This window comes from Oscillibacter valericigenes, from assembly GCF_021531435.1.
In the GTDB taxonomy this organism is placed as follows: Bacteria; Bacillota; Clostridia; order Oscillospirales; family Oscillospiraceae; genus Oscillibacter; species Oscillibacter valericigenes_B.
This window is the reverse complement of record NZ_JAFBIS010000010.1, coordinates 57,672-108,932: the sequence shown is the minus strand read 5'-3', so window position 1 is coordinate 108,932 and position 51,261 is coordinate 57,672. Positions and strand designations below refer to the sequence as shown.

Annotated in this window: 47 protein-coding genes, 1 tRNA gene and 1 riboswitch (1 of these 49 cut by a window edge); of the genes, 36 read left to right on the top strand and 12 right to left on the bottom strand. The window is 61.6% G+C overall.

Annotation, left to right across the window (positions count from 1 at the left end; translation table 11 throughout):
* Positions 1-165: 165 nt before the first annotated feature.
* The 4 genes from mfd to JQM68_RS07535 all read right to left on the bottom strand — a co-directional run bounded on the left by mfd (position 166) and on the right by JQM68_RS07535 (position 5,961).
* Positions 166-3,669, bottom strand: a complete 3,504-nt coding sequence (gene mfd / locus JQM68_RS07550; protein ID WP_235222393.1) for a transcription-repair coupling factor — start codon at positions 3,667-3,669, stop codon at positions 166-168.
* A gap of 108 nt (positions 3,670-3,777) precedes the next feature.
* The gene (pth, locus tag JQM68_RS07545; RefSeq protein WP_235222392.1) at positions 3,778-4,365 is read right to left on the bottom strand and encodes an aminoacyl-tRNA hydrolase; all 588 of its coding nucleotides are present in this window, start codon (positions 4,363-4,365) and stop codon (positions 3,778-3,780) included.
* Positions 4,366-4,461: 96 nt separating this feature from the next.
* Positions 4,462-5,421, bottom strand: a complete 960-nt coding sequence (locus JQM68_RS07540; RefSeq protein ID WP_235222391.1) for a ribose-phosphate pyrophosphokinase — start codon at positions 5,419-5,421, stop codon at positions 4,462-4,464.
* Positions 5,422-5,463: 42 nt separating this feature from the next.
* Positions 5,464-5,961 carry a hypothetical protein gene (locus tag JQM68_RS07535; protein WP_235222390.1) on the bottom strand — a complete coding sequence of 166 codons (498 nt, stop codon included), beginning with the start codon at positions 5,959-5,961 and terminating at the stop codon, positions 5,464-5,466.
* Between the two features lie 321 nt (positions 5,962-6,282).
* On the opposite strand from JQM68_RS07535, the gene JQM68_RS07530 reads away from it, so the two are divergent.
* The 9 genes from JQM68_RS07530 (at position 6,283) to JQM68_RS07490 (ending at position 16,255) form a co-directional block, all read left to right on the top strand.
* Positions 6,283-6,774 (top strand): tRNA (cytidine(34)-2'-O)-methyltransferase, encoded by a 492-nt coding sequence (locus JQM68_RS07530; RefSeq protein WP_235222389.1) that lies wholly within the window; start codon positions 6,283-6,285, stop codon positions 6,772-6,774.
* Between the two features lie 66 nt (positions 6,775-6,840).
* Positions 6,841-8,112 carry a phosphoglycerate kinase gene (locus tag JQM68_RS07525; protein ID WP_235222388.1) on the top strand — a complete coding sequence of 424 codons (1,272 nt, stop codon included), beginning with the start codon at positions 6,841-6,843 and terminating at the stop codon, positions 8,110-8,112.
* Positions 8,113-8,269: 157 nt separating this feature from the next.
* Complete coding sequence (gene tpiA, locus JQM68_RS07520; protein WP_235222387.1) at positions 8,270-9,043, top strand: triose-phosphate isomerase; 774 nt, start codon at positions 8,270-8,272, stop codon at positions 9,041-9,043.
* 236 nt (positions 9,044-9,279) lie between these two features.
* Positions 9,280-10,800 carry a 2,3-bisphosphoglycerate-independent phosphoglycerate mutase gene (gene gpmI, locus JQM68_RS07515; protein ID WP_235222386.1) on the top strand — a complete coding sequence of 507 codons (1,521 nt, stop codon included), beginning with the start codon at positions 9,280-9,282 and terminating at the stop codon, positions 10,798-10,800.
* Between the two features lie 102 nt (positions 10,801-10,902).
* Positions 10,903-11,601, top strand: a complete 699-nt coding sequence (locus tag JQM68_RS13750) for a peptidoglycan DD-metalloendopeptidase family protein (protein WP_268821439.1) — start codon at positions 10,903-10,905, stop codon at positions 11,599-11,601.
* 196 nt (positions 11,602-11,797) lie between these two features.
* A complete protein-coding gene (locus JQM68_RS07505; protein WP_235222385.1) occupies positions 11,798-13,252 on the top strand; it encodes a sodium:solute symporter family protein in 1,455 nt (484 codons plus the stop codon).
* A gap of 120 nt (positions 13,253-13,372) precedes the next feature.
* Positions 13,373-13,446, top strand: a tRNA-Gly gene (locus JQM68_RS07500).
* A 288-nt stretch (positions 13,447-13,734) separates the two neighbouring features.
* Positions 13,735-14,730, top strand: coding sequence for a peptidylprolyl isomerase (locus tag JQM68_RS07495; RefSeq protein ID WP_235222384.1), 996 nt, complete (start codon positions 13,735-13,737; stop codon positions 14,728-14,730).
* 268 nt (positions 14,731-14,998) lie between these two features.
* Positions 14,999-16,255 carry an acetyl-CoA C-acetyltransferase gene (locus tag JQM68_RS07490; protein WP_235222383.1) on the top strand — a complete coding sequence of 419 codons (1,257 nt, stop codon included), beginning with the start codon at positions 14,999-15,001 and terminating at the stop codon, positions 16,253-16,255.
* 258 nt (positions 16,256-16,513) lie between these two features.
* Here the strand turns inward: JQM68_RS07490 and JQM68_RS07485 are convergent, their stop codons facing one another.
* Complete coding sequence (locus tag JQM68_RS07485; RefSeq protein ID WP_235222382.1) at positions 16,514-16,699, bottom strand: ferredoxin; 186 nt, start codon at positions 16,697-16,699, stop codon at positions 16,514-16,516.
* A 234-nt stretch (positions 16,700-16,933) separates the two neighbouring features.
* On the opposite strand from JQM68_RS07485, the gene JQM68_RS07480 reads away from it, so the two are divergent.
* Positions 16,934-19,969, top strand: a complete 3,036-nt coding sequence (locus JQM68_RS07480) for an S-layer homology domain-containing protein (protein ID WP_235222381.1) — start codon at positions 16,934-16,936, stop codon at positions 19,967-19,969.
* Positions 19,970-20,023: 54 nt separating this feature from the next.
* Here JQM68_RS07480 and recR read toward each other — a convergent pair whose 3' ends face one another.
* The 3 genes from recR to rpe all read right to left on the bottom strand — a co-directional run bounded on the left by recR (position 20,024) and on the right by rpe (position 22,411).
* Positions 20,024-20,623, bottom strand: coding sequence for a recombination mediator RecR (gene recR, locus JQM68_RS07475; protein ID WP_235222380.1), 600 nt, complete (start codon positions 20,621-20,623; stop codon positions 20,024-20,026).
* A 174-nt stretch (positions 20,624-20,797) separates the two neighbouring features.
* A complete protein-coding gene (locus tag JQM68_RS07470; protein WP_235222379.1) occupies positions 20,798-21,763 on the bottom strand; it encodes a 1-aminocyclopropane-1-carboxylate deaminase/D-cysteine desulfhydrase in 966 nt (321 codons plus the stop codon).
* 3 nt (positions 21,764-21,766) lie between these two features.
* Positions 21,767-22,411 carry a ribulose-phosphate 3-epimerase gene (rpe, locus tag JQM68_RS07465; protein ID WP_235222378.1) on the bottom strand — a complete coding sequence of 215 codons (645 nt, stop codon included), beginning with the start codon at positions 22,409-22,411 and terminating at the stop codon, positions 21,767-21,769.
* Between the two features lie 353 nt (positions 22,412-22,764).
* Here rpe and JQM68_RS07460 point away from each other — a divergent pair, with 353 nt between their 5' ends.
* From JQM68_RS07460 to JQM68_RS07445, 4 genes are all read left to right on the top strand, one after another.
* Positions 22,765-23,586 carry an NAD(P)/FAD-dependent oxidoreductase gene (locus JQM68_RS07460; protein ID WP_235222377.1) on the top strand — a complete coding sequence of 274 codons (822 nt, stop codon included), beginning with the start codon at positions 22,765-22,767 and terminating at the stop codon, positions 23,584-23,586.
* 34 nt (positions 23,587-23,620) lie between these two features.
* On the top strand, positions 23,621-23,938 hold the full coding sequence (gene trxA, locus JQM68_RS07455) for a thioredoxin (RefSeq protein WP_235222376.1): 318 nt from the start codon (positions 23,621-23,623) through the stop codon (positions 23,936-23,938).
* Between the two features lie 89 nt (positions 23,939-24,027).
* A complete protein-coding gene (locus tag JQM68_RS07450) occupies positions 24,028-24,216 on the top strand; it encodes a hypothetical protein (protein WP_235222375.1) in 189 nt (62 codons plus the stop codon).
* A gap of 25 nt (positions 24,217-24,241) precedes the next feature.
* Positions 24,242-25,696, top strand: coding sequence for an NCS2 family permease (locus tag JQM68_RS07445; RefSeq protein WP_235222374.1), 1,455 nt, complete (start codon positions 24,242-24,244; stop codon positions 25,694-25,696).
* A gap of 52 nt (positions 25,697-25,748) precedes the next feature.
* Here the strand turns inward: JQM68_RS07445 and pdxR are convergent, their stop codons facing one another.
* Positions 25,749-27,131 carry a MocR-like pyridoxine biosynthesis transcription factor PdxR gene (gene pdxR / locus JQM68_RS07440; RefSeq protein ID WP_235222373.1) on the bottom strand — a complete coding sequence of 461 codons (1,383 nt, stop codon included), beginning with the start codon at positions 27,129-27,131 and terminating at the stop codon, positions 25,749-25,751.
* A 110-nt stretch (positions 27,132-27,241) separates the two neighbouring features.
* Here pdxR and JQM68_RS07435 point away from each other — a divergent pair, with 110 nt between their 5' ends.
* Complete coding sequence (locus JQM68_RS07435; protein WP_235222372.1) at positions 27,242-27,769, top strand: ECF transporter S component; 528 nt, start codon at positions 27,242-27,244, stop codon at positions 27,767-27,769.
* Positions 27,770-27,835: 66 nt separating this feature from the next.
* On the opposite strand, the gene JQM68_RS07430 is transcribed toward JQM68_RS07435, so the two are convergent.
* Entirely contained in the window at positions 27,836-28,678 is an 843-nt protein-coding gene (locus tag JQM68_RS07430) for a DUF975 family protein (protein WP_235222371.1), read from the bottom strand.
* Positions 28,679-29,018: 340 nt separating this feature from the next.
* On the opposite strand from JQM68_RS07430, the gene rsxC reads away from it, so the two are divergent.
* The 20 genes from rsxC to JQM68_RS07330 all read left to right on the top strand — a co-directional run bounded on the left by rsxC (position 29,019) and on the right by JQM68_RS07330 (position 49,095).
* Positions 29,019-30,392: an electron transport complex subunit RsxC gene (gene rsxC / locus JQM68_RS07425; protein WP_235222370.1), complete on the top strand. Its 1,374-nt coding sequence runs from the start codon at positions 29,019-29,021 to the stop codon at positions 30,390-30,392.
* Entirely contained in the window at positions 30,389-31,411 is a 1,023-nt protein-coding gene (locus JQM68_RS07420) for an RnfABCDGE type electron transport complex subunit D (RefSeq protein ID WP_235222369.1), read from the top strand. The genes rsxC and JQM68_RS07420 overlap by 4 nt, the downstream gene beginning before the upstream one ends.
* Entirely contained in the window at positions 31,408-32,040 is a 633-nt protein-coding gene (locus JQM68_RS07415) for an RnfABCDGE type electron transport complex subunit G (RefSeq protein WP_235222368.1), read from the top strand. Before JQM68_RS07420 ends, JQM68_RS07415 begins: the two co-directional genes overlap by 4 nt.
* Positions 32,041-32,059: 19 nt before the next feature.
* The gene (gene rsxE, locus JQM68_RS07410) at positions 32,060-32,671 is read left to right on the top strand and encodes an electron transport complex subunit RsxE (RefSeq protein ID WP_235222367.1); all 612 of its coding nucleotides are present in this window, start codon (positions 32,060-32,062) and stop codon (positions 32,669-32,671) included.
* Positions 32,671-33,261: an electron transport complex subunit RsxA gene (rsxA, locus tag JQM68_RS07405; RefSeq protein WP_235222366.1), complete on the top strand. Its 591-nt coding sequence runs from the start codon at positions 32,671-32,673 to the stop codon at positions 33,259-33,261. Before rsxE ends, rsxA begins: the two co-directional genes overlap by 1 nt.
* 15 nt (positions 33,262-33,276) lie before the next feature.
* Positions 33,277-34,173, top strand: a complete 897-nt coding sequence (locus JQM68_RS07400) for an RnfABCDGE type electron transport complex subunit B (RefSeq protein ID WP_235222365.1) — start codon at positions 33,277-33,279, stop codon at positions 34,171-34,173.
* Between the two features lie 93 nt (positions 34,174-34,266).
* Positions 34,267-34,371: riboswitch (THF riboswitch) on the top strand.
* Positions 34,372-34,450: 79 nt separating this feature from the next.
* Positions 34,451-35,044: a folate family ECF transporter S component gene (locus JQM68_RS07395; protein ID WP_235222364.1), complete on the top strand. Its 594-nt coding sequence runs from the start codon at positions 34,451-34,453 to the stop codon at positions 35,042-35,044.
* A 197-nt stretch (positions 35,045-35,241) separates the two neighbouring features.
* Positions 35,242-36,288, top strand: coding sequence for a heat-inducible transcriptional repressor HrcA (gene hrcA / locus JQM68_RS07390; RefSeq protein WP_235222363.1), 1,047 nt, complete (start codon positions 35,242-35,244; stop codon positions 36,286-36,288).
* Positions 36,285-36,893 carry a nucleotide exchange factor GrpE gene (gene grpE / locus JQM68_RS07385; protein WP_235222362.1) on the top strand — a complete coding sequence of 203 codons (609 nt, stop codon included), beginning with the start codon at positions 36,285-36,287 and terminating at the stop codon, positions 36,891-36,893. The genes hrcA and grpE overlap by 4 nt, the downstream gene beginning before the upstream one ends.
* A gap of 48 nt (positions 36,894-36,941) precedes the next feature.
* On the top strand, positions 36,942-38,792 hold the full coding sequence (gene dnaK / locus JQM68_RS07380) for a molecular chaperone DnaK (protein ID WP_235222361.1): 1,851 nt from the start codon (positions 36,942-36,944) through the stop codon (positions 38,790-38,792).
* A gap of 85 nt (positions 38,793-38,877) precedes the next feature.
* Entirely contained in the window at positions 38,878-40,011 is a 1,134-nt protein-coding gene (gene dnaJ, locus JQM68_RS07375) for a molecular chaperone DnaJ (RefSeq protein ID WP_235222360.1), read from the top strand.
* A 9-nt stretch (positions 40,012-40,020) separates the two neighbouring features.
* The gene (locus tag JQM68_RS07370; RefSeq protein ID WP_235222359.1) at positions 40,021-40,833 is read left to right on the top strand and encodes a histidinol-phosphatase HisJ family protein; all 813 of its coding nucleotides are present in this window, start codon (positions 40,021-40,023) and stop codon (positions 40,831-40,833) included.
* A 66-nt stretch (positions 40,834-40,899) separates the two neighbouring features.
* On the top strand, positions 40,900-41,337 hold the full coding sequence (gene rpiB / locus JQM68_RS07365) for a ribose 5-phosphate isomerase B (protein ID WP_235222358.1): 438 nt from the start codon (positions 40,900-40,902) through the stop codon (positions 41,335-41,337).
* Between the two features lie 34 nt (positions 41,338-41,371).
* Entirely contained in the window at positions 41,372-42,424 is a 1,053-nt protein-coding gene (locus JQM68_RS07360; protein WP_235222357.1) for a putative glycoside hydrolase, read from the top strand.
* 323 nt (positions 42,425-42,747) lie between these two features.
* Positions 42,748-43,617, top strand: a complete 870-nt coding sequence (locus JQM68_RS07355; protein ID WP_235222356.1) for a transporter substrate-binding domain-containing protein — start codon at positions 42,748-42,750, stop codon at positions 43,615-43,617.
* Positions 43,618-43,711: 94 nt separating this feature from the next.
* Entirely contained in the window at positions 43,712-44,497 is a 786-nt protein-coding gene (locus JQM68_RS07350) for an amino acid ABC transporter permease (protein WP_235222355.1), read from the top strand.
* 1 nt (position 44,498) lies between these two features.
* Positions 44,499-45,257, top strand: coding sequence for an amino acid ABC transporter ATP-binding protein (locus JQM68_RS07345; RefSeq protein WP_235222394.1), 759 nt, complete (start codon positions 44,499-44,501; stop codon positions 45,255-45,257).
* A 56-nt stretch (positions 45,258-45,313) separates the two neighbouring features.
* Positions 45,314-46,756, top strand: a complete 1,443-nt coding sequence (locus JQM68_RS07340) for an amidohydrolase (RefSeq protein WP_235222354.1) — start codon at positions 45,314-45,316, stop codon at positions 46,754-46,756.
* A 20-nt stretch (positions 46,757-46,776) separates the two neighbouring features.
* The gene (locus JQM68_RS07335; protein ID WP_235222353.1) at positions 46,777-47,574 is read left to right on the top strand and encodes a TIM barrel protein; all 798 of its coding nucleotides are present in this window, start codon (positions 46,777-46,779) and stop codon (positions 47,572-47,574) included.
* 168 nt (positions 47,575-47,742) lie between these two features.
* Entirely contained in the window at positions 47,743-49,095 is a 1,353-nt protein-coding gene (locus JQM68_RS07330; RefSeq protein ID WP_235222352.1) for a uracil-xanthine permease family protein, read from the top strand.
* 31 nt (positions 49,096-49,126) lie between these two features.
* Here the strand turns inward: JQM68_RS07330 and JQM68_RS07325 are convergent, their stop codons facing one another.
* Both JQM68_RS07325 and JQM68_RS07320 read right to left on the bottom strand, forming a co-directional pair.
* A complete protein-coding gene (locus JQM68_RS07325) occupies positions 49,127-50,503 on the bottom strand; it encodes an MATE family efflux transporter (RefSeq protein ID WP_235222351.1) in 1,377 nt (458 codons plus the stop codon).
* A complete protein-coding gene (locus tag JQM68_RS07320) occupies positions 50,500-50,943 on the bottom strand; it encodes a MarR family winged helix-turn-helix transcriptional regulator (RefSeq protein WP_235222350.1) in 444 nt (147 codons plus the stop codon). Before JQM68_RS07320 ends, JQM68_RS07325 begins: the two co-directional genes overlap by 4 nt.
* Positions 50,944-51,106: 163 nt before the next feature.
* On the opposite strand from JQM68_RS07320, the gene JQM68_RS07315 reads away from it, so the two are divergent.
* On the top strand, positions 51,107-51,261 hold the beginning of the coding sequence (locus JQM68_RS07315; RefSeq protein ID WP_235222349.1) for a DegV family protein. Its footprint extends 691 nt past the window's final position; 155 of the gene's 846 nt are visible here — the first part of the coding sequence; the start codon lies at positions 51,107-51,109; the stop codon falls past the right edge of the window.

The window sequence follows — 51,261 nt, the reverse complement described above, 5'->3', positions numbered from 1 at the left end:
CTCAATAATGATTGATCTCCACCTCAGCGCATTCGCGCCAAGGTGGAGATTTTTATACGCTGTTAGAATTGACGCTTACAAATCCCCGGAGTTTGCTCCGGGGATTTTCTTGATATAAACGGGGCGCCGGATATCCGGCGCCCTGTGGCGTTATTTGGATAGATTTCAGCCTTGGGAGGCCAGCTTCAGATCCTCTACCAGCTCTGTGGCCGTTTCCAGCACGTTGGCGCCGGGCTTCAGCTTCAGCGACAGGGCCGGGGTCTCGCCTGCCGCAAGGGTCAGGCGGTACTTGTACTTCGCCAGGTTGCAGACGGACACCAGCGCCTCCGGGCGGAAGATGCCCAGGGTGAATTTCAGCACGTCCTTTTTCTGGGAGATGTCGGAAATACCGGCCTTGGCTGCGGCGGCGCGCAGCAGCGCCACGTCCAGCAGGGCCAGGACGGACTTGGGCGCCTCGCCGTAGCGGTCCAGCATCTCGTCCAGCAGGTCGGAGGCGTCGTCGTCCGTGCGGATGGCGGCGATACGGCGGTACAGGTCCATCCGCTGCTCGGCAGAGGGGACATACCGCTCCGGGATATTAGCATTGACGGTCAGGTCGGCGGAGCACTCTGTCTCGATCTGCTTTTCCTCGCCCCGCTCCTCCAAAACTGCTTCCTCCAGCAGCTTTAAATAGAGGTCGTAGCCCACGCTCATCAGATACCCGGACTGCTCCGGGCCCAGCAGGTTGCCCGCGCCCCGAATTTCCAGGTCCCGCATGGCGATCTTGAAGCCGGAGCCGAACTCTACATACTCCCGGATAGCGGAGAGCCGCTTGGCGGCGGTCTCCTGCAAAATTTTGCCCCGGCGGTAGGTGAGGTAGGCGTAGGCCCGGCGGGCGCTGCGGCCGATGCGCCCCCGGATCTGGTGGAGCTGGGCCAGGCCCATCTTGTCGGCGTCCTCGATGATGAGGGTGTTGACGTTGGGGATGTCGATGCCCGTTTCAATGATGGTGGTACAGACCAGCACGTCCGCCTCGCCGTCCACCATGGCCTGCATGACCGAGGACAGCTCCTGCTCGCCCATCTTCCCGTGGCCCGTCACGATGCGGACCTCCGGCCCCAGCATCTTCTGGATGCGGGAGGCGGTAAGGTCGATGGACTCCACCCGGTTGTGGAGGTAGTAGACCTGCCCGCCCCGGGCCAGCTCCTTGCGCATGGCGTCCTCCAGAATGGCCCAGTCGTGCTCCAGCACATAGGTCTGGACCGGCTGGCGGTCGGCGGGGGGCTCCTCGATGGTGCTCATGTCCCGCAGGCCGGACAGGGCCATGTTCAGCGTCCGGGGGATGGGGGTGGCGGACAGGGTCAGCACGTCCACCTGGCGGCTCATCTCTTTCAGCCGCTCCTTGTGGGTCACGCCGAAGCGCTGCTCCTCGTCGATGATGAGCAGCCCCAGGTCCTTGAATTCCACATTCTTCTGTAGCAGCTTGTGGGTGCCGATCAGCAGGTCCACGGCGCCCCGTTTCGCCGCGTCCAGGATGCGCTTTTGCTCTTTGGCTGTGGTGAACCGGGACAGGACCTCGATTTTCACCGGGAAGTCCTTGAACCGGCCGCAGGCGGTGGCGTAGTGCTGCTGGGCCAGGACGGTGGTGGGCACCAGAATGGCGGCCTGCTTGCCGTCCAGCACGCATTTCATCACCGCCCGGAGGGCCACCTCCGTTTTGCCGTAGCCCACGTCGCCGCAAAGCAGCCGGTCCATGGGCCGGGGCTTTTCCATGTCCTTTTTGATCTCCTCAATGGCCCGGAGCTGGTCGTCGGTCTCCGCGTAGGGGAAGGCGTCCTCAAACTCCCGCTGCCAGGGGGAGTCGGGGGAGAAGGCGAAACCGGGGCGGCGCTGCCGCTCGGCGTACAGCTGGGTCAGGCCCTTGGCAAGGTCCTTGGCCGCTTTTTTCGCCTTGGTTTTCTGCCTGGCCCACTCCGTACCGCCCAGCTTGTTCAGCTTCTGGCGCTCCTGGTCCTCACCGCCGCCGATGTACTTGCTCACCAGGTCCAGCTGGGTGACGGGGACGTACAGGCAGTCGCCCCCGGCGTAGTCGATTTTGATGTAGTCCTTTTCCACGCCATCCACCGGCATCCGCTGGATGCCCGCGAACCGGCCCACGCCGTGGTGGACGTGGACCACCAGGTCGCCGGGGGAGAGGTCGGTGTAGGACTGGATTTTCTGGCGGTTGGATTCCTTCTTCAGCTTCAGCCGCTTTTGCGTGGGGGCGGTGAGCTGGCCCTCGGTCAGCACCGCCAGCTTCAGGTACGGCCACTCGCAGCCTGCCGACAGAGCCCCCAGGGAGATGCGGACCTCCCCGGCTTTGGGCATGGCTGCGTTTTTCAGGTCCACCGCGGCGGGGATGCCCCGCTCCTCCAGCAGACGGTGGAGGTTGTGGGCCCGGCTCTCCCCGGCGCACAGCACCAGCACGGCGCTGCCGTTTGCGCGGTAATGCTCCAGGTCGGTGACGGCGGTCTCCAGACTGCCGCCGTAGGACGAGAGCTGCCGGGCGTTCATGGTCAGCAGGCCCCGGGGTTTCAGGGGATGCCGGGAGGTAGGGAGGGAGTCCGCCATGATGACGGGGAAGTCCTCCAGGGCGGCGTACAGCTCCTCACCGGAGAGCAGGAGCTTGGCGTAGTCGCCCGCCAGCAGGCCCGCTTCCAGCAGGGCCTCCGTGTCCTGCTTGTTCTGGAGCAGGGCGTTTTTTACCCGCTCGTCCACCCGGCCGCTCTCGCAGAGGAACACCACCGCGTCGCCGGGCAGATAGTGGACGCCGGCGGTGACTTTCGGGTAGACGGCGGCAAGATAGCGGTCCATGCCGCCGGGGACAGCGCCGTTTTTTAAGCGCTCGCCGTCCTCCCGTAGTCTCGCCACGGTGGTCTCGGTTTTTTGTTTCTTTGCCAGCTTGTCGGCCAGACGGAGCAGGGTCTCGCCCAGCCCCTCCAGACCGCCCTCGGCGCTGCGGGGCAGCACCTCGGCGGCGGGCAGCAGCAGGGCGGAGGTCACATTGGCCGTCCGCCGCTGGGTGGCGGGGTCAAAGGTGCCCATGGAGTCGATCTCGTCGTCAAAGAATTCGCAGCGGACGGGCTGGTCCATCAGGGGGGAGAAGACATCCAGAATGCCGCCCCGCAGGGCGAACTGGCCCACGCCCTCCACCTGGTCGCACCGGGTGTAGCCCGCCGCCAGGAGGCGGCCGGTCAGCTGCTTCAGGTCGGCCTGTCCGCCGGCCTCAAGCGTCATGGAGAGGGAGAGCAGCAGCTCCGGCGGCAGAGTCCGGGCCATCAGAGCGTCGGCGGTGGCGACGGTGACAGCCGCATCCCCGTTTGCCAGGGCGTACAGCGCCGCCAGACGGCTGCGCTCCCAGTCCCGGGAGCTGACGGCCCCGGGGCGGAACTGCCACTCCCGGCTCAGCAGCAGTACCGGCGCCTGAGCGGTGAGGGCGGCCAGGTCCGCGGTGAGCTGGCGGGCCTCCCGCTCGTCGCCGCAGACAAAGACGGCGGGGCGGCCTGTCCCCCGGGCCACGGCAGCGCCCACACAGGCCCGCTGCACCGGCTGGAGGCCGGAGACCGCCGCGGGGCAGCCGCCCCCGTCCACCCGGCGGATCAGCTCCGCCGCTTCCGGGATGGTTTGCAGTTGCTGCAGGAAGTGTTCCATAGGAGTGCCTTTCTTGTAAAAATTTGGAAGTTATTGGCGCGGCTGGGCCGCAAAATACGGCCACAGAATATCTTTATGCGGGGGAGGGGGAAAATTTGCAGGGCCGGCTCAGTTATAGTCGTTCATGGCTTTCTGGCAGCCGTATTCAATGACGCACTCCGCCGCCTGAATAGCTTTTTCAAAGCTTTCCAGGAGCACCTTCCGCTCCGCCTGAGAGGGCACGCCGATGACCCAGTCGATCATGTCGCCGCCCTCGCCGGGGGCGCCGGTGCCGATCTTGATGCGGGGGAAGTCCTGGGTGCCCAGGTGGGAGATGATGTTTTTGATGCCGTTGTGACCGCCGGCGGAGCCGGTGGGACGCACCCGGATCTTGCCCACGGGGAGGGACACGTCGTCGTAGATGACCAGCACATGGTCCGCGGGGACCTTGTAGAACTGGGCCGCCTCCCGCACTGCCTCGCCGGAGAGGTTCATATAGGTCTGGGGCTTCATCACCAGGCACTTGCATCCGGCGAAGTGCATGATGTTGAAGGCGGACTTGAATTTTACCTTATTTAATTTCACGCCCTGCTTCTCCGCCAGCAGGTCCACCGTCAAAAAACCCATGTTGTGGCGGGTGTGCTCATATTTCTGACCCGGGTTGCCGAGGCCCACGATCAGCCAGTCCACGGCGGAGGATTTGTTTCCGAACAGCATAGGAAAAGCTCCTTTTCAATGGTGACAGCCCACAAAGGCGGGAAAGAAGTCTTCCCCGCCTTTGTAAACATATATTGGAATATTGCCCGCGTTTCCTCAGCGGAACAGCTTGGAGATGGAGACCTCCTGGTAGATGCGCTCGATGGCCTCGCAGAACATGGGAGCCACGGACAGGTACTTGATCTTGTCGGATTTCGCGGGGTCAATGGCGGGAATGGTATCCAGCAGGGCCAGCTCCTGGATGGGGCTGCTGTTGAGGCGGTCAATGGCGGGGCCGGACAGCACGCCGTGAGAAGCGCAGGCGTGGACGCTCTTGGCGCCGCCGACTTCAATCAGGGCTTTGGCGGCGTTGCACAGGGAGCCGGCGGTATCCACCAGGTCGTCGAACAGGATGCAGTCCTTGTCCTTCACGTCGCCGATGACGTTCATGACCTCGCACTGGTTGGCCTTCTGGCGGCGCTTATCCACGATGGCCAGGTTCATGTGCAGCTTCTGGGCGAAGGCGCGGGCGCGGGCCACGGAGCCCACATCGGGAGAGACGACGACCATATCCTCGCAGCGGTCGCCGAACTTCTTGGCATAATAGTCAACGAAGATGGGGTTGCCGGCCAGGTTGTCCACGGGAATGTCAAAGAAGCCCTGGATCTGGTTGGCGTGCAGGTCCATGGTCAGCACGCGGTCAGCGCCGGCGGTGGTGATCATGTTGGCGACCAGCTTGGCGGTGATGGGATCGCGGGCCTTGGCCTTGCGGTCCTGACGGGCATAGCCGAAATAGGGGATGACGGCGGTGATGCGGCCGGCGGAGGCGCGCTTCAGGGCGTCGATCATAATGAGCAGCTCCATCAGGTTATTATTAACGGGGGTGCAGGTGGACTGAACTACAAACACGTCGCTGCCGCGGACAGTCTCATAGATGGAGACAAAAACTTCGCCGTCGGAAAAAGTACCGACCTCGGATTCACCCAGCTTGGTACCCATGAGACTGCAGATCTCTTCAGCCAGTTTGGGGTTAGCGTTGCCGGAAAATACTTTGATATCTTTGCCGTGAGAAATCATTCCAAACGCCCTCTTTCTGTGATTTATATGTGATTTAATATGTCAAATTGATTTGCTTTCGCCGGATGATGCCCGCTCCCGCAGAAGGGGCTCCAGTTCGTTAATGACGGCCCGGCTGTATACGGGCAGCCAGCCGGGAAGAAGCTGCGCTCCGGTGACGGAGTTGGTCATCCTGTCCTGCCAGACCTCCCGCAGCTCGCGGCCGGAGGCGGCGTAGGCAAAGCCGGGGCCCGCTTCCGCCATGGGGAGCGCGGAGCGGGGCAGCACCGCCACCTGTTCGTCGGTGTCCAGAAATGCCAGAAGATCGCTGTGCCGGTTGGAGATCACGACTTCGGCCCCTTCCGGAAAACACGCTCTGGCCTCTTCCGCGAAGCGGTCATCGCAGGCAACGAAAAACCGCTGTACGCCTTCGGCCAGCAACTGGTTGCTCATCCATGACAAGATAGGGCAAGAGAGAACGGCGTTCAGCATCAGCGGTTTGGAGTCACCCGCGGCGGGTTCTTCTTCCATAAAGAAAACAGCGCGCTGGAGGCGGATCATGGCGCTTCCCTCCCTTTGGTAAAAAATTATACACACACGGGTATTATATCAAACTTTTACCGGAAATCCAGTGTTTCCGGCGAATTTGTCCGAGAAATTTCTCTGAAATCTTTTCGCCGAACGGCTTCGTTTTTGTGGGAGGCAACGGAAATACCGGAAAAAAGAGAAATTTCGGAGTTTTTTTCAGCAAATTGCAGAAACGCGGCGGATTTGCTCGGGCTTTTCAATAAAAAACGAATTTTTTTCACACAATATGGTTGAATTTACCCAGGCAAAGGATTACAATGTAATCCATTCGTACAAAACGGGGGGATTTTGACCATGCTTCATATCGTGCTGGTGGAACCGGAGATCCCCCAGAACTGCGGGAACATTGCCCGCACCTGCGCCGCTACCGGCAGCAGCCTGCACCTCATCCGGCCTCTGGGCTTTGACATCTCCGACCGGGCGGTGAAACGGGCGGGCCTGGATTACTGGCACCTGGTGGATGTATCCGATTATGAAAATCTGGACGACTTTTTCGCCCGTCACCCGGAGGCCGCCGCAGACCTGTGGCTCACCACCACCAAGGCGCCCCGCTCCTATGAGGAGGCGGAGTTCTCGGCGGACTGCTGGCTGTTTTTCGGCAAGGAGACCGCGGGGCTGCCCCTGGCGTTACGGGAACAGTACCGGGACCGCTGCATCCGGCTGCCCATGATCTCGGAGGCCCGGAGCCTGAACCTGAGCAACACCGTGGCGGTCTGCGTCTACGAGGCATTGCGGCAGAACCATTTCCCGGGGCTGATGGGAACCGGGGAGATGGCAGAAAACTGAACTTATGATACCCGGCGCTGAGCGCCGTGAACTTATCAATTATATCTATGTATGGAGGAATTCCACATGAATTACAACAAAAAGACTGTTCGTGACGTGGATGTGGCCGGCAAAAAGGTCCTGCTGCGCTGCGATTTCAACGTCCCCCAGGACAAGGAGACCGGCGAGATCACCAGCGACAAGCGCATCGTTGCCGCCCTGCCCACCATCCGGTACCTGCTGGAGAACGGCGCGGCCGTCATCGCCTGCTCCCACCTGGGCAAGCCCGTGGCGACCTTTGAGTCCTATGTGAAGAAGCAGGTGGAAAAGGGCAAGGACGCAGCTTCCGTCAAGAAAGAGGACTGGGAGAAGTCCCTGAAGAAGCTGACCCTGGCTCCCGTCGCCAAGCGCCTGAGCGAGCTGCTGGGCCAGGAGGTCATCTTTGCACACGATGTGGTGGGCGAGGACGCCAAGACTAAGGCTGCCGCCCTGCAGCCCGGCCAGATCCTGCTGCTGGAGAATACCCGCTTTGAAAAGGGCGAGACCAAGAACGACCCCGAGCTGGCCAAGGCCATGGCTTCCATGGCGGACCTGTATGTGTCCGACGCCTTCGGCGCGGTCCACCGCGCCCACGCCTCCACTGCCGGCGTGGCCGCTTACCTGCCCGCCGTGTCCGGCTTCCTGATCCAGAAGGAGCTGGAGTTCCTGGGCGGCGCCATCGCCAACCCCAAGCGCCCCCTGGTGGCCATCCTGGGTGGCAGCAAGGTGTCCAGCAAGATCGGAGTCATCAACAACCTGCTGGAGATCGCCGACACCATCATCATTGGCGGCGGCATGGCCTACACCTTCTCCGCCGCCATGGGCGGCAAGGTGGGCAACAGCCTGCTGGAGGCCGACTGGATGGATTACTCCAAGGACATGATCGAAAAGGCCAAGGCCAAGGGCGTGAAGCTGCTGCTGCCTGTGGACACCGTCTGCGCCGACAAGTTTGCCGCCGACGCCAACAGTCAGGTGGTCAAGGCCGGCGAGATCCCCGACGGCTGGGAGGGCCTGGACATCGGCCCCGAGACGGTGGCCCTGTACTGCGACGCCGTGGCCGACGCCGGCACCGTGATCTGGAACGGCCCTATGGGTGTGTTTGAGTTCCCTGCCTTCGCCAAGGGCACCGAGGCTGTGGCCGAGGCCCTGAGCAAGACCTCCGCCATTACCATCATCGGCGGCGGCGACAGCGCGGCGGCCGTGGAGCAGCTGGGCTACGCCGACAAGATGACCCACATCTCCACCGGCGGCGGCGCCTCCCTGGAATTCCTGGAGGGCAAGGAGCTGCCGGGCGTCGCGTGCCTGCTGGACGCGGAGTGATGAAAGGCAGACGTCAGCACGGCGCATGTTTTTACAAAAAATATGACTAAATGCTTGACAATTATCCCTTTTTTCGTTATAAAATAATAGGTTTTCGTTTCGCACATCTATGGGCGTGGCCCAGAATATGACATACACATAAAAGGAGATATGTAACATGAACCGCAGATACCGCAAGACCGTCATCGCCGGTAACTGGAAGATGAACATGACCGCTACCGAGACCAAGAAGTTTGCCGAGGAGATCAAGAAGATCATGCCCCGCGCCAAGTGGTGCGAGACGTTGATCTGCGTCCCCGCCTGCAACATTTCCGCTGCTTCCAAGGCTTTCAAGGACCTGCGGATCTCCGTGGGCGCCGAGAACGTCTACTTTGAGGAGAAGGGCGCCTACACCGGCGAGGTCTCTGCTGATATGCTGAAGGATCTGGGCGTGAAGTACGTCATCGTCGGCCACAGCGAGCGCCGCCAGTACTTCTGCGAGACCGACCAGACCGTGAACAAGAAGGTCCACGCCGTTCTGAACGCCGGCATGAACCCCATCATCTGCGTGGGCGAGAGCCTGGAGCAGCGCGAGACCGGCATCACCAACGAGTGGATCGCCCTGCAGGTCAAGAGCGCCCTGTACGGCGTGCCCGCCGACAAGATGCGCCGCTGCATCATCGCCTATGAGCCCATCTGGGCCATCGGCACCGGCAAGACCGCCACTGCCGAGCAGGCCGGCGAGGTCTGCTCCAACATCCGCGCCACCATCCGCAGCCTGTACGGGGCCCGCGTTGCCCGCTCCGTCACCATCCAGTACGGCGGCTCCATGAATCCCAAGAATGCCGCTGAGCTGCTGGCCCAGCCCGACATCGACGGCGGACTTATCGGCGGCGCCGCTCTGAAGCCCGAGCAGTTCGTGGACATCATCAACGCTGCCAACCAGGAGTAATCTTTCGAGGGGGAGCAGGCTCCCCCTCGACCTCCCCCACCACCAGTGACTTCGGTCACTGGTGTCGGCGCCCAGGGCGCCTGGGTCGAGGTATTTTCGGCGGGCACATGTCCTGCCGAAAATGATTTCATGTTCTTGACTTGCCTTTGGCAAATCAACTGGGGAACCCTTGGTTCCCCCTAGTCCCCCTCCGCTGTTTGCGAATGGGGGATGGGCTTGAGCGAAACGAGGTTTTTATGAACAAAACACCGACTACCTTGATTATTATGGATGGCTTCGGCATGGCACCCGGCAGCACCGTGGGCAACGCCGTCCAGACCGCCAATACGCCCCGGCTGGACCAGTTCTTCCAGGAATTTGCCCACACGGAGCTGTCTGCCTCCGGACTGGATGTGGGCCTGCCTGACGGACAGATGGGCAACAGCGAGGTGGGCCACACCAACATCGGCGCCGGCCGGGTGGTATTCCAGGACCTGCCCCGCATCACCAAGTCCATCGCCGACGGGGACTTTTTCACCAATCCCGCCTACAACCACGCCATGGATTCCTGCAAGGAGAAGGGCACTGCCCTCCACCTGATGGGCCTGCTGAGCGACGGCGGCGTCCACTCCCACATTGAGCACCTGTTCGCCCTGCTGAAGCTGGCCAAGGACAAGGGCCTGGAGCGGGTCTATATCCATGCGTTTCTGGACGGCCGGGACGTGTCTCCCACCTCCGGCGCCGACTTTGTGGCCCGGACGGTGGAGAAGTGCCGGGAGCTGGGCGTGGGCAAGATCGCTACGGTGATGGGCCGCTATTACGCCATGGACCGCGACAAGCGCTGGGACCGGGTGGAGCAGGCCTATGACGCCATGGTCTACGGCGAGAGCGCCGTGTTCAATCCCGTGCCTGTGGCCGCCGTGAAGGATTCCTACGCCGCCGGCGTCACCGACGAGTTCGTGGAGCCTGTGGTGTGCGACACCGAGGGTACCATCTCCGACAACGACAGCGTCATTTTCTTCAACTACCGGCCTGACCGTGCCCGGGAGATCACCCGGACCCTGGTGGACCCGGATTTTGACGGCTTTACCCGCCAGTATTTCCCCGTCACGTTCGTGTGCAACACGGAGTACGACGCCACCATGCCCAATGTGGAGGTGGCCTTCCCCCGCAATACCGTTCGCAACGGCCTGGGCGAGTACCTCAGTCAGATGGGCATGACCCAGCTGCGTATCGCCGAGACGGAGAAGTACGCCCATGTGACCTTCTTCTTCAACGGCGGCAGCGAGACGGTGTTCCCCGGCGAGGACCGGGTGCTGGTGGCCTCCCCCAAGGTGGCGACCTACGACCTCCAGCCGGAGATGAGCGCCGTGGAAGTAGCCGACAAGTGCGTGGAGCGCATCGAGTCCGGCGCCTATGACGTCATCATCCTGAACTTCGCCAACTGCGACATGGTGGGCCACACCGGTGTGTTTGACGCCGCGGTGAAGGCCGTGGAGACCGTGGACGCGTGCGTCGGCCGGGTGGTGGACGCCACGCTGAAGATGGGCGGCATCGCCATGATCACCGCCGACCACGGCAACGCCGAGCAGATGGTGGAGCCCGACGGCTCTCCCATGACCGCCCACACCACAAACCCCGTGCCCTTTATCCTCTGCGGCGCCGGGACGGAGCTGCGGACCGGCGGCCGCCTGGCGGACATCGCGCCTACCATCCTGGATGTGATGGGCCTGGCCTGCCCCGAGGAAATGGACGGGAAGACTTTGATCGTAAAATAACTTCCCTGAAAAGCGGCGCAAACGCGCCGCTTTTTTTGTATAAGCCGAGGAAAAGATGTCCATACTTCCCTTGAACCCAAAATGCAAGGGAGGAAATTTTACATGGACAAGAAAAAGTGGGAGGCGCTGCGGGGCAGCGCCGGGTTTTATATCACGCTGGCGGTGTGCCTGCTGGTGGTGGGCGTCAGCGGATGGGCGCTGCTGTCCGGCCGGGGAGAAGAGCCTGCCATCGTGGAGGAGGACCCTGTACCGGAGGTGTCCGCGCCCGCGCCGGAGGTGACGGAGCCGGAACCGGAGGTGGTGGAGACGGTCGAGCCGGAACCGATAGAAGTGGAGACGGCCCCCATGCCGGAGGTGGAGGTGGACGACACGCCGGTGGTGGCCCAGGCGCCCCGGCTGGTGGTCTCGCCCCTGAACGGCCAGGTGCTGACGGCGTTTTCCGTGGACAGGCTGGTCTATGACGTGACCATGGACGACTGGCGCATCCATGACGGCGTGGATATTTCCGCCAAGCCCGGCACCACCGTGCTGGCCGCCTGCTCCGGCACCGTCCTGGCCGTGGAGGACGACCCCATGATGGGGACCACCGTCACCATCAGCCATGACGGAGGCTACCAGACCACCTACGCCAACCTCCAGGCGCAGCCCACGGTGGAGGAGGGAGACACGGTGTCCGCCGGACAGATCATCGGCGCCGTGGGGACCACCGCCAAAGCGGAGTCCGGCCAGAGCCCGCACCTTCATTTTTCCGTTACAAAGGACGGCGACGCCGTTGACCCGGACGCGTTTCTGAACCGATGAGAAGACCGGCACACGCCCCAAATGGGGGCGCGTGCCGGTTTTTTCGCCGCCAGCACTTTACATTTGACAAAAATGATTGTAAAATGTTAACAAACCGTTAAAATTTTGCGGACAGCCGTTTAACGGTGAATTTTGAGGGGAAAGGAGAGCGCAGACCGGGAAACTCTTCAATGTGATGTGAGAAAGGAGAAAATCTATGCAATTTAACCTGACAGTTAGCGTGATCGTGGTATTCTACCTGCTGGTGATGCTGTTCATCGGCTGGTATTCTTCCAAGAAGATCACTTCCAACACCGATTTTATGGTCGCCGGACGGCGGCTGGGCCCCTTCCTGATGGCGGGCACGCTGGCTGCCACGGAGATCGGCGGCGGCAGCTCCCTGGGCGTTGTCCAGCAGGGCATGCAGAACCACGGCATCTCCGCCGCCTGGTACATCATCACCATGGGCTTTGCCTTTGTGATCCTGACCTTCCTGGCGCCCAAGTTCCGGGCTGCCACCGTCAAGACCGTGCCTGAGTATTTCCGGCGGCGGTATGGCAAGAGCGCGGGTCTCGTCACCGCCATTATCATGCTGCTGCCCCTGATCGGCCTTACCGCCGGCCAGTTCATCGCCTCCTCCGTCATCCTCTCTACCATGCTGGGCATCAGCTACAAGACCGCTGTTATCATCGTGGCCGTGGTCGTCACCATCTACTCTATCATGGGCGGATTGTGGAGTGTTACCCTGACGGACTTCATCCAGGTGTTCCTCATCATCATCGGCATGATCATCGCCGTGCCCTTCGCCATGCGGCTCGCCGGCGGCTGGGGCAATGTGGTGGCCAACGTTCCCGCCGAGACCTTCAATATGTTCAAGGGATACAGCCCCATGGCGGTCATCTCCCTGACCATCATGTATGTGGCGACCTTTACCGTGGGCCAGGAGGCCGTTTCCCGCTACTATGCCGCCCGTGACGGCAAGGCCGCGAAGCAGGGCTCCATCCTGGCTGCCATCATCAACTTCATCTATGCGTTCATCCCCGCCGTTCTCGGCATCATCACCCTGGCCCTCATCAACATGGGCAAGTTCAACGCTGAGGACTTCGCCGACGTGGGCGCCCGCTACGCGCTGCCGGTGCTGGCTATGGAGGCCATGCCCGCCGTCATCTGCGGATTGCTGTTCGCCGGTATCATCTCCGCCACCATGTCCTCCTCCGACTCTGACCTGCTGGGCGCCGGCTCCATCTTCGCCAACGACATCTACCGTGCCGTGCTGAAGCCCGACGCCACCAGCGAGGATGTCATGAAGGTCACCAAGATCGTCATGGCCATCGTGGGCGTGGTTTCCATGTTCATCGCCCTGTTCAACACCTCCAGCCTGGTGAACCTGCTGATGTTCTGCTTCACCCTCCGTGCTGCCGGCGCGTTCTTCCCCTATGTGCTGGGCCATTACTGGACCGGCGCTTCTCTGGCCGGCACCATCGCCTCCCTGATCTCCGGCTCCATCGTTGTTGTGTATCTGGAGAAGATCTCCGGCGGCATGCTCTTCGGCATGAAGGTGTCTCAGCCCATCATCCCCGGCCTGGTCGTGGCTCTGGTGTTCTTCCTGGTGTTCTCCAAGATCTTCCCGCCCAAGGTGAAGTCTACGGAGCTGGCTCCCGAGGAGGACTGAGCTTCCGCTTTTCCGCAAGTTGAAACGGATAATCAGAAAATCAGCGTCCGCCGCATTTGCGGCGGACGCTATTTTTCGTGTTGCAATTTCGGCGGAAGTATGTTATCATACCATCCAGACGCGGCTGTAGTTCATCGGTAGAACGGCAGCTTCCCAAGCTGCATAGGGGGGTTCGACTCCCCTCAGCCGCTCCACGTCGGAGCAAGCTGCATATCGCTTGCTCCGACTTTTTTTAAAAGTCGGAGCGCACTCATTCCGCTGCTCCTCCTTTCCAACCGCGATCCGCTTCGCTGGGTTCGCGGTTGACGCTGAAAACACGCATTTTGCCGCATTGATAGAGATCAGAAAAAGCCCTAAGGCGATGAAAAAGCCTTAGGGCTTTTTTTGTTTCCGGCCGTATCCGCCGCGCAGGGAAGACTGCTCAGAAAGCGGCATAGCTGTCCGCGCTCCCGCATATCCATGGAGGGACGGGAGGTGCGAGGATGGTGAAAAAGACGGTTGCTGCTTTGCTGGTGTGCCTGTGCCTGGCGGCCTGTTCCGCTCCCACGGAAACGGGCGGTATTCTGGGACAGGCCTCCGGCCTGGAGGAAGAGGAGGTCCTGCTGACGGTGGACGGCAGGGAGGTGCCGGCCTGGCGGTATCTCTACTGGCTGGCCTACACCTGCGACCGGGTGGCGGCCCGCTACCGGGACGCCGGGGTGACTCTGGACTGGCGGGCGCCTCTGGAGGGCGGCACCCTGGCCGACTATGCCAAGGACCAGGCCCTGGCGGACACCGCGCTGTACGCTACTGTGGAGAACTGGGCGGAGAAATACGGCTGCCGGCTTTCCGAAACGGAACAGCAGGCCGCCGCGGAGCATGAGGAGCCGGAGTATCTGGAGAAACTGGCGGATATGGGGTTGGACCAGGCCCGGGCGCTGGAGCTGGAGAACGTGGGAAAGCTGTACGCGAAGCTGTGCGCCCTGGCAAACCAGCCGGGCAGTGCCCTGGCGCCCGGGGAGGAGGCGCTGGCGGCCTTCGCCGCCGGGGACGGGCGCATGACCGTGGACAGGATCCTCATTGCCGCCGGGGATGACCGGGAGGCCGCCCGGGAAAAAGCGGCGGAGGCTTTTGCCCGGCTCAACGGCGCGGAGGACCAGGGGGCGGTATTCGACACGCTGGCAAAAGCGGGGGACGACACCGCCGGTCCCCGGACGGTCCTGCCGGGAGACGGCCAGCTTCCGCAGGAACTGGAAGAGGCCGCCCGGTCTCTGGCCGTTGGACAGTGCTCCGGGATTTTGGAATCCGATGAGGGTTTTTCCATCCTTCGCCGTCTGGCTCCGGAGACAAAGGACCTGGTGGATGACTATTTGGACAGCCTCCTGCAGAAGGCCGCTTCCGAGGCCCGGACGACGCTGACGGAGGGCTATGACGGCCTGGACACGGAAGCATTCTACACAGCCCTGGAGACGCTGCGAACCGAAGGAGACGGAGAGTAGCGCATACAAGTCATAAAATGCATCTGGTTTTCGTCACCTTGACGAAAACCAGATGCATTTTGTCAAAGATTTAACAAAATTATAGCGGAGCGGCAGTTTTCCATTGACGAGAAATGGAAAACGAACTATAATCCATTTTGTGAGGGAACAAGACATACGGCATTGTCAAAAAATTAGCAATTATGTCAAGAGTTTGACAAAGCCGTCTCCCCAAGTGATCCAGGGCGGTGATGGGCCGCCAATCTTATAATAAAAACGGAGGAACACTATGAAAGACCTGTACATCGTGAACTGCTGCCGTACTGCCATCGGCTCCTTTGGCGGTTCTCTGAAGAACACTCCCGCTGCTGATCTGGGCGCTATCGTTGTCAAGGAAGCGCTGAACCGCGCCGGCGTGAAGCCCGAGCAGGTTGACGAGCTGATGTTCGGCTGCATCCTGACCGCCGGCCTCGGCCAGAACGTGGCCCGCCAGGTCTCCATCAAGGCCGGCATCCCCTATTCCGTTCCCGCTTACACCGTGGGCATGGTCTGCGGCTCCGGCATGAAGTCCGTCATCGAGGGTGCCCGCTCCATCCTGGCCGGCGACTCCGACATCGTGGTCTGCGGCGGCACCGAGAACATGAGCGCCGCTCCCTTCCTGTCCACTGACGCCCGCTGGGGCGCCCGCATGGGTGACAAGAAGCTGGTGGACGAGATGATCAAGGACGGTCTGTGGGATGTTTACAACAACTACCACATGGGCACCACCGCTGAGAACATCAACGACATCTGGGGCATCTCCCGCAAGGAGCAGGACGAGTTCGCCGCCGCTTCCCAGCAGAAGACTGAGGCTGCTCAGGCTGCCGGCAAGTTCGACGATGAGATCGTGCCCGTGCCCGTGAAGGTCAAGAAGGAGATCGTGGAGTTCAAGAAGGACGAGTTCCCCAAGGCCGGCGTCACCGCCGAGAGTATCGCCAAGCTGCGCGGCGCCTTCCCCGTGGGTCCCGAGTCCCCCAACCCCGAGGTCGTTCACACCTTCGAGCCCACCGGCTGCAAGGACTCTGAGGATAAGGGCCAGCAGCGTGTCACCGCCGCCAACGCCTCCGGCATCAACGACGGCGCTGCCGCCATCATCCTGGCCTCCGGCGAGGCTGTTGAGAAGTACGGCCTGAAGCCCATGGTCAAGCTGATCGGCTGGGGCCAGGGCGGTGTTGATCCTAAGATCATGGGCGTCGGCCCCGTTCCCGCTTCCCGCGCTGCCATGGCCAAGGCTGGCGTGACCATCGACGACATCGACCTGGTCGAGGCCAACGAGGCATTCGCCGCCCAGTCTATCGCCGTGGCCCGTGAGCTGGGCTTCGACATGAGCAAGGTCAACGTCAACGGCGGCGCCATCTCCCTGGGCCATCCCGTTGGTGCTTCCGGCGCCCGTATCATCGTCACCCTGGTGCACGAGATGATGAAGCGCCCCGAGGCCAAGAAGGGCCTGGCTACCCTGTGCATCGGCGGCGGCATGGGTACCGCTGTCGTCGTGGAGAAGTGCTGAGAGGTTCCAAGGGGGACTGACGTCCCCCCTAGACGAAAAAGTAAAACAAGGCGGAGCCGCTAGGCTCCGCCTTGTTTTACTTTTTCTGACCCCCCTCACCAGTCTGCGGACTGGTGTGTTTGCCCCAAGGGAAAACGGGTCAAGGAATTTTCACCACGTACACGCCGCGGCGAAAATGATTTCATTTTCTTCATTCGCCGGAGGCGAATGAACCGGGAAAACCGCAGGTTTTCCCTGGCCCCTTTCCTAGGAGGGTGCTTAGCGGGTGACAGAAATGGCATTGACGGGGCAGCCGTTTTCGGCGTTGGAGACTTTGGGGTCCCGGCGGCCCTCCGGCTGGGAGATGACGGTGGAATATTTTCCTACGACCCGGAAAACCTCCGGGGCGGCGTAGGCGCACATGCCGCAGCCGATGCAGCGGGTGGTGTCGATGGTGATGGTCATGGCGGGGCCTCCTTGTGTTTGATTGTCCTTATTGTACCGCAAAACCGGCCGCTCTCCAAGAACTTTTTGCGGGGGAGAAACTTTTCCGCTTTTTGGGACGTCTTTATCAGAGACAGGAAAGTCCCGGCGAAACTGGGGGATTTTTGTTTACAAATTGACGTTTACTTTAAAAACAGAATGTGCTATGGTATAGGCGTTATGTAGACCACACGCGCGGACTTTTGGAGGAACCCTATGAAACATTTACTGCGAAAAACCCTTTCCCTGCTGCTGACGCTGTCCCTGGCCGCCGCCCTGACGGTGCCCGCTGCCGCGTCGGAGGCGCTGGGCAGCGACCTGACAGCCAAGGACACCCTTCTGAACGAAAAGACCCAGCTCTCCACCAATGTGTTCTGGAGCAGCACCTATTCCGACCTCCGGACAGAGAATCTGATCACCTATACGCCCAACAAGGACGTAACGCCCATTGTCACTTACGGCAATGTGCTGACGGATACGACCAAGGTCTCCGCCATGTCCAGGACACTAGAGGCCCAGGGCTACCGGGTGGTGGCCGGCATCAACGGCGACTTTTACAACACCAGTACCGGCCTGCCGGTGGGCATCGTGGTGACGGAGGGCCAGCTGCGCAGCAGTGACGCCGGCTATTACGCCGTGGGCTTCCGCGCCGACGGCACCGCCGTGCTGGGCAAGCCCGGCGTCAAGGTCACCGCAGACCTCGGCTATCAGGCGCTGGACAGCGCCGGAGCGTCCCTGCAGGTGGTCCGGCAGCTCGCCGGCGTGAACAAGGCCCGGGTCTCCTCCGGCGGCATCTACCTCTATACCTACGACTTCAATGACCGCCACACCACCGGCAACACCGAGGCGGGCGTTGATGTGATTTGTTCCGTCGAGGACGGCGAGCTGTCCATCGGCGATACCCTGACGCTGCGGGTGGAGCAGGTGACGGAGGCCTCCGCCGCCACGTCCATCCGGGAAGGACAGGTGGTGCTGTCCGTGAATCTGAAATCCGACGCTTACCATGTGGACGCCCTGCGGAACGTGCCTGTGGGGGCGGAGATCATTCTGAATGTGACCGCTGCCAGCGAGGAATGGAACGACGTGGACTACGCCGTGGGCACCCTGTACTCCCTGGTGGAGAACGGCGCCGTGGTCTCCGGCCTCCAGGCCGGGGCCGCTCCCCGCACCGCCGTGGGCCAGCGTGCCGACGGCTCCCTGGTGTTCTACACCATTGACGGACGGAAGTCCGGCCACTCCATCGGCGCCACCATGAGCCAGGTGGCGGCGCGGCTCATCGAGCTGGGCTGCGTCACCGCCCTGTGTCTGGACGGCGGCGGCTCCACCACCCTCACCATCACCGAGCCGGACGAGACGGCGGCCAAGACCGTCAACACGCCCTCCGAGGGCAGCGAGCGAGCGGTTTCCAACCACATTTTCCTGGTGGCGGACAACGAGCCCTCCGGCAAGCTGAGCCATTTCTATGTCAGCGCGGACTACGACTATGTCCTGGCGGGCAGCAAGGTGAATATCTCCGCCGCCGCCGTGGACACCAACTTCATCCCCATGGCGAAGCGCTATGACCTGTGGGCCAGCGACGGCGAGCTGAACGGCAATGTGCTGACCACGCTCAGCCGGGGCGGCGACATCACCGTCACCGCTGAGGCCGGCGGCAAGCAGGGTGAGACAACGGTTCACGCCATCACAACGCCGGATTCCGTTTCCATCCGGAACAGCAGCGGCACGACGCTGAAGGAACTGACGGTTTCTCCCGGCAGCACCACAACGCTGACTGCCGCGGCGGTGTACAGCCACCTGCCGCTGAAAGCGGACCAAGCCCTTTTTGATTGGAAGGTAGAGGGAGACATCGGCAGTATCAGCGTGGGAGATACCGGCGGCATCCTCTACGCTGAAAAGCCCGGCACCGGCACCATTACCGTTTCCGCCGGCGGGCAGAGCGCGTCCGTCAACGTGACGGTCTCCAAGGTGGCGTACAGCACGGTGGCGGATTTCGAGACGGCCTTTACCCCCCAGGAGAGCGGCACCGCCAGCCTCTCCCGGAATCAGAACATGGAGTATGTGCGCTACGGCAGAGCCTCCGGCAAGCTGGTCTATGACGCCGCCGACGGCTTCGCGGAGGTGCCTGTGAACTATGCGTTCCCCACCAGCGCGCCTATGGTGAGCTTCTGGGTCTACGGTGACGGCAGCGGCAATGAGTTGGGCCTGCGCACTGTGGACATCAGCGGCAATGTGTCCAAGACGGACCAGGTGACGCTGGACTTCACCGGTTGGATGCCCATCCTCAGCGACATGCCGGCGGGCACCACCGCCATCACCGGAGTGTATGTCCACGGCTCCGCCTATGTGGATGAAAACGGTGAGACCGCCTACATGCCCAGTACCAGCGGCACTATTTACCTGGATCAGTTCACCGCGGCCTACGGCAGTCTGGACCAGACGGTACCCACCGTGACTACCTCTCTGGATCAGGAGAACGGGCGGCTCCTTGCCACGATCTCCGACGCCGTGGACGGCGTGCTGCCCCGGTCCGCCGTCTCCGTGACCTGGGATGGTCAGAAGCAGGACTTTGTCTATAACGCGGAGACGGGGGCCCTCTCCACCTCCATCATTTCCGACGGGCGGCCCCACCGCGTCACCATCACGGCCAAGGACGGCTCCGGCAACATCGGCCGCGCCTCCTATGACGTGCCGGTGGGCGAGGACTACCAGCCCGCTTTCACCGATACCAAGGACTACTGGGGCGCTCATTACGTGGAGTTCCTGTACACCTCCGGTGTCACCACCGGCTATGCCGACGGCACCTTCCGCCCCGACCAGAACATCACCCGGGCCCAGTTCTCCGTGATGCTGTTCCGCTACCTGAAGCTGGACGAGAGCAAGTACGCCGATGTGGTCCTGCCCTTCGCGGATGTGGATAAGATCGGCGAGTACGCCATTCCCGCTATCAAGGCGCTGTATACCGAGGGCGTCATCAACGGCTCCAGGGGCAGCGACGGGAAGCTGTACTTCAATCCCAACAGCCCCCTGACCCGTGCCCAGGCCGCCACTATGATCGGCCGCACCCAGGAGAAGGGCTACGCCACGGTGGAGCTGACCTTCACCGACGCCGGGAAAATTCCCGCCTACGCCACGTTCTATATCCAGACCATGGCGGCCCAGGGTATCCTCGGCGGCTACACCGACGGCAGCTTCCGGCCCCACAACAACATCACCCGGGGCCAGATGGCGAAGATCCTGTATAATCTGGTGTGATATTAGCTAAAAAGGTTCCCCGGCGCACCGCGCCGGGGAACCTTTTTGGCGTATTCAGATGTCTCTCCGGCCTTCCAGCGCCCGCATCAGCGTGGCGTCATCGGCAAATTCCAGGTGGCCGCCCACGGGGATGCCGTAGGCCAGGCGGGTGACCCGCACGTCGAAGGGTTTTAGCAACCGGGCGATATACATGGCGGTGGCCTCACCCTCGGTGTCCGGGTTGGTGGCCATGATGACCTCCTGGACGCCGCCCTTGGCCACCCGCTCCACCAGGGATTTGATGGCGAGATCGTCGGGGCCCACATGGTTCAGGGGGGAGATGACACCGTGGAGCACATGGTACTGGCCGTCGTATTCCCGGCTCCGCTCGATGGCCGCCACGTCCCGTGGGTCTGCCACCACGCAGATAGTGGAGCTGTCCCGCTTGGGGGAGGCGCAGATGGGGCACAGCCCTCCGGCGGTGAAATTCTGGCACACCGGACAGCAGGTGACAGAGTGCTTGGCGTCCAGAATGGCGTCGGCAAACTCCTTGGCCTCCTCCTCCGGCAGACCCAGCACATAGAAGGCCAGCCGCTGGGCGGATTTGCCGCCGATGCCCGGCAGCCGGGCAAATTGTTCCACCAGTTTTTCCAGAGGCGCGGGGAAGTATTCCATAACAGGGATGCTCCTTTAATTTGTTTGCCAGCGCAAACAAATGAATTTCAATTATTTTTGGCAGGGCGTGTACCTGCCAAAAATACTTTGACTCAGCCGCCTTGGGCGGCGTTCACCAGTGAAGAACGCTTCACTGGTGAGGGGGGAATCTAAAGGGGGGACGAAGTCCCCTCTTTAAGCTAGCTCCATGGCAAAGAGAGCGGCCGCGCCGCCGGTGTGGACGAATACGATGTCACCGTCGCCGTCAAAATCACCGTTTTGCAGCAGCTTCAGCATCCCACTCCAGGCCTTGCCAGTGTAGACGGGGTCCAGCAGGATGCCCTCCAGCCGGGCCAGCTCCTCGATGTACGGGGTGTCCTCCGGGTTGGGGATGGCATAGCCCTGACCCACATGGTACACCATGCGGAAATCGCCGGGAACGCGGTCCAGGGGAGTGCCCAGCAGCTCCGCCGCTCCTGCCGCCAGGTCGGGGACGATGTCCTCAAAGGGGTCGGTGTCCACGCCCATGCCGGTGACTTTGGCGTGGGGAAGGTACATCCGGGCACCCAGCAGCAGTCCGGCGGTGGTGCCGCCGGAGCCCGTGGCGGAGACGATGTGGCCTACCTCGGCGCCGTGCAGCTGTTCGGCAATTTCCCGGACGCAGTTCGTGTAGCCCACGGCACCCAGAGGCGTAGAGCCGCCCACGGGGATGTGGAAACACTTGTGGCCCTCTTTTGCCAACTCGGTATCGATGCGGTCCATTTCATCGTAGATGTCGCCGTAGCTGTCGGTGTCCATGAAGCGGACGTCGGCACCGTAGATGTCGTCCAGGATCAGGTTGCCCAGATGTTCCGTCACGCCCCGCTTTTTCAGGATGAGGATGCACTTCATGCCCAGCCGGGCGGCGCAGGCCGCCGTCAGCATAGCGTGGTTGGACTGGGCACCGCCGGTGGTGAACACCGTGTCGCACCCTTCGGCCTTGGCCTCCGCCAGCAGGTATTCCAACTTGCGGACCTTGTTGCCGCCCAGCGCCACGCCGCACAGGTCGTCCCGCTTCACCCAGATGTTCCGGCCGTATTTGGCGCTGATGTTCTCCAGCTTGTAAAGGGGCGTGGGGTACACGCCCAGGGCCACATGGGGCAGATTCTTCAATTCAGACATGGTTCAACCTCTCAACTCCGCGATGCGGGCGGGGATGTCGGGGGCCTTGTACACGGCGCTGCCCGCCACCAGCACGTTGGCACCGGCCTCAATGCAGGTTTTGCAGGTGTCGGGGGCCACGCCGCCGTCCACCTCCAGCTCGCAGGCGGGATTCTTCTCGTCGATGAGCTTACGGATGGCCGTCACCTTGGGCATCATATCCGCCATGAACTTCTGGCCGCCGAAGCCCGGCTCCACGGTCATCACCAAAATCAGCTCCACCTTCTCCAGGTAGGGCAGCACCGCCTCGGCGGGAGTGGCGGGCTTCAGCACGATGCCCGCCTTCTTGCCCTTGGCGTGAATTTTGTCGATGGCATCGTGGATGTTCTCCTCGGTGTCGGACTCCACATGGACCGTCACCAGGTCGGCGCCCGCGTCACAGAACCGCTCCACATACCGGACCGGCTCCACGATCATCAGGTGGACGTCCAGGAACATGTCCGTCACCTTGCGGATGGACTGGAGCACCGGAATGCCGATGGAGATGTTGGGGACGAACACGCCGTCCATCACGTCCACATGGACGTAGTCGGCGGCGGCAATGCGGTGGATGTCCCGCTCCAGATTGGCAAAATCGGCGGAGAGGATGGAAGGTGCGATTTTGATCATGGAAATCCCTCATTTCTGTCTGTTTTCCAGCGGCGGTGGTCGGACGGGCCGGACAGCCCCGGTGACGGGTGGAAACGGCGCGGCATAGGATGTTGCAAGCGGCCCGGATGCCCCCAGTCAACTGTTTCTGCGCAGCGTCCGCCCCCTGGGCCGGCACCGCCGCTTTTTTGAATAAGGAGCCGGTGGAGCAGTCCGTCGGCTCCTCTTTTGCGCTGCCAACAGTGTATCAAACTCCTGTGTCAAAAGCAACCAAGGGGGCCGAAATTTTTGCACTGTTGCAAAGACAACAGCTATTTACAGAAAAGCACGTGTATGATACTATCATACAAACGGTACGAATGAGGGGGATGGAGATGGCACATGATGTACTGGTTATCGGCGGCGGTCCGGCGGGACTGTCGGCGGCGCTGAATGTCCGCGCCCGGGGACGGAGCGTTCTGGTGGTGTCCAATCCCCCGGAGGAAAATCCCCTGTGGCGGGCGGAACGGGTGGACAACTATATCGGCCTGCCCGGGGTGTCCGGCGGGGAACTGCTGACGGCCATGCGCCGCCATGCGGAGGATGCGGGAGCGGAATTCCGGCAGGGCAAGGTATTGAATGCCGTCCACATGGGAGATACTTGGTATGTCAGCGTGGACAGCGACATGGAGAACGCCCCGGCGGTCATTCTGGCGGCGGGTATCAGCCGGGGGAAGAAATTCCCTGGCGAGGCGGAATTCCTGGGCCGGGGCGTCAGCTACTGCGCCACCTGCGACGGGATGCTGTACCGAAACAAGCCTGTGGCCGTGCTGGGATACAGCGATTCCGCCCAGCATGAGGCGGATTTTCTGGCAGGCATTGGCTGTTCCGTCACCTATTTTGACCGGCCCAAGGACTGCGTCATCTCCGGAAAAGACCGGGTGGAGTCCGTGACCTGCGGCGGGGAGACGGTGCCGGTGGAGGGCGTGTTCCTCCTGCGGCCCACCATGGCCCCCACGGACATCTTCCCGGGACTGGCCGTGGAAAACGGACATGTGGCGGTAGACGGAAAGATGGCTACCAATCTGCCTGGGCTGTTCGCCGCTGGCGACTGCACGGGGGGCCCCTTGCAGGTATCGAAGGCCGCAGGCGAGGGCCTGGTGGCGGGACAGAGCGCGGCGGCCTATGCCGCGGCGCTGGCACGGAAAAACAAGTGATCTCACAATTATAATGATAAAGGAGAATGACAACATGGCACTCAAGCATTTAAAGACCGCGGAATTTGACGCCGCCGTGGAGACGGCTCCTCTGGCGATGGTGGATTTCTGGGCCTCCTGGTGCGGCCCCTGCAAGATGCTCTCCCCCCTGGTGGAAGCCCTGGCGGAGCAGTACGACGGCAAGGCCCTGGTGGCCAAGGTGAATGTGGACGAGGAGCCGGACCTGGCGGCCCGCTTCGGCGTAATGAGCATCCCCACCGTGGTATTTCTGAAGAATGGCCGGGAGTTCGACCGGAAGGTGGGCGTGATGCCGCCGGACGCGTTCATCTCCGTGCTGGACAAGAATCTGTGAGAACGGGAAGAGCGGCGTGACGCCGCTCTTTCTTTTTCGGCGGCGGTCTGGTATACTGACAATACAGATACATAAAGGAGGAGACCGCTATGGCCTGTGACAATACCCGGCCCTGCCCCTGCACCTACAACTGCCCCCGCCACGGCAAATGCTGTGAATGTGTGGCCCATCACCGGGACCACGGTGAGGGCGTGCCCGGCTGCTTTTTCTCTCCGGAGGCCGAGGCCACCTATGACCGGAGCGTGGAGGCCCTGGCCCGTGACCGGGGACTGATCTGAGAAAACAGGGGAGCGACTGTCCTGCATGGTTTTTGACCGTGCGGGACAGTTTTTTGTTGTTGGCCGGAAAAGCACCCTTACAGAAAACGGGACGACTGTCCGCACAGAGATCCTGGCCGGCCTGACCACCTTTATGACCATGGCCTACATCATCGCCCTGAACCCCAATCTGCTGACGAACTTTGACGTGGGCTCGGCACTTTGGAACGGTGTGTTCATGGCGACCTGCATCGCCTCGGCCATCGGCATGTTCTGCATGGCATTCCTGGCCAACAAGCCCTTTGCCCTGGCCCCCGGCATGGGCCTGAACAGCTTCTTCGCCGTGGTGGTGGGAAACGTCGCGGGACTTACCGGCATGAGCTATGTGGCCAGCTTCCAGTCGGCCCTGGTCATCATCCTGATGGAGGGCATCATTTTCATCATCCTGTCCGTGCTGAATATCCGGGAGAAGATCGTGGAGGCCATTCCCCTGGGCGTCCGGCTGGGCATCGCCCCCGCCATCGGCATCATGCTGCTGAATATCGGCCTGGGCTCCAACGCGGGCGTCTGGTCCGAGACCGGCGGCCCCTTCTACGTGATGCGGGACTTCTTCGGCGCCCTGACTCCCAGCGTGGCAAAGACCTCCATGGGCTCCGGTTACAGCACCATGGTGCTGACGGTGGTCACGATGTTTGTGGGATTGTTCGTCATGGTCATCCTGGCGAAAAAGGGCATCAAGGCCGCGGTGCTGCTGGGTATGCTGGTGGCGTCTGTAGTCTACTGGGCTGGTGAGGCCATCTTCCTGGGCGTGAATCCCTTCGCGTCCCTGGCGGGCGCCTCCTTTGCGCCGCCCTTCGCCGACATGGTGGAGACCACCCTGTTCAAATTCAACTTCTCCGGCTTCCTGGAGATCGGCTGGTTCACGGCCATCACCCTGGTCATCACCTTCTGCATGATCGACATGTTCGACACCATCGGCACCCTGGTGGGCACCGCCTCCCGGGCGGGCATGGTGGACAAGGACGGTAATATGCCCAGCATGAAAGAGGCCCTGCTGTCCGACGCCATCGGCACCGTGGCCGGCGCCTGCACCGGCACCTCCACCGTCACTACCTTCGTGGAGTCCGCCTCCGGCGTGGAGGCCGGCGGCCGCACCGGACTGACGGCCCTCACCACCGGCGTGCTGTTCCTGGCCTGCATGTTCATCGCCCCCGTGGCGGCCATCATTCCCGCCGCCGCCACCTCCGCCGCGCTGATCTATGTCGGCATCCTGATGCTGATGGGCCTGAAGAACGTGGACTTCGGCGACATGGACCAGATGGTCCCCGTGGCCCTCATGCTGATCGGTATGCCCATCTCCGGCTCCATCGGCCATGCCATCGGCCTGGGCCTCATCTCCTACACCGTCATCAAGGTGTTCAGCGGCAAGGCCAGGGAGGTCTCTGTGCTGACCTACGTGATCTCCGCGCTGTTCCTCGTCAAGTTTTTCCTGATCGTCTGACAGATCAAAAAAACAGGGGCGTCTGAAAAAGACGCCCCTGTTTTTTTGCGCTTTATTCGGAAAAAATCTCCGCCAGCAGGGCGGTGGTTTCCTCCAGGCTCTCCGGTTCCAGGCCGCCGTAGTTCACCACCAGCGTGTGGCCGTAGTTTTCCTGCGGAACGGCGGCGTATTCCGACAAAAAGGCCAGCCGCACCCCCAGCCCCTCCGCCTTCCGGCGGAGGGCTTCGTCATCAAGAGAGGTGTCCAGCCGCAGCAGGAAGTGGAGCCCGGCGCCCTGCTCGGAGAATTTGACCCGGTCCGCGAAGGGACTGGCCTGGAACGCCGCCAGCACCGCGTCCCGCCGGGCGCGGTATTCCTTCCGCATCCGGGAGAGGTGTTGTTCGTAGTAGCCTCCGGAGAGGAATCGGGCCAGGACATGCTGGTCCAGCACCGGGACGGTGCAGGCGTAAAAGCCCAGCTCCCGGCGGTAGACCTCCAGCAGGCGGGGCGGCAGCACCATGAAGCCGATACGCATGGAGGGGGAGATGGTCTGGGAGAAGGTGTTCATGTAGATCACCCGGCCGCCGGTGTCGATGCTCTGGAGGGCGGGGATGGGACGGCCCGCGAAGCGGAACTCGCTGTCGTAGTCGTCCTCAATGATAATGGCTCCCTGCTCCTCCGCCCACCGCAGGAGGGCCTGACGGCGGCCGATGGTGGTGATGATGCCGGTGGGATAGTGGTGGTTGGGGGAGATATGGGCGGCGGTGGCGCCGGAGGCCGCCAGGGCGGCGGGGTCCATGCCCTGCCGGTCCAGGGGAATGGGGCGGCAGACGGCGCCGCATTTGCCGTAGACCTGGCGAATTTTGGGGTAACCAGGGTCCTCCACCGCCACCACCGCCTGGGGCCCCAGAAGCTGGGCCAGCAGGATATACAGGTATTCCGCGCCGGCGCCGATGACAATTTGTTCCGGCGAGACCGCCATGCCCTTGAAGGACCGCAGGTCGTCGGCAATGGCCTGGCGCAGGGCGTAGAGGCCCTGATGGGGCGCGGGCGTCAGAAATCCGCCCTCGGAGAGCACCTGCCGGGTGAGCCGTGCCCAGGTAGCGGCGGGGAAGCGGGAGGCGTCCGCCTGGTTGCGGCCCAGGTCCGCCTTCCAGACCCGGCCGGGCGGCTCAGGAGCAATGGGGACTTGCTGGGGAGGCTCCGGCGCCTGCTGGACCGGACAGACGAAAAAGCCCTGCTTGGGCTTGGTATAGACATAGCCCTCTGCCTCCAGCTGGGCATAGGCACCTTCCACGGTGATGACCGACAGGTGCAGATGCTCCGCCAGAGCCCGCTTCGAGGGGAGACGCTCTCCCGCGGCCAGCGCACCGCTGAGGATGTCCTGCCGGATACAGCGGTACAGATATTCATAGAGAGACAGGTCTCCCCGGTCTTCCATCGCGTAGGTCAGCATGTACACTCCTCCTCTGACCTTGCAAAAAAGTCCTGTTTTGGATATTTTAATCATATCACATGCGGCCTATGATGGCAATACCGAGAAACACCTGGAAGGAGAAAATGAAAATGGAAAAGACAACAAACGGAAATCAGACCCGAATGCTGGTCATGACGGGATTGTTTGCGGCTCTGGGCTGCGTGGCGACCATGGTCTTGCAGGTCCCCTCTCCCACCGGCGGATACATGAATCTGGGCGACACGGTGGTGATCCTGGGCGCCTACCTGCTGGGCCCGGTGTACGGCGCCATCGCCGGCGGCGTGGGCCCCGCTCTGGCGGACCTGCTGTCCGGCTACGGCATCTATGTGCCGGCCACCCTGGTCATCAAAGCCCTGATGGGCCTTGCGGCGGCTCTGCTGTACCGGGCGCTGAAAAAGCAGAACTGGGCGCTGGTGGTCTGCGGCGTGGCGGCGGAGGCTATCATGGTGATCGGCTACTGGCTGTTTGACGGCATTCTGGTGGGCAGCCTGGCCGGCAGCGCCGCGGGCCTCCCCAGCAATTTCGTCCAGGCGGCCTTCGGCCTGATCGTCTCTACGCTGCTGGCCCTGGTGCTCAAGCGCAGCGGCTACGTCCGCAGGGAGTTCCCCAACCTGTAAAGATCCGCGAAAAAGTCCCCGGTGGGTTCTAAAACCCGCCGGGGACTTGTACGTTTTAGGGGAGTCTCACAGGCCGCCCAGACCGTCGGGCCCTGAACCGCCCCAGGCGTTGATGGCAGAGGGCTCCGCGCCCTCACCCACGCCGGAGGTGCGCTTGGCGGTCTCAAAGTATTCCAGCTCCACGCAATGGTAATTGGGCAGATAGAACAGGGATACCGCCGTGCTCCACAGGCCGGCGATCAGCGTCCACAGCCAGGCGGGCAGGGCGGTGTAGACCGTGAGATCCGCGGCCGTGGACGCGGCGGCGCCGCTCATGTAGGTGTAGGCGGAAGAGAGCAGGCCATAGTACATCATGCCCGTCTCCGCCATCACGGGCAGGGAGGCCAGCAGGGTCCAGCCCAGATAGCTCAGGTCCAGGGTAAAGATCTGGCCCTTGTAGCCCATGGTCTGCCGCTTGCTCATGTCCAGGGCCTCCATGACGCTGATGCCCGGATTTTCATACAGATTGTATGGCGCGAAGCGGTAGCGGTAGGCGGCGATGATGCCGGGGATGATAAAGAGCATGGACCACAGCCAGATGAAGGCGTAGGTGACGATGGTCAGGGCGATCAGCTTTCCCACAAAGGAGAAGCCGTCAAACAGCGTCAGGTACTCCGCCCGTTCGTTCCGGCGGATGGCCATGCAGTACAGGGTAAATCCCGCTCCTAACACGATGGACAGCAGCCCCGTCAGGATGGAGACAAAGGTGGACAGGACACCGGCATCACCCGCGAACGCGGACACCATGTTCAAAAACAGCAGAAGCAGGCCGTACAGCGCGGTCATGGCCTTGGGGGAGACCTGGGCGCCGGAAAGCAGTTCCCGGACTTCCTCCTTCAGCCTTTTTCTGTCAATCAGTTCAGCCGTCATGATCGGTAAGTTCCTCCGTATGTATGGGTTTGCCGGTGTATACCGGCAGATAGATTCAATTAGTCTAGCATATTTCGGCGGAATTGACAAGACGGATGGCCGGAAATAGGGGGAGATTTCCACAGGCACTGTTAAAATGTATAAAAGTGTTAAACATCTCTGTAAATGGGGCTGGATTTCTGCAAAAAATGTCATTCACAGTCTGGACATTTTTTGAGTTCAGGTGTAGAATAAAGCGCAGTATGTGGTAGTATCGCCAGAGCTTGTGGGTCCTGTTCCGTTCGCGGATGGGACTGTCTGTGCTCCGGACGCTATCAGGAGTAAAAATGAGGTGAAGACAATGGCACAAGCGTTCTTTGGCGGCGTTCATCCCCATGACATGAAGGCCGCGACCAATGAAAAGGCCATCGAACAGCTGGCACCCCCGGCAGAGGTGGTCATCCCCATGTCGATGCACTTCGGTGCACCGTGTACGCCGCTTGTCAAGGTTGGTGACCATGTGAAGGTTGGCCAGAAGATCGGTGAGTTCCGCGGCCTGGGCGCCCCGATCCACGCCAGCGTTTCCGGTACGGTCAAGGCTGTGGAGCCCCGTCCCTATTCCATGGGCGGCAACATGACATCCGTGATCATCGAGAACGATTTCCAGGACGAGCTCAGCGAAGAGGTCCAGGCTCCCGCGGATCCTGACGCCCTCACCGTCGATGAGATGGTGGAGATCGTCAAGAATGCAGGTATCGTCGGTATGGGCGGCGCTACCTTCCCCACCCACGTGAAGATCTCCGGCGGTATCGGCAAGGTGGACACCGTCATCATCAACGGCGCCGAGTGCGAGCCCTACATCACCGGCGACCACCGCACCATGCTGGAGCGTCCCGAGGAGATCATCGGCGGCGCCACCTACCTCGCCAAGATGTTCGGCGTGGACAAGGTCATCATCGGCGTTGAGGACAACAAGAAAAACGGCATCGACGCCATGAACCAGGTCATTGCCGAGAAGAAGGCCCCCGTGGTCGTGGAAGCCCTGCGCTGCCGCTACCCCCAGGGCGGTGAGAAGCAGCTCTGCCAGGCCATCACCGGCAAGCAGGTGCCTCCCGGAGGACTGCCCAGCAACATCGGCTGCGCCGTGTTCAACATCAACACCACCTGCGCCATCTTCCGCGCCATCACCGAGGGCATGCCCGTGGTGCGCAAGATCGTCACCGTGTCCGGCTCCGGCATCATCGAGCCCAAGAACATCGAGTGCCCCATCGGCACCCCGGTTTCCTGCCTGCTGGACGCCTGCGGCGGCGTGAAGGACGGTACATACAAGCTGATTGCCGGCGGCCCCATGATGGGCATGGCCCAGTATACCGCCGACATCCCCGTTGCCAAGGGCACCGGCGCCATCCTGGCCTTCTGCGAAAACGAGGAGCAGACCGTGGAGCATCCCCAGTGCATCCGCTGCGGCAAGTGCGTCTCCGCCTGCCCCGTGCACCTGGAGCCCCTGTTCATGTACCAGTATGCCTCTAAGGGTATGGTCGACGAGCTGAACGGCGCCCATATCATGGACTGCATGGAGTGCGGCGCCTGCTCTTACGTCTGCCCCGCCCGCATGCACCTGACTCATATGTTCAAGACCGGCAAGCAGCTGGTGAAGAACAAGGCCGCGGCCGATAAGGCTGCCGCCGAGGCCAAGAAGGCCGCGGAAGAGAAGAAGGAGGCTGTGAACAAATGACGGATTACAAGAATTTGAAGCTCATTGCCACTTCCAACCCTCACATCCGCAGCAATGAGACCACCCGCTCTATCATGCTGGACGTCATCATCGCCATGCTGCCTGCTCTGGCGTTCGCAATTTTCAACTTTGGCCTGCGGGCCCTGACCCTGACCGCCGTGTCCGTCGTGGGCTGCGTGTTCTGGGAGTGGCTGTACCGCAAGCTGATGAAGAAACCCCAGTCCATCGGTGACCTGAGCTCCGTCGTCACCGGCATGCTGCTGGCTTTCGTCTGCCCCGTGCAGATGCCCTACTGGATGATCATTATCGGCGACTTCTTCGCTATCGTGGTGGTCAAGCAGCTCTTCGGCGGCATCGGCAAGAACTTCCTGAACCCCGCTCTGGCCGGCCGTGCCGTGCTGCTGGCCAGCTATGCCGGCACCATGACCAGCTGGGTCGATCCCGCTGTCAACAAGGCTGCCATCATCGGCTCCAACGCCGATATCGTCACCACCGCCACTCCGCTGGCCATCATGAAGACCGGCGACTTCGCCGAGCTGCTGAGCGCCCATTCCGTGGGCAGCATGTTCGTGGGCACCGGCATTCCCGGCTCCCTGGGCGAGGTCTCCGCTCTGGCTCTGCTCATCGGCGGCGTTTACCTGATCTGGCGCAAGGTCATCAACTGGCAGACCCCTGTGGCCTACATCGCCACTGTGGCTGTGCTGACCTTCCTGTTCCCCAAGCAGGGCTCCGGCCTGGAGTGGATGCTGTACAGCATCTTCGGCGGCGGATTGTTCCTGGGCGCCTTCTTTATGGCGACTGACTATGCCACCTCTCCCGTGACCAAGAAGGGCCAGCTCATCTTCGGCATCGGCTGCGGCCTGTTTACCGTGCTGATCCGTTACTTCGGCTCCTATAACGAGGGCGTCTGCTACTCCATCATGGTCATGAACCTGTTTGTGGCGCTGATCGACAAGTACACGAAGCCCACTCGTTTCGGCGTCGTGAAATCCGACAAGAAGGAGGCGGCTGCGAAATGAGCAACGAAGTCAAGACCAAGGAAAAGGTCAATATGGACCCCAAGTACATCATCAAGCTGGGCGTCACCCTGTTTGTGACCTGCGTGGTTGTCGCCGGCCTGCTGGGGCTGGTCAACATGGTGACCGAGGATAAGATCGCGGCCATCAACTGGGAGAATACCCAGACCGCTATGAAGGCTGTTGTGGCCGACCCCGAAAACGCGGAATTTTCCGAGGCAATGGAACCGACCAGCGACATGACCGCCGCTGCCAGCGCTGCTGGCGGCACGCTGGATTCCGTCTATGAAGTCCTGGTGGGCGGCGAGAGCGCCGGCTACGCCATCAAGGTCGTGGCCTCCGGCTCCCAGGGCAACATCGAGATGATGGTCGGCGTGGACGCCGACGGCGTCGTCACCGGTGTTTCCATCGTCAAGAACTCCGAGACCTCCGGCATCGGCTCCAAGGTCATGACCAACCAGCCTACCGCCAAGGGCGTAGGCGTGCTGGACCAGTTCGAGGGCAAGAGCGCCGCTGACGGCACCCTGGCTGTGGGCACCAACGTGGACGCCATCTCCGGCGCTACCGTGTCCAGCCGCGGCGTCACCACCGGCGTCAACGCCGCGCTGGCCGTGGCCGGCGCCATCGGCTGAGAAAGGGGGAGCAACTGATATGAACTTCAAGAAACAGTTTAAAGAAGGCCTGATCACCAACAACCCCGTTCTGGTGCAGGTCCTGGGCATGTGCTCCACCATGGCCATCACGACCTCCATCATGAACGGCCTGGGCATGGGCGTTTCCGTGCTCATCATCCTGACCGCTTCCAACGTGGTTATTTCCGCTATCCGCAAGGTCGTGCCCGATAAGATCCGTATCGCCATGTTCATCGTGGTCATCGCCGGCTTCGTTACCTGCGTCGACCTGCTGCTGCAAGCCTTTGTCCCGGCTATCGCCGAGTCTTTGGGCGTGTTTATCCCGCTGATCGTGGTGAACTGCATCATCCTGGGCCGCGCGGAGTCTTTCTCCTACAAGAACGGCATCGGCGCCTCCTTCCTGGACGGCATCTGCCAGGGCATCGGCTACACCGTGGTGCTGCTGGCCATGTGCTTCATCCGTGAGCTGCTGGGTGCCGGCACGCTGGCTGGCTTCCGCATCATCCCCGAGCAGTTCCCCATCGGCGTGCTGACCCTGCCTGTGGGCGGCTTCCTGGTGCTGGGCTGCCTGATCGCCGCCATGCAGTGGGCGCTGGCCCGGCCCAAGAAGAATAAGGAGGAGAGCAAATAATGGATCAGATTTTTGAACTCCTGGCAATCACGCTGGGCGCCATTCTGGCGAACAACTTCATCTTCTCCCAGTTCCTGGGCATCTGCCCCTTCCTGGGCGTCTCCAAGAAGGTCGACACCGCTGTGGGCATGGGCATCGCCGTGACCTTCGTCATGGGCCTGGCCTCCGCCATTACCTGGGCCGTGAACCAGTTCATCCTGGTTCCCTTCGACCTGGGCTACATGCAGACCGTGGCCTTCATCCTGGTCATCGCCGCCCTGGTGCAGTTCATCGAGATGTTCCTGCAGAAGTCCATGCCCTCCCTGTACACCGCTCTGGGCGTGTATCTGCCTCTGATCACCACCAACTGCGCGGTTCTGGGCGTGGCTCTGCTGAACATGCAGAACAACTACAACTTCATCGAGTCCGTGGTCTACGGCATCACCGGCGGCCTGGGCTTCCTGCTGGCTATCGTTCTGTTCGCCAGCATCCGTGAGCGTCTGGTCTTTGCCGACTATCCCAAGAACTGGGAAGGCTTCCCCATCGCTCTGGTCACCGCTGGTCTGATGGCCCTGGCCTTCATGGGCTTCTCCGGCCTGAAGATCTGGTAAGGGGGTAACGCCGCTATGATGAATGTGATTTACGCGATCCTGGTGCTCGGTATCCTGGGCGCCGTGTTCGGCCTGGTCCTGGCCGTCGCCTCCAAGATTTTCGAGGTGAAAAAGGACCCCCGTGAAGAGGCTGTTCTGAGCCATCTGGCCGGCGCCAACTGCGGCGGCTGCGGCTTCCCCGGCTGTGCCGGCTGCGCCGCTGCCATCGTGGCCGGTGACGCTCCCGTCAACGCCTGCGCTCCCGCCGGCGCCGAGAATGCCGCCGCCATCGCCGAGATCATGGGCCAGGCGGCTCCTACCGGCGAGCGTCAGGTGGCCTTCGTCCGCTGCAACGGCGGCGTGAACGCCAAGAAGCGCTTCGAGTACCGCGGCGTGCAGGACTGCATCTCCGCCACCAAGGTGGCCGCCGGTCCTCTGGACTGCGCCTTTGGCTGCCTGGGCTTCGGCTCCTGCGTCAACGCCTGCCAGTTCGGCGCCATGTCCATCGGCCCCAACGGTTCCGCCGTGGTGGACCCCGACAAGTGCACCAACTGCGGCGCCTGCATGACTGCCTGCCCCCGTCACCTGATCACCTCTGTCCCCGCCTCCAAGAAGGTCCATGTGGCCTGCGCCAACCAGGACAAGGGCAAGGCCGCCATGAGCGTCTGCGCCAACTCCTGCATCGGCTGCGGCCTGTGCCAGAAGGAGTGCAAGAAGGATGCTATCCATGTGGTGAACGGCGTTGCTGTCATCGACTATGAAAAGTGCGTGGGCTGCAAGCTCTGCACCAAGGTCTGCCCCCGCGACGCCATCCTCCCCGCGGCTACCGCCGAGGAGAAGGAGAAGTACAAGGCCATCAAGAAGGCACAGGCTGAAAAGGCCGCTGCCGCCAAGAAGGCCGCCGAGGAAGCCGCCGCTGCTTCCGCTCAGTAACTTCTACTGAAAAAAGTGCCCCAAATCTGATGATTTGGGGCACTTTTTGTATTGCGTTTTTCTGTGTGAAAGATTATGATAATACCAATTCAAGGCAGAGTAGGAACACACGTGTGAAATAGTGCCGGGAAAACGGGGAGTTGTTTTCCGGACGAAAGGGCGCAAAGCCTTGCAGTGTGTGTTCCGCATCCCGCTGCCGCATAAAGGCGCGGGCGATTTCCCCTCCTCTGTGCGGCGCTCCGGAAACGGACTGCCGAAAACAGAAGGAGGATTTTTTATGTATCCACATCCCTTTTCCGCCCAGTACTGGCGGGACGCGGCCCGGGAGCTCCGGGACCTGCGGAAGCTGACCTTCGCGGCGCTGATGATCGCTATGTGCGTGGTGCTCAGCCACGTCCCCTCCGTGCCCCTGTTCGGCGGGGCAAAGGTCACCTGGGGCTTCCTGGCCCGGTCGGTCTGTGCCCTGGTGTGCGGCCCGGTGCTGGGCGTCGTGTTCGGCTTTGCCGAGGACATCCTCAGCTTTTTCCTCACCGGAGGCGGCGGGTATCCCTTCTTCCCCGGCTACACCCTGACGACCATGCTGGGCGTTCTGATCTACGCGCTGTTTTTCTACCGGACGCCCATCACCGTTCGCAAGATTTTTTTCGCAAAGCTGCTGACCAATATCGAAAATGTGCTGCTGGGCGCGCTGTGGATGGCCATTCTCAGCGGCAAGGCCTGGTATGTGACCGCCAGCGCCAGCGCACTGAAGAACCTTATCATGCTGCCCGTCCAGACGGTGCTGCTGGTGCTGCTGTTCGGCGCGCTGCTTCCCGTGCTGCGCCGGGCGGGCTTGATCGACAAGCAGACCCCGAAAAAAATCACCTGGTGACCGCAAAAACCGCTCCGAAAGGGGCGGTTTTTTTGACGAGACGGGGCTGTTCAAAAAATCCAGCACCTTTGTTCACAAATTGTTTATCATCCATCCATTGACAATGATTTCCCGTGGTGGTACACTGCGTTTAGCACTCCAGGAAAGCGAGTGCTAAATCACTTGTAAAGCCCGGAAGAGCGGCCAGAGGTGCTGTTGTGGAACTGACAGAGAGAAAACGGCAAATACTGAAGGTAGTCGTGGAAGACTACATCCGTTCCGCCGAGCCGGTGGGCTCCAAGGCCATCGCAGCCCGGATGGGCGGCAGCGTCAGTTCCGCCACCATCCGCAACGAACTGGCGGACTTGGTGGACATGGGCTATCTGGAACAGCCTCACACCTCGGCGGGCCGTATCCCCTCACCCAAGGGCTACCGGCTGTACGTCAATGAGCTGATGGAACAGCAGAAGCTGTCCATCGCGGAGACGGAAAAGATCAACCAGTCCCTCCAGATGAAGATGGAGGAGCTGGACCGGGTGATCTCCCAGGCGGGCAGGGCGGTATCGTCCTTCGTGAACTACCCCGCCTATGTTGCCGCCGCCGGAAAAAAGCGGATGACCGCCCGGCGGTTCGACCTGCTGCCGGTGGATGAGCGCAGCTGCATCGTGGTCATGATGATGAGCGACAGCCGGGTGAAGAGCCAACTGCTGCGGCTGCAGCTGAAGGTGGACCTGGAACAGCTCCCCGCCCTGGTGGGCGTGCTGAACAGCCACTTTACCGGCATTTCCACCGAAGAGATGAACCAGCGGCTCATGGACATCGCGGAGCAGGTGCCGCCGCAGCTGTTTCTGCTGCTGTCCCAGACGGTGGGCTACGCGGTGGACGCCCTGGACGAGGCGGGGCAGCGGGAGATCATCACCGCGGGCGCCAATCAACTGCTGAAGCTGCCGGAGTTCCGGGACGCTGACAAGGCCCATGAGCTGATGAGTTTCCTCTCCGACAGCAAGGAAAACCTTCCGATGCCGGAAGACGGGCCCATGAAGATCCTGATCGGCCCGGAAAACGTCAGCGAGGCGCTGAAGGACACCAGCGTGGTAGTCGCCAGCTATGACATCGGAGACGATATGCGGGGACTGATCGGGGTGGTGGGCCCTACCCGTATGGATTACGCCACAGTGGCCGCACGGCTCTCCGGCTTTGCCGAGGGACTGACGCGGCTGTTCGGAAAACAGGAATTACCCCCGAAGGAGGATACCAAGGAATGAGTGAAGAGAACAAGCAGCCCACCGCTGAAGAGGCTGCGGAGAACCAGGCGGAAACCACCGAACAGGAAACTCCCGAAACGGCAGAGGCTCCTGAGAAGGAGGAAAAGGCCGCCAAGGGGAAAAAGAAAAAAGAGAAGACTTACACCCTGACCCGCGAGCAGATGGAGGCCGCGGAGCTGGCCGTCAAGCAGCTGGAATCGGTCAAGGACCAGTTCGTCCGGCTGACCGCCGAGTATGACAACTACCGCAAGCGCACCACCAAGGAGAAAGACAACATCTATCAGGACGCCAAGGGCGACACCATCAAGGCATTCCTGGCGGTCTATGACAATCTGGAGCGGGCCGCTGCCGCGGAGGGCGGCGAGGATTCCCCCCATAAAAAGGGCCTGGAGATGATCTTCCACCAGTACCAGGACATTCTGAAAAAGCTGGATGTCACGGAGATCGAGGCAAAGGGCCAGCCCTTTGACCCGGAGCGGATGGAAGCGGTCATGCACATTGAGGATGAGAACTTCGGCGAAAACGAAGTGACCCAGGTATTCCAGGCGGGCTTCATGCTGGGCGACAAAGTGATCCGGCACGCCATCGTTCAGGTCGCAAATTGATTTCGGATACAAAAATAAACTTTTCGATATATTTAGGAGGAAAACATTATGTCTAAGGTTATCGGTATTGATTTGGGTACTACAAACTCCTGCGTGGCCGTTATGGAAGGCGGCGAGGCAGTTGTCATTGCCAACGCGGAAGGCAACCGCACCACTCCGTCCGTCGTGGCGTTCTCCAAGACCGGCGAGCGCATGGTGGGCCAGGTGGCGAAGCGCCAGGCCATCACCAACCCCGACCGCACCGTCTCTTCCATCAAGCGTGAGATGGGCAGCGATTACAAGGTCACCATCGACGGCAAGGCTTACACCCCCCAGGAGATCAGCGCCATGATCCTGCAGAAGCTGAAGTCCGACGCCGAGGCCTACCTGGGCCAGACCGTCACCGAGGCGGTCATCACCGTCCCCGCTTACTTCACTGATGCCCAGCGCCAGGCCACCAAGGACGCCGGCAAGATCGCGGGCCTGGACGTGAAGCGTATCATCAACGAGCCCACCGCTGCTGCTCTGGCTTACGGTGTGGATAAGGAGCAGTCTCAGAAGATCATGGTCTACGACCTGGGCGGCGGCACCTTCGATGTCTCCATCCTGGAGATCGACGACGGCGTCATCGAGGTCCTGGCCACCGCCGGCAACAACCGTCTGGGCGGCGACGACTTCGACGAGTGCATTATGAAGTATCTGGTCAGCGAGTTCAAGCGCACCGACGGCGTGGACCTCAGCACCGACAAGGTGGCCATGCAGCGCCTGAAGGAGGCCGCCGAGAAGGCCAAGATCGAGCTGTCCGGCGTCACCACCTCCAACATCAACCTGCCCTATATCACCGCTGACGCCACCGGTCCTAAGCACCTGGACGTCACGTTGACCCGTGCCAAGTTCAACGAGCTGACCTCTCACCTGGTGGACGCCACCATGGGCCCCGTGCGCCAGGCCATGTCCGACGCCGGCCTGCGTCCCTCCGACCTGTCCAAGGTCCTGCTGGTGGGCGGCTCCAGCCGTATCCCCGCTGTCCAGGAGGCCGTGAAGAATTTCACCGGCTCCGATCCCTTCAAGGGCATCAACCCCGACGAGTGCGTGGCCATGGGCGCCGCCCTGCAGGCCGGCGTGCTGACCGGCGACGTCAAGGGCCTGCTGCTGCTGGACGTCACCCCCCTGTCCCTGGGCATTGAGACCATGGGCGGCGTGTGCACCAAGCTGATCGACCGCAACACCACCATCCCCGTGAAGAAGAGCCAGATCTTCTCCACCGCCGCCGACAACCAGACCTCCGTGGAGGTCAACGTCCTCCAGGGCGAGCGCGAGATGGCCGCCGCCAACAAGAGCCTGGGCCGCTTCCACCTGGACGGCATCGCTCCCGCCCGCCGCGGCGTGCCTCAGATCGAGGTCACCTTCGACATCGACGCCAACGGCATCGTCAACGTCTCCGCTAAGGACCTGGGCACCGGCAAGGAGCAGCACATCACCATCACCTCCTCCTCCAACATGAGCAAGGAGGACATCGAGAAGGCCGTCAAGGAAGCCGAGCAGTATGCCGCCCAGGATAAGCAGATGAAGGAAGAGGTCGAGGTCCGCAACCAGGCCGACCAGATGGTCTACCAGAGCGAGAAGACCCTCTCCGAGATGGGCGACAAGATCCCCGCTGATGACAAGAGCAAGGTGCAGGCCGGTATCGACAAGCTGAAGGAGGTCCTGAAGGGCACCGACACCGCCGCTATCAAGGCCGCGACCGAGGAGCTGACCCAGGCGTTCTACGCTGTCAGCGAGAAGCTGTACCAGCAGGCCAATCCCCAGGGTGCCCAGGGCGGCGCGCAGCCCGGCCCCGATGCCGGCGCCGGTGCGCAGGGCGGCCAGTACTACGACGCCGACTACAAGGTGGTCGATGAGGACGACAAGAACAAGTAAGCCCCCTCTCATATAAAACGTATCAGGGACAGCGCGTTGGAGCCTGTCCCTGATACGGCGTTTTGGAATACGAGGAGTTTTCAATATGGCTGAGCAGAAACGAGATTACTATGAAGTCCTGGGCATCACCAAAGGTGCCGGCGAGGACGAGATCAAAAAAGCATATAAGAAGATGGCCCGGAAGTACCACCCTGACCTGAACCCCGGCGACAAGGAGGCGGAGGAGAAGTTCAAGGAGGTCAACGAGGCATACGAGGTGCTGTCCGACCCCAACAAGAAGGCCCGGTACGACCAGTACGGCCACGCGGGCGTGGACCCCAACTTCGGCGCCGGCGGCGCCGGGTTTGACGGGAGTTTCGACTTCGGCGACCTGGGCGACATTTTCGGCAGCTTCTTCGGCGGCGGCTTCGGCGGCGGACGGCGCACCAACCCCAACGCTCCCCAGCGGGGCGAGAGTATCCGCATGTCCCTGACCATCAGCTTTGAGGAAGCGGCTTTCGGCTGTGAGAAGGAAGTCACCGTGGACCGCATGGAGCAGTGCGGCACCTGCCACGGCAACGGCTGCGCTCCCGGCACCTCGCCGGAGGTCTGCCCGGACTGCCACGGCAGCGGCCAGGTCCAGGTGCGGCGCCAGACGCCTATGGGCGTGTTTGCCAGCACCTCTCCCTGCCCCAAGTGCGGCGGCAAGGGCCAGATCATTCATCAGCCCTGCAAGGACTGCCACGGCACCGGCTTCGCCCGGAAGCGCAAGACCATCCAGGCCAGCATTCCCGCGGGCATCGACAACGGCCAGACCATTTCCATCCGGGGCCAGGGCAACGCCGGCAAAAACGGCGGCCCGGCCGGCGACCTGCTGATCACCATTACCATCCGGCCCCATGAGCTGTTCCGCCGGGAAGGCACCAGTGTCCTGTGCGAGGCACCCATTACCTTCGCCCAGGCGGTTTTGGGCGCGGAGCTGGAGATCCCCACCATCGACGGCAAGGTCAAGTACGACCTGCCGGAGGGTACGCAATCCGGCACCACGTTCCGACTCAAGGGCAAGGGCATCCCCTCCATCAACGGCCACGGCCGGGGCGACCAGTACGTCACCGTCTATATCGAGACGCCCCGGAACCTGAACAAGGAGCAGAAGGAAGCCTTGAAGAAGTTCGCCGATACCATGGGCGACAACAACTACGAGGAGCGGAAGAAGTTCTTCAAGAAATTCAAGAAGTGAGGAAGCCCTATGTATCTGGCGGATTATCACACCCATTCCCGGATGTCTCCCGACGCGGACGCGCCCATGGCAGAGCTGGCGGAGGCCGCGATTGCCGCGGGGCTTGACGAGCTGTGCTTTACCGACCATGTGGAGCCCATCATCTGGGGGTCTACGGAGCTGCGGCAGGAGCCCTATGACTGGGACGCCCTGCAGTCGGAGTACCGTGCTGCCAGGGAAGCTGTTGGCAATCGGATCACGCTGCGGCTGGGGATCGAGCTGGGGGACGCACCCTGGAGCTTTGCCTATACGGAAAAAATGATCGCCGCCGCGCCGGAGCTGGATTTCATCATCGGCTCCATCCATATGCTGTCGGAAAAATTTAAGGGTGTGGACCTGTATTTCTTCGACCCCAAGGATGAGACAGAGGCCCGGGCGGGCATGGCGGACTACCTCCGCCAGGTGCGCCGTCTGGCGGAGTGGGGGCGGTTCAATGTTCTGGGCCACCTGACGCTGCCGGTGCGGTATCTGAACGAGAACCGGGGTTTCCACCTGACCTTTGACGGCTTTGAAAGGGAAATCGAGGAGATTTTGGGCATTCTCATCGACAGGGGCCTTGGCATCGAGCTGAACACCAACCGGGGCAACACGCCGCTGCCGGACGAAAAGTGGCTGCGGATGTACCGGGAGCTGGGCGGGGAGATCATCACCCTGGGCACGGACGCCCACGGGCCGCAGTTTGTGGGCTGTGCCGTCCGGGAGCGGCAGGAGCTGCTGCGCCGGTGCGGATTCAGCCGCTTCTGCACGTTTGAAAAGCAAAACCCGATTTGGCATGAACTATGATTGATTTTTACGGGAAAACCGTGTAAAATGAGTTCGCAAATTTGAAACAACAGGGGGAAAACTACTATGAAAATCGCATTGGGCTGTGACCACGGCGGCTATGAGCTGAAGCAGCACATCATCAAGGTCCTGGAAAAGCTTGGCCATGAGGTCGAGGACTTCGGCTGCTATTCTCTGGAGAGCTGCGACTATCCCGACTTCGGCGCCGCCGCCGCCCGCGCTGTGGCGGAGGGCAAGTGCGACCGGGGCATCGTGATCTGCACCACCGGCATCGGCATTTCCATTGCTGCCAACAAAATCAAGGGCATCCGCTGCGCCCACTGCGCCGACTGCCTGCAGGCCGAGATGACCCGCAAGCACAACGACGCCAACATGATGGCCATTGGCGCCGGCTTCACCGGCAAGAACATGGCCGAGCGCATGGTGGAGGTGTTCCTGAGCACGGAGTTCGAGGGCGGCCGCCATGAGCGCCGGGTCAACAAGATGATGGCTCTGGAGGACTGAGTTTTCCAGACACTGGACAGGGAGGTGACGGACAATGGCGTATGAGCGGGGCTACCGCAGCTACCGGGGACGGACGCCCAGAGGGCGCATCGTGCTGACGGTACTGTTGGTCGTTGTGATCGCGGCGGCCATTGCCGTCATGCTTCTGTCCCGGAATATCGTCTACGACGAGACGGGCACGCCCCATCTGGAGCTGCCCTGGCAGGAGGAGACCGCACCGGCAGGGAAAGACGTACCGGAGGATTCCCTGGAGATCACGGTCCAGGAACCGGAGGACCTGCAGCCCGTCCGGGCGTTTTCCCTGGGGGAGACGCCGCTGACCCAGGCTGTCTGGGGGGAGGCGTACAGCATCTCCCAAATGCCGCAGAACGCGGAACGGAAGTATAACGCCATGGCAGTTACCGTGAAGGGTTCGGCCGGCACCGTGTATTTTGATTCCGCCACAGCGGTAGCCGGCTCCGTCCGCCTGGGGGAGGATACGGCCGAGGCCATCTCCCTGATGAACGGGGACAGCGCCGGCTATGACAGCACCATTGCCCGCCTGAGCTGCTTCCACGACCCCAAGGCCGCCAACTGGGATGTGGAAGGCATGGGCCTGAAAAACACGGGCGGTTATATTTTCTATGACGGCAATAACAGCCAGTGGCTGGACCCCGCCAAGCCCGCCGCCAGGGAATACCTGTGCGGACTGGCGAAGGAAGCGGCGGAACTGGGCTTTGACGAGATCCTGCTGACCGACGTCAGCTACCCCACCGTGGGAAAACTGGATAAGATCAACTACGGCGAAGGGGAGAAAAGCGCAAATCTGACGGCCTTTCTGAAAGAAATGCGGGCGGCTTTGGAGCCATACGGCGTGGCGCTGTCCATTGAAGTGCCGGAAGCGGTCATCTCTCAGGGGTATGACGACGATGCGGGGCTGCTGCTGGCGGCGATCGCGCCCCAGGTGGACCGGATCTATGCTGTTACAACAGAGGAGAACGCCCCGGCTTTGGCCCAGGCGGTGAGCAATGCCCACGAAACGACACAATTCGTCCCGGAGCTGACGGACGCTGGCTCGACCCTGGACAGCTTCCTGATATTCAGCTGAATGCCGCACCCGCCCGCAGCAACCATGCGGGCGGGTGTTTTATATGCAGAGAAAAAATGAATATTCATCCAAGTATTCAAAAAGGTACAGGCAAAATGCACAAGTGAACAACAGAAAACCCACTGTTTTACGGAAATTTTTTAGAAATACATGTGAACAAGCCAAATATTTATACATTTTTTTTGAAAAAGTATTGACATGATACGCGCGGCGTGGTAAGGTATGCATTGTCAACGGGAGGAAAACCTTTCCTCTCTGCGAGACGGATACGATGCTCTCCCGATGGGGGAGAACAATTTAGATTGGAAAAGGAAGTTTGTACCATGAAAAAGTTTCTTGCATTGTTGATGACCATGGCAATGGTCCTGTCTCTGGCCGCCTGCGGCGGTTCCAAGGAAGAGGCTCCCGCACAGACCAATGAACCTGCCGCCGCGGAAGAGCCCGCCGAGCCCGCCATCACCACCGTGACCGAGGGCAAGCTGACTGTGGCTACCAGCCCTGACTTTGCTCCCTATGAGTTCTATGCCATCGACGAGAGCGGCAACGCCCAACTGGCCGGCTTCGATATGGCCCTGGCTCAGTACATCGCCGATTACCTGGGCCTGGAGCTGGAGGTCGTCCCCATGGATTTTGACGGCGTGCTGGCTGAAGTGACCGCCGGCAATGTGGACCTCGGTATGGCCGGCCTGTCTCCCGATCCTGACCGTATGGAAGCTATGGACTTCTCCGATATCTACTATCAGGGCGGTCAGTCTCTGGTCGTGGTCCAGGAGAACAAGGACAAGTGGGCTTCTCTGGAGGAGCTGAATGATCCTTCTCTCACCATCGGCGCCCAGCTGGGTTCCATCCAGTATGATCTGGCGGAGGAGAACACCCCCGATGCCGACATCGTGCAGCTGGCTAAGGTGACCGATGTTGTCTCCGAGCTGCTGGGCGGCAAGCTGGATGCCGGTTACATTGAGACCGTGGTGGCTGAGAGCTATGCCAAGAACTATCCCGACCTGTACATTGCTTTCGATGTCCCCTATGAGGTGGAAGGCTCCGCTGTCGGCGTTGTGAAGGGCAACGAGGCGCTGCTGGCCGGCGTCAACGAGGCCATCGCCGCTGCTCTGGCTGACGGCTCCATGGATGACTTCGTGGCCCAGGCCAATGAGCAGGCTTCCGGCGAGATCTTCGAGGGCCTGGTCGACTGATTTCCAAAAATGTGAAATAACGCCGATTCCTCCCCACAAAAACGTGGGGAGGAATCAGCGCGTTCAAGAAAAAACCCCGAAAGGAGTTCGCGCCATGAGTGTTTCCGCGGCAGGCTTTGAGAAGGTGTTCCAGTATGCCAGCATGTTTAAAGAGGGTATGCTCTGCACCGTCTATCTTTCCCTCTTTACCGTTGTCCTGGGCTTCCTGCTGGCATTGGTGCTGGCAGTCATGCGGATGAGCAATTTCCGCCCCTTCCGCTCCCTGGGCCTGGATCAGGACGGCCATCTCCGGGACGGCGGCTTCCTGCTGGCCCTGAGCAAATTCAACCCCATCTCGTTTATCGCCACGGTCTACGTGGAGGTCATCCGGGCCACCCCCATGCTGGTGCAGCTGTTCATCGTGTACCAGGTGGTGTTCAACAAGAATGTCATCAACCTGCCGTCGGTCACGATCCTGGGCTTTTTGAAGCTGAACCGCTTCCTGCCCGGCGTCATTGCCCTGGCATTGAACTCCGGCGCGTATCTGGCGGAGATCATCCGGGCCGGTATCCAGTCCATTGACGGCGGCCAGACCGAGGCGGCCCGCTCTCTGGGCCTGACCCAGGGCCAGAACATGCGCTTCATCGTCCTGCCCCAGGCGGTCAAGAACATCCTGCCCGCCATCGGCAACGAATTCGTCACCATCATCAAGGAGTCCGCCATTACATATACCATCGGCGTCCAGGATCTGATGGCCGCGGTAAAGGCGGCCCAGGCCGGCACCTTCCTGGTGCTGGAGCCCCTGCTGGTGGTCGCGGCGCTGTACTTCTGCCTGACCTTCCCCACCTCCAAGGTGATCGCTTACTTTGAAAGGAGAATGAGCCGTGGCGACAAGAGATAGTCTGATCCAGGTCACCGACCTGAAGAAATACTACAACAAGGGCGCTATCAAGGCTCTGGACGGCGTCACCGTGGACATTAACCGGGGCGACGTCATGGTGGTCATCGGACCCTCCGGCTCCGGCAAGTCCACGTTCCTCCGCAGCCTGAACCTGCTGGAGGAGCCCACCAGCGGTTCCATCATCTTTGACGGCGTGGACATCACCAAGAAGAAGATCAAAAACGCCGAGGGCAAGATGGTGAAGCTGGACATCGACCAGCACCGCCAGAAGATGGGCATGGTGTTCCAGCATTTCAATTTGTTCCCCCACATGACCATTCTGGACAACATGACCCTGGCCCCCATTCAGGTCAAACACATGGACAAGGCTGCCGCCGAGGAAAAGGCCCTGGCGCTGCTGGACCGGGTGGGCCTGAAGGACCGGGCCGGGGCGTATCCCATCCAGCTCTCCGGCGGCCAGAAGCAGCGTGTGGCCATCGTCCGGGCCCTGGCCATGGAGCCGGAGGTCATGCTGTTTGACGAGCCCACCTCCGCTCTGGACCCCGAAATGGTGGGCGAAGTGCTGGACGTGATGAAGGGCCTGGCCCAGGAGGGCATGAGCATGGTGGTCGTTACCCATGAGATGGGCTTTGCCCGGGAAGTGGGCAACCGGGTGCTGTTCATGGCCGACGGCAAGCTGCTGGAACAGGGGACTCCCGCGGATATTTTCGGCAATCCCCAGAACCCCAGACTCCAGGATTTCCTCAGCAAGGTTCTTTGATGGTTCGAGGGCACGCACTTCCGTGCGTGCCCTTTTTTTCAGGAAGGAGTATGTTTATGACGAAGGAGAAGCAGGCGGCCATCGCCGCCGTGGATGAAAAGGCGGCGGTCATTGCCGACGTGGCGGACAGCGTCTGGAGCTACGCGGAGCTGTCCCTTCAGGAGGAGAAGTCTGCCGCCAAATACTGCGAGGTTTTGGAAAAAGAGGGCTTTGCCGTGGAAAAGGGCATTTGCCGTATCCCCACGGCCTTTTCCGCCAGCTACGGCAGCGGACGGCCCGTCATTGGCATCCTGGCGGAGTATGACGCGCTGTCCGGCTTGTCCCAGAAGGCCGGGAGCCTGGAGCGGGAGGAGCTCGTCCCCGGCGGCTGCGGACACGGCTGCGGGCACAACCTGCTGGGCGCGGGCGCCCTTGCCGCAGCCCTGGGCGTGAAGGCGTATCTGGAGCGCACCGGGATACCCGGCACCGTGGTGCTGTACGGCTGCCCCGGCGAGGAGGGCGGCGCCGCCAAAGCGTTTATGGCCCGGGAGAAACTGTGGTACGGCCTGGACGTGGCCCTGACCTGGCACCCCAAGGATGTGAACGAGGTGGTCACTGGTTCCTCCAACTCCTGCATCCAGACCCAGTACAAGTTCACCGGCATCGCCGCCCACGCTGCCGGAGACCCGGACCGGGGCCGCAGCGCCCTGGACGCGGTGGAGCTGATGAACATCGGCGTCCAGTTCCTGCGGGAGCACATGCCCTCCAAGGCCCGCATCCATTACGCCATCACCGACGCCGGCGGACGCAGCCCCAACGTGGTCCAGCCCTATGCCAGCGTGCTGTACATGGTTCGCTCCAACCATGTTTCCGAGGCGGTGGAGCTGCAGAAGCGGGTGGATGACATCGCCAAAGGCGCGGCGCTGATGACCGGCACCACCTTTGAAAAGCAGTTCATCGACGGCCTGGCGGACACCGTGCCCAACCACACGCTGGAGACCGTGCTGTACCGCAATTTCGAGGCCCTGGGCGTCCCCGCTCACACAGCGGAGGAGAAGGCCTTTGCCGACGCCCTGTCCAAGACTTACCCCGGCAGCGACGCGCTGCCCGGCATCGGCGCCGAATTCGACGGCGCTGTGGCGGACCAGGTGCGGGAGCTGCGGGCGAAAGCGAACGGCGCCCTGAACGACTTCCTGGCGCCCCTGTACCAGGGCCCCGCCTTTGAACCCGGCTCCACCGACGTAGGCGACGTGAGCTGGCAGACGCCCACCGGCCAGATCCATGTGGCGGCCTGGCCCAACGGCAGCCCCGGCCACAGCTGGCAGAACGTGTCCTGCGGTGGGACGGAACTGGGCCACAAGGCCGCCGTCCACGCCGGCAAGGTGCTGGCCGCAGCCGCTATCGACCTGCTGACCGACCCGTCCCTGCTGGAGGCCGCGAAAGCGGAGTTCCGAAAGCAGACGGCGGAGGGTTACACCTGCCCCATCCCGGCGGACGCGGTGCCCGTGGTGCCCGACTGAAATTCAAGGAGGAAACAGCGATGAAGTATTCCGTGAACATCGAGGTCATTTACAAGGAACTGCCCTTTGCGGAGCGGTTTGCCGCCGCCAGGCGGGACGGCTTTGACTATGTGGAGATCTGGGACTGGGAATCCAAGGACCTGAACGAGTTGAAGGCTCTGTGCGCCCAGTACGGCCTTGAAATTTCCTGCATGGGCGGCGACGGCCCCATCTCCCTGTGCGACCCCGCCCACGGCGAGGAGTACCTGGCCTATCTGCGCCGCTCCCTGAAAGTGGCGCAGGAGGTGGGCTGTAAGCTGCTGGCGGTCCACTCCAACGAGCTGCTGCCGGAGCCGAAGCAGTACGCCGCCGACCTGTTTCCCCAGTACAGCGACGCGGAAAAGACCATGGCCATGTACCGCTCCCTGGCGGCCATCGCGCCGGAGGCGGAGCAGGCGGGCGTCACCCTGTGCCTGGAGGCCCTGAACGTGGAGACGGACCACCTGGGCAACTTCCTGCGGTACACGAAGGACGCCGCGGAGATCATCCGCATGGTGAACTCTCCCAACGTGAAGATTTTGTACGACGCCTACCACATGTACCTCAACGAGGGCAAGATCATCGAGACGCTGCGGAAGTATCAGGACCTCATCGGCTGCATCCACATCGCGGACGCCCCCGGCCGGGGCGAGCCGGGCACCGGCTGCATCAACTACCGGGCGGTGCTGCAGGACCTGTACGACCACGGCTACGACCAGATGATCGCCTTTGAGCTGTATCCCCGCAGCGGCTCCGCGGCGGCTGTCGAGGCCATCAACCGCGTCAGAGCCGGTTTGTAAGACGTAAAGAGGGCCCGCGCACAGGGATGTGGGCGGGCCTTCTTGTAAAAGTCACCAAAAAACTAAACAAATATTTTTTAAGGAAAACAAATTTTTTGTTTGATTTTCTGCGGAGGTATGTTACCATAGAGAGGTAGACCTATTCTTGAGAAGGAGGCTCTGCCTATCATGGAACCTTCAGCATCCCGGCAGGAACTGCTGTTTCAATTTCACGGCACTCCGCCGCTCGGCACATCTGTCTCTCTGGCCCTGCAGCATCTGGTGGCAATGATCGTAGGCTGTGTCACGCCGCCCATCATCATCGCCGGGGCCATCGGCCTCAGTCAGGCGGACCGCGTGCTGCTGATACAGGCGTCTCTGGTCATGTCCGCCGTGTCGACGCTGCTCCAGCTGTTCCCCATCGGAAAACGGTTTGGCTCCGGCCTGCCGGTCATCTTAGGCGTCAGCTTTGCCTACGTGCCCAGCATGCAGGCCATTGCCGCCTCCGGCGGCGGGGTGTCCGCCATCGCCGGCGCCATGCTGGTGGGCGGCATTGTAGCCATCATTGTCGGTATTTTTGTCAAGAAGATCCGGCTTTTGTTCCCGCCGGTCATCACCGGGACCGTGGTGTTCACCATCGGCCTTTCCCTCTATCCCACCGCCATCAACTACATGGCCGGCGGCACCGGCAACACGGCGGAGGCGGTGGCGGCCAAGAGCCTGCCGGAGGCGCTGGTATACGGCTCCTGGCAGAACTGGCTGGTAGCGGCCCTGACGCTGACGGCGGTCCTGGTGCTGAACCACCACGGCAAGGGCATCTGCAAGCTGGCGTCTATTCTGCTGGGGATGCTGTTTGGCTACGTGGTGGCCCTGTGCTTCGGCATGGTCAGCTTTGCCGACGTGGGAGACGCGGCCTGGTTCTCCCTGCCCCGTCTGCTGCATTTCGGCATCACCTTTGACGCGCCTAGCTGCATCGCGGTGGGATTGCTGTTTGCCATTAACTCCATCCAGGCCATCGGCGACTTTACCGCTACCACGGTGGGCGGACTGAACCGGGAGCCGACGGACAGCGAGCTTCAGGGCGGCATCATCGCCTACGGCGCCAGCAATATCCTGGCGGCGCTGTTCGGCGGTCTGCCCACGGCCACGTATTCTCAGAACGTGGGCATCGTCACCACTAACAAGGTGGTGAACCGGACGGTGTTCACCTTTGCCGGCGCGTTTTTGCTGCTGGCGGGCGTGTCCCCCAAATTCGCGGCGGTGCTGACCACCATTCCCCAGTGTGTGCTGGGCGGCGCCACCGTCACGGTGTTCTCCACCATCGCCATGACCGGCATGAAGCTCATCGCCTCCCAGGACCTGACGGCCCGGAATACAACCATCGTGGGCCTGTCCGCCGCTCTGGGCGTGGGCATCTCCCAGGCCAGCGCAGCGCTGAGCCAGTTCCCGGCGGCGGTCACCATGATCTTCGGCAAGTCTCCGGTGGTCATCGCCACGCTGATGGCGGTGCTGCTGAATCTGATCCTGCCCAAGGAAAAATAAGAAAAAACGGACGCGGATGCGTCCGTTTTTTTTATGTTTTCTCCAGCTCCGCCATGCTCTTTTTGAATTGGACGGCGAACATGGCGGCTGTGGTACACACCGCCAGCACATCCGCGAGGGGTTCCGCCAGGAAGACCGCGAACACCTTGTTTGTGAAGAAATGGGGGAGAATGAAGATGAGGGGGATCAGCAGGATGATCTTCCGCAGGACGGCCAGGAACAGGGACGTCTTGGCGTTGCCCAGCGCAATGAAGGTCTGCTGGCAGGCGATCTGCACCCCGAAAATGCCGGTGGCGGCCATGTAGACCCGCAGCGCCCAGGCGGCGTATTCCACCAGAGCGGGGTCGTTGTTGAAGATCAGGGCGAAAGCCTGGGGGAAGAGCTGCACCAGGGCCCACAGCGTCATGGAGTAGGCCACACAGGAGACCAGCAGGCACCGGAAGGCATCCCGCACCCGCTGGGCGTTCCGGGCGCCGTAGTTGTAGCTGATGATGGGCTGGGCGCCCTGTGTCAGGCCCTGAAGGGGCATCATCGCCAGCTGCATGATGCTGATGAGCACCGTCATGGCGCCCACCGCCAGGTCGCCGCCGTATTTCAGCAGGGAGGAGTTGAAGCAGACGGAGATCAGGCTCTCCGTAGACTGCATGATGAATGGGGACAGACCCAGGGCGATACAGGGCAGAAATACGGCCGGCACGGGCTTCAGATTGGCCGGGCGGAGCTTCCATTTCGTCCGGGAGCCGGTGAGGAACCGCAGGACCCACAGCGCGGACACCGTCTGGGAGAGAATGGTGGCCAGGGCCGCGCCCCGGACGCCGAGACCCAGGGCGAAGATAAAGATGGGGTCCAGAATGGTGTTCAGGATGGCGCCGATCAGGACGGTTTTCATGCTGACGGTGGTGAAGCCCTGGGCGGTGATATAGGCGTTCATGCCCAGCGTCACCTGCACGCTGACGGTGCCCAGAGAGTAGATCTTCATGTAATCCAGCGCGTAGCTGATGGTGTTTTCGCTGGCGCCGAAGGTCAGCAGCAGCGGTTCCGCGAAAAGCTGGAGCACCACGGTCAGGATCAGGGCGGTACAGATGAGCAGACTGAAGGAGTTGCCCATGATGCGCTCCGCACCCTGGAGGTCGCCCCGTCCCTCCTGGATGGAGGCCCGGGGCGCGCCGCCCATGGCCATCAGCGCCGCGAAGGCGGAGACCACCAGTATGACCGGCAGGCACACGCCTACGCCGGTGAGGGCCAGGGCGCCCACGGTGTCCACCGGCTGCATATGGCCGATGTAGACCCGGTCCACCAGGTTATAGAGCATATTGACGATCTGGGACGTGATGGTGGGCAGAGCCAGGGAAAACAGCAGCTTTTTCACGCTGCCGCTGCCTAAGTCCACCGCTTTCTTTTCTTTCAAGCGAATTCCTCCTCTGCAAGGCCATTTTCAAGCACTGTTTCCAGCAGCAGCGAGAGCTGCTGGATCTGTTCCTCCGTAAGCCCGGCCAAAAGCCGCTGTCCGCAGGCGCATTGAATGTCCCGGCACTCCAGCGCCAGGGGCATTCCCTCCGGGGTGATGGACAGGTGGACGACCCGGCGGTCCGACCTGTCGGGCGTGCGGAGCAGCAGACCCTCCCGTACGAGGTGCTCCACAGCCTGGGAGACCTGGGATTTGGACAGGCCCCGCAGCTCCGCAACGTCCCGGGCGGTGTCACAGTCCGGATTGTTGACCAGGAACAGCAAAATGTGGACCTCCCCCAGGGAAAGACCTGTCCGGGCCGAGAAGTCTGCGAATTGGTGGGAATAGTATTTACCGAACTGCTTGTAAAACTGCAGCAGGCGGGTGTAGGTGAGTGCCATGAACGCCTCCATTTGTTCTGAACAGAACAGTTTATTATAAAACTATATGAGAATAGCACGGAACGGGAGAAATGTCAAGGACGCCGCTTTTTGTTGACAAAACAGGGAGCAGGGAGTATGATATAAAAAATGATATTCAAAACCAGATTACAAGGAGAAAGATATGATTTGGAGCATTGTGAGCGATAGCAGCTGCGACCTGCGCGTCAGCGACTTCACCAGTGAGAAAGTCCTGTTCGAGACGGTCCCGCTGCGTCTGCAGGTGGGAGCCAGGGAATTTATTGATAACGACGAGCTGGACACCCGGGAGCTGCTGAC

What these genes read in the sequence shown, in the direction of transcription:
- mfd (WP_235222393.1), bottom strand. Translation starts at nt 3,669, where the DNA reads ATGGAACACTTCCTGCAGCAACTGCAAACCATCCCGGAAGCGGCGGAG.
- pth (WP_235222392.1), bottom strand. Translation starts at nt 4,365, where the DNA reads ATGCTGTTCGGAAACAAATCCTCCGCCGTGGACTGGCTGATCGTGGGC.
- JQM68_RS07540 (WP_235222391.1), bottom strand. Translation starts at nt 5,421, where the DNA reads ATGATTTCTCACGGCAAAGATATCAAAGTATTTTCCGGCAACGCTAAC.
- JQM68_RS07535 (WP_235222390.1), bottom strand. Translation starts at nt 5,961, where the DNA reads ATGATCCGCCTCCAGCGCGCTGTTTTCTTTATGGAAGAAGAACCCGCC.
- JQM68_RS07530 (WP_235222389.1), top strand. Translation starts at nt 6,283, where the DNA reads ATGCTTCATATCGTGCTGGTGGAACCGGAGATCCCCCAGAACTGCGGG.
- JQM68_RS07525 (WP_235222388.1), top strand. Translation starts at nt 6,841, where the DNA reads ATGAATTACAACAAAAAGACTGTTCGTGACGTGGATGTGGCCGGCAAA.
- tpiA (WP_235222387.1), top strand. Translation starts at nt 8,270, where the DNA reads ATGAACCGCAGATACCGCAAGACCGTCATCGCCGGTAACTGGAAGATG.
- gpmI (WP_235222386.1), top strand. Translation starts at nt 9,280, where the DNA reads ATGAACAAAACACCGACTACCTTGATTATTATGGATGGCTTCGGCATG.
- JQM68_RS13750 (WP_268821439.1), top strand. Translation starts at nt 10,903, where the DNA reads ATGGACAAGAAAAAGTGGGAGGCGCTGCGGGGCAGCGCCGGGTTTTAT.
- JQM68_RS07505 (WP_235222385.1), top strand. Translation starts at nt 11,798, where the DNA reads ATGCAATTTAACCTGACAGTTAGCGTGATCGTGGTATTCTACCTGCTG.
- JQM68_RS07495 (WP_235222384.1), top strand. Translation starts at nt 13,735, where the DNA reads ATGGTGAAAAAGACGGTTGCTGCTTTGCTGGTGTGCCTGTGCCTGGCG.
- JQM68_RS07490 (WP_235222383.1), top strand. Translation starts at nt 14,999, where the DNA reads ATGAAAGACCTGTACATCGTGAACTGCTGCCGTACTGCCATCGGCTCC.
- JQM68_RS07485 (WP_235222382.1), bottom strand. Translation starts at nt 16,699, where the DNA reads ATGACCATCACCATCGACACCACCCGCTGCATCGGCTGCGGCATGTGC.
- JQM68_RS07480 (WP_235222381.1), top strand. Translation starts at nt 16,934, where the DNA reads ATGAAACATTTACTGCGAAAAACCCTTTCCCTGCTGCTGACGCTGTCC.
- recR (WP_235222380.1), bottom strand. Translation starts at nt 20,623, where the DNA reads ATGGAATACTTCCCCGCGCCTCTGGAAAAACTGGTGGAACAATTTGCC.
- JQM68_RS07470 (WP_235222379.1), bottom strand. Translation starts at nt 21,763, where the DNA reads ATGTCTGAATTGAAGAATCTGCCCCATGTGGCCCTGGGCGTGTACCCC.
- rpe (WP_235222378.1), bottom strand. Translation starts at nt 22,411, where the DNA reads ATGATCAAAATCGCACCTTCCATCCTCTCCGCCGATTTTGCCAATCTG.
- JQM68_RS07460 (WP_235222377.1), top strand. Translation starts at nt 22,765, where the DNA reads ATGGCACATGATGTACTGGTTATCGGCGGCGGTCCGGCGGGACTGTCG.
- trxA (WP_235222376.1), top strand. Translation starts at nt 23,621, where the DNA reads ATGGCACTCAAGCATTTAAAGACCGCGGAATTTGACGCCGCCGTGGAG.
- JQM68_RS07450 (WP_235222375.1), top strand. Translation starts at nt 24,028, where the DNA reads ATGGCCTGTGACAATACCCGGCCCTGCCCCTGCACCTACAACTGCCCC.
- JQM68_RS07445 (WP_235222374.1), top strand. Translation starts at nt 24,242, where the DNA reads ATGGTTTTTGACCGTGCGGGACAGTTTTTTGTTGTTGGCCGGAAAAGC.
- pdxR (WP_235222373.1), bottom strand. Translation starts at nt 27,131, where the DNA reads ATGCTGACCTACGCGATGGAAGACCGGGGAGACCTGTCTCTCTATGAA.
- JQM68_RS07435 (WP_235222372.1), top strand. Translation starts at nt 27,242, where the DNA reads ATGGAAAAGACAACAAACGGAAATCAGACCCGAATGCTGGTCATGACG.
- JQM68_RS07430 (WP_235222371.1), bottom strand. Translation starts at nt 28,678, where the DNA reads ATGACGGCTGAACTGATTGACAGAAAAAGGCTGAAGGAGGAAGTCCGG.
- rsxC (WP_235222370.1), top strand. Translation starts at nt 29,019, where the DNA reads ATGGCACAAGCGTTCTTTGGCGGCGTTCATCCCCATGACATGAAGGCC.
- JQM68_RS07420 (WP_235222369.1), top strand. Translation starts at nt 30,389, where the DNA reads ATGACGGATTACAAGAATTTGAAGCTCATTGCCACTTCCAACCCTCAC.
- JQM68_RS07415 (WP_235222368.1), top strand. Translation starts at nt 31,408, where the DNA reads ATGAGCAACGAAGTCAAGACCAAGGAAAAGGTCAATATGGACCCCAAG.
- rsxE (WP_235222367.1), top strand. Translation starts at nt 32,060, where the DNA reads ATGAACTTCAAGAAACAGTTTAAAGAAGGCCTGATCACCAACAACCCC.
- rsxA (WP_235222366.1), top strand. Translation starts at nt 32,671, where the DNA reads ATGGATCAGATTTTTGAACTCCTGGCAATCACGCTGGGCGCCATTCTG.
- JQM68_RS07400 (WP_235222365.1), top strand. Translation starts at nt 33,277, where the DNA reads ATGATGAATGTGATTTACGCGATCCTGGTGCTCGGTATCCTGGGCGCC.
- JQM68_RS07395 (WP_235222364.1), top strand. Translation starts at nt 34,451, where the DNA reads ATGTATCCACATCCCTTTTCCGCCCAGTACTGGCGGGACGCGGCCCGG.
- grpE (WP_235222362.1), top strand. Translation starts at nt 36,285, where the DNA reads ATGAGTGAAGAGAACAAGCAGCCCACCGCTGAAGAGGCTGCGGAGAAC.
- dnaK (WP_235222361.1), top strand. Translation starts at nt 36,942, where the DNA reads ATGTCTAAGGTTATCGGTATTGATTTGGGTACTACAAACTCCTGCGTG.
- dnaJ (WP_235222360.1), top strand. Translation starts at nt 38,878, where the DNA reads ATGGCTGAGCAGAAACGAGATTACTATGAAGTCCTGGGCATCACCAAA.
- JQM68_RS07370 (WP_235222359.1), top strand. Translation starts at nt 40,021, where the DNA reads ATGTATCTGGCGGATTATCACACCCATTCCCGGATGTCTCCCGACGCG.
- rpiB (WP_235222358.1), top strand. Translation starts at nt 40,900, where the DNA reads ATGAAAATCGCATTGGGCTGTGACCACGGCGGCTATGAGCTGAAGCAG.
- JQM68_RS07360 (WP_235222357.1), top strand. Translation starts at nt 41,372, where the DNA reads ATGGCGTATGAGCGGGGCTACCGCAGCTACCGGGGACGGACGCCCAGA.
- JQM68_RS07355 (WP_235222356.1), top strand. Translation starts at nt 42,748, where the DNA reads ATGAAAAAGTTTCTTGCATTGTTGATGACCATGGCAATGGTCCTGTCT.
- JQM68_RS07350 (WP_235222355.1), top strand. Translation starts at nt 43,712, where the DNA reads ATGAGTGTTTCCGCGGCAGGCTTTGAGAAGGTGTTCCAGTATGCCAGC.
- JQM68_RS07340 (WP_235222354.1), top strand. Translation starts at nt 45,314, where the DNA reads ATGACGAAGGAGAAGCAGGCGGCCATCGCCGCCGTGGATGAAAAGGCG.
- JQM68_RS07335 (WP_235222353.1), top strand. Translation starts at nt 46,777, where the DNA reads ATGAAGTATTCCGTGAACATCGAGGTCATTTACAAGGAACTGCCCTTT.
- JQM68_RS07330 (WP_235222352.1), top strand. Translation starts at nt 47,743, where the DNA reads ATGGAACCTTCAGCATCCCGGCAGGAACTGCTGTTTCAATTTCACGGC.
- JQM68_RS07320 (WP_235222350.1), bottom strand. Translation starts at nt 50,943, where the DNA reads ATGGCACTCACCTACACCCGCCTGCTGCAGTTTTACAAGCAGTTCGGT.